The organism is Paracoccus wurundjeri (assembly GCF_030678915.1).
Lineage (GTDB): Bacteria > Pseudomonadota > Alphaproteobacteria > Rhodobacterales > Rhodobacteraceae > Paracoccus > Paracoccus onubensis_A.
In genome coordinates this window covers 172,780-228,448 of sequence record NZ_JAUUTZ010000003.1, presented here as the reverse complement: position 1 = coordinate 228,448, position 55,669 = coordinate 172,780, and the positions used below count along the sequence as shown (strand labels likewise).

General features: G+C 60.5%; 60 protein-coding genes, 2 tRNA genes and 5 pseudogenes (2 of these 67 running past the window's edge). 42 read left to right on the top strand and 25 right to left on the bottom strand.

The window, feature by feature from the left end; all coding sequences use genetic code 11:
• The 27 genes from Q0601_RS05175 to trbF all read left to right on the top strand — a co-directional run.
• On the top strand, positions 1-373 hold the 3' portion of the coding sequence (locus tag Q0601_RS05175) for a hypothetical protein (RefSeq protein WP_305287819.1). It extends 35 nt beyond the left edge of the window; the window shows 373 of its 408 coding nt (coding positions 36-408); its start codon lies beyond the left edge, outside the window; it ends in the stop codon at positions 371-373.
• A 95-nt stretch (positions 374-468) separates the two neighbouring features.
• Positions 469-699, top strand: coding sequence for a hypothetical protein (locus Q0601_RS05170; RefSeq protein WP_305287817.1), 231 nt, complete (start codon positions 469-471; stop codon positions 697-699).
• Between the two features lie 298 nt (positions 700-997).
• Positions 998-1,414, top strand: a complete 417-nt coding sequence (locus Q0601_RS05165) for a hypothetical protein (protein ID WP_305287815.1) — start codon at positions 998-1,000, stop codon at positions 1,412-1,414.
• Positions 1,415-2,121: 707 nt separating this feature from the next.
• Entirely contained in the window at positions 2,122-2,523 is a 402-nt protein-coding gene (locus Q0601_RS05160; RefSeq protein ID WP_305287811.1) for a single-stranded DNA-binding protein, read from the top strand.
• Between the two features lie 206 nt (positions 2,524-2,729).
• The gene (locus tag Q0601_RS05155; RefSeq protein WP_305287809.1) at positions 2,730-2,990 is read left to right on the top strand and encodes a helix-turn-helix domain-containing protein; all 261 of its coding nucleotides are present in this window, start codon (positions 2,730-2,732) and stop codon (positions 2,988-2,990) included.
• A 120-nt stretch (positions 2,991-3,110) separates the two neighbouring features.
• On the top strand, positions 3,111-3,374 hold the full coding sequence (locus Q0601_RS05150) for a DUF2285 domain-containing protein (RefSeq protein ID WP_305287807.1): 264 nt from the start codon (positions 3,111-3,113) through the stop codon (positions 3,372-3,374).
• Between the two features lie 117 nt (positions 3,375-3,491).
• Positions 3,492-3,716 carry a transcriptional regulator domain-containing protein gene (locus tag Q0601_RS05145; RefSeq protein ID WP_305287805.1) on the top strand — a complete coding sequence of 75 codons (225 nt, stop codon included), beginning with the start codon at positions 3,492-3,494 and terminating at the stop codon, positions 3,714-3,716.
• Between the two features lie 37 nt (positions 3,717-3,753).
• Entirely contained in the window at positions 3,754-4,263 is a 510-nt protein-coding gene (locus tag Q0601_RS05140; RefSeq protein ID WP_305287803.1) for a DUF2285 domain-containing protein, read from the top strand.
• A gap of 135 nt (positions 4,264-4,398) precedes the next feature.
• The gene (locus tag Q0601_RS05135; RefSeq protein ID WP_305287801.1) at positions 4,399-4,680 is read left to right on the top strand and encodes a helix-turn-helix transcriptional regulator; all 282 of its coding nucleotides are present in this window, start codon (positions 4,399-4,401) and stop codon (positions 4,678-4,680) included.
• A 2-nt stretch (positions 4,681-4,682) separates the two neighbouring features.
• On the top strand, positions 4,683-5,789 hold the full coding sequence (locus tag Q0601_RS05130; RefSeq protein ID WP_305287799.1) for a replication initiator protein A: 1,107 nt from the start codon (positions 4,683-4,685) through the stop codon (positions 5,787-5,789).
• A 166-nt stretch (positions 5,790-5,955) separates the two neighbouring features.
• Positions 5,956-6,477 (top strand): DUF2840 domain-containing protein, encoded by a 522-nt coding sequence (locus Q0601_RS05125; protein ID WP_305287797.1) that lies wholly within the window; start codon positions 5,956-5,958, stop codon positions 6,475-6,477.
• Entirely contained in the window at positions 6,474-7,022 is a 549-nt protein-coding gene (locus Q0601_RS05120; protein ID WP_305287795.1) for a S26 family signal peptidase, read from the top strand. The genes Q0601_RS05125 and Q0601_RS05120 overlap by 4 nt, the downstream gene beginning before the upstream one ends.
• Positions 7,023-7,091: 69 nt before the next feature.
• Positions 7,092-7,427 carry a DUF736 domain-containing protein gene (locus tag Q0601_RS05115; protein ID WP_305287793.1) on the top strand — a complete coding sequence of 112 codons (336 nt, stop codon included), beginning with the start codon at positions 7,092-7,094 and terminating at the stop codon, positions 7,425-7,427.
• A gap of 18 nt (positions 7,428-7,445) precedes the next feature.
• Positions 7,446-8,186 carry a lytic transglycosylase domain-containing protein gene (locus Q0601_RS05110; RefSeq protein ID WP_305287791.1) on the top strand — a complete coding sequence of 247 codons (741 nt, stop codon included), beginning with the start codon at positions 7,446-7,448 and terminating at the stop codon, positions 8,184-8,186.
• Positions 8,187-8,433: 247 nt separating this feature from the next.
• Entirely contained in the window at positions 8,434-10,221 is a 1,788-nt protein-coding gene (locus Q0601_RS05105; protein WP_305287789.1) for a relaxase/mobilization nuclease domain-containing protein, read from the top strand.
• 15 nt (positions 10,222-10,236) lie between these two features.
• The gene (locus tag Q0601_RS05100; protein ID WP_305287787.1) at positions 10,237-12,237 is read left to right on the top strand and encodes a conjugal transfer protein TraG; all 2,001 of its coding nucleotides are present in this window, start codon (positions 10,237-10,239) and stop codon (positions 12,235-12,237) included.
• 8 nt (positions 12,238-12,245) lie between these two features.
• Complete coding sequence (locus Q0601_RS05095; RefSeq protein WP_305287785.1) at positions 12,246-12,680, top strand: ribbon-helix-helix protein, CopG family; 435 nt, start codon at positions 12,246-12,248, stop codon at positions 12,678-12,680.
• Positions 12,681-12,818: 138 nt separating this feature from the next.
• Positions 12,819-13,031 carry an AbrB/MazE/SpoVT family DNA-binding domain-containing protein gene (locus Q0601_RS05090; protein ID WP_305287783.1) on the top strand — a complete coding sequence of 71 codons (213 nt, stop codon included), beginning with the start codon at positions 12,819-12,821 and terminating at the stop codon, positions 13,029-13,031.
• Entirely contained in the window at positions 13,031-13,405 is a 375-nt protein-coding gene (locus Q0601_RS05085; RefSeq protein ID WP_305287781.1) for a type II toxin-antitoxin system VapC family toxin, read from the top strand. The genes Q0601_RS05090 and Q0601_RS05085 overlap by 1 nt, the downstream gene beginning before the upstream one ends.
• Positions 13,406-13,816: 411 nt before the next feature.
• On the top strand, positions 13,817-14,752 hold the full coding sequence (gene trbB, locus Q0601_RS05080) for a P-type conjugative transfer ATPase TrbB (protein ID WP_441847969.1): 936 nt from the start codon (positions 13,817-13,819) through the stop codon (positions 14,750-14,752).
• Complete coding sequence (locus tag Q0601_RS05075) at positions 14,749-15,078, top strand: TrbC/VirB2 family type IV secretion system protein (RefSeq protein ID WP_305287777.1); 330 nt, start codon at positions 14,749-14,751, stop codon at positions 15,076-15,078. Before trbB ends, Q0601_RS05075 begins: the two co-directional genes overlap by 4 nt.
• The gene (locus Q0601_RS05070; RefSeq protein WP_305287775.1) at positions 15,078-15,359 is read left to right on the top strand and encodes a VirB3 family type IV secretion system protein; all 282 of its coding nucleotides are present in this window, start codon (positions 15,078-15,080) and stop codon (positions 15,357-15,359) included. Before Q0601_RS05075 ends, Q0601_RS05070 begins: the two co-directional genes overlap by 1 nt.
• A 13-nt stretch (positions 15,360-15,372) precedes the next feature.
• On the top strand, positions 15,373-17,943 hold the full coding sequence (gene trbE, locus Q0601_RS05065; protein WP_305287773.1) for a conjugal transfer protein TrbE: 2,571 nt from the start codon (positions 15,373-15,375) through the stop codon (positions 17,941-17,943).
• Positions 17,944-17,990: 47 nt separating this feature from the next.
• Entirely contained in the window at positions 17,991-18,737 is a 747-nt protein-coding gene (trbJ, locus tag Q0601_RS05060) for a P-type conjugative transfer protein TrbJ (protein WP_305287894.1), read from the top strand.
• Between the two features lie 21 nt (positions 18,738-18,758).
• Positions 18,759-19,046, top strand: a complete 288-nt coding sequence (gene trbK-alt / locus Q0601_RS05055; protein WP_305287770.1) for a putative entry exclusion protein TrbK-alt — start codon at positions 18,759-18,761, stop codon at positions 19,044-19,046.
• A gap of 4 nt (positions 19,047-19,050) precedes the next feature.
• Positions 19,051-20,409 (top strand): P-type conjugative transfer protein TrbL, encoded by a 1,359-nt coding sequence (gene trbL, locus Q0601_RS05050; RefSeq protein ID WP_305287768.1) that lies wholly within the window; start codon positions 19,051-19,053, stop codon positions 20,407-20,409.
• Positions 20,406-21,095, top strand: a complete 690-nt coding sequence (gene trbF / locus Q0601_RS05045) for a conjugal transfer protein TrbF (RefSeq protein WP_305287766.1) — start codon at positions 20,406-20,408, stop codon at positions 21,093-21,095. Before trbL ends, trbF begins: the two co-directional genes overlap by 4 nt.
• An 8-nt stretch (positions 21,096-21,103) precedes the next feature.
• On the opposite strand, the gene Q0601_RS05040 is transcribed toward trbF, so the two are convergent.
• Complete coding sequence (locus Q0601_RS05040) at positions 21,104-21,469, bottom strand: cupin domain-containing protein (RefSeq protein WP_305287764.1); 366 nt, start codon at positions 21,467-21,469, stop codon at positions 21,104-21,106.
• On the opposite strand from Q0601_RS05040, the gene trbG reads away from it, so the two are divergent.
• The 3 genes from trbG to Q0601_RS05025 are packed head-to-tail and all read left to right on the top strand — an operon-like array spanning position 21,458 to position 23,909.
• Positions 21,458-22,489 carry a P-type conjugative transfer protein TrbG gene (gene trbG, locus Q0601_RS05035; RefSeq protein WP_305287763.1) on the top strand — a complete coding sequence of 344 codons (1,032 nt, stop codon included), beginning with the start codon at positions 21,458-21,460 and terminating at the stop codon, positions 22,487-22,489. The two genes, Q0601_RS05040 and trbG, sit on opposite strands and share 12 nt — an antisense overlap.
• Positions 22,486-23,619: a TraB/TrbI/VirB10 family type IV secretion system protein gene (locus tag Q0601_RS05030; RefSeq protein WP_305287761.1), complete on the top strand. Its 1,134-nt coding sequence runs from the start codon at positions 22,486-22,488 to the stop codon at positions 23,617-23,619. Before trbG ends, Q0601_RS05030 begins: the two co-directional genes overlap by 4 nt.
• 2 nt (positions 23,620-23,621) lie before the next feature.
• Positions 23,622-23,909 (top strand): DUF2274 domain-containing protein, encoded by a 288-nt coding sequence (locus Q0601_RS05025; protein WP_441847967.1) that lies wholly within the window; start codon positions 23,622-23,624, stop codon positions 23,907-23,909.
• On the opposite strand, the gene Q0601_RS05020 is transcribed toward Q0601_RS05025, so the two are convergent.
• From Q0601_RS05020 to Q0601_RS04995, 6 genes are all read right to left on the bottom strand, one after another.
• On the bottom strand, positions 23,903-25,057 hold the full coding sequence (locus tag Q0601_RS05020; RefSeq protein WP_305287757.1) for a LysR family transcriptional regulator: 1,155 nt from the start codon (positions 25,055-25,057) through the stop codon (positions 23,903-23,905). The genes Q0601_RS05025 and Q0601_RS05020 overlap by 7 nt on opposite strands.
• Before the next feature lie 36 nt (positions 25,058-25,093).
• Positions 25,094-25,795 (bottom strand): MFS transporter, encoded by a 702-nt coding sequence (locus tag Q0601_RS05015; protein ID WP_305287755.1) that lies wholly within the window; start codon positions 25,793-25,795, stop codon positions 25,094-25,096.
• A 128-nt stretch (positions 25,796-25,923) separates the two neighbouring features.
• Positions 25,924-26,373 (bottom strand): VOC family protein, encoded by a 450-nt coding sequence (locus Q0601_RS05010; protein ID WP_305287753.1) that lies wholly within the window; start codon positions 26,371-26,373, stop codon positions 25,924-25,926.
• A 25-nt stretch (positions 26,374-26,398) separates the two neighbouring features.
• Entirely contained in the window at positions 26,399-26,743 is a 345-nt protein-coding gene (locus Q0601_RS05005; RefSeq protein ID WP_305287751.1) for a hypothetical protein, read from the bottom strand.
• A 57-nt stretch (positions 26,744-26,800) separates the two neighbouring features.
• Positions 26,801-27,121: a hypothetical protein gene (locus Q0601_RS05000; protein WP_305287748.1), complete on the bottom strand. Its 321-nt coding sequence runs from the start codon at positions 27,119-27,121 to the stop codon at positions 26,801-26,803.
• A 29-nt stretch (positions 27,122-27,150) separates the two neighbouring features.
• The gene (locus Q0601_RS04995) at positions 27,151-28,230 is read right to left on the bottom strand and encodes an aromatic ring-hydroxylating oxygenase subunit alpha (protein ID WP_305287746.1); all 1,080 of its coding nucleotides are present in this window, start codon (positions 28,228-28,230) and stop codon (positions 27,151-27,153) included.
• A 750-nt stretch (positions 28,231-28,980) separates the two neighbouring features.
• On the opposite strand from Q0601_RS04995, the gene Q0601_RS04990 reads away from it, so the two are divergent.
• Entirely contained in the window at positions 28,981-30,108 is a 1,128-nt protein-coding gene (locus Q0601_RS04990) for an S-(hydroxymethyl)glutathione dehydrogenase/class III alcohol dehydrogenase (RefSeq protein WP_305287744.1), read from the top strand.
• A 303-nt stretch (positions 30,109-30,411) separates the two neighbouring features.
• Here the strand turns inward: Q0601_RS04990 and Q0601_RS24865 are convergent.
• A pseudogene (locus tag Q0601_RS24865) lies at positions 30,412-30,588 on the bottom strand (IS3 family transposase); the annotation flags it as partial.
• Here Q0601_RS24865 and Q0601_RS04980 point away from each other — a divergent pair.
• Positions 30,562-31,074, top strand: a pseudogene (locus Q0601_RS04980) (transposase); the annotation flags it as partial. The pseudogenes Q0601_RS24865 and Q0601_RS04980 overlap by 27 nt on opposite strands.
• A 235-nt stretch (positions 31,075-31,309) precedes the next feature.
• On the opposite strand, the pseudogene Q0601_RS04975 reads toward Q0601_RS04980, so the two are convergent.
• The 11 genes and pseudogenes from Q0601_RS04975 to Q0601_RS04925 form a co-directional block, all read right to left on the bottom strand.
• A pseudogene (locus tag Q0601_RS04975) lies at positions 31,310-31,570 on the bottom strand (DDE-type integrase/transposase/recombinase); the annotation flags it as partial.
• Positions 31,571-32,433: 863 nt separating this feature from the next.
• Positions 32,434-33,060, bottom strand: coding sequence for a glutathione S-transferase family protein (locus Q0601_RS04970; protein ID WP_305287742.1), 627 nt, complete (start codon positions 33,058-33,060; stop codon positions 32,434-32,436).
• A gap of 1 nt (position 33,061) precedes the next feature.
• Positions 33,062-33,916: an aromatic ring-hydroxylating oxygenase subunit alpha gene (locus Q0601_RS04965; protein WP_305287741.1), complete on the bottom strand. Its 855-nt coding sequence runs from the start codon at positions 33,914-33,916 to the stop codon at positions 33,062-33,064.
• 58 nt (positions 33,917-33,974) lie between these two features.
• Positions 33,975-34,646: a Rieske (2Fe-2S) protein gene (locus Q0601_RS04960; protein WP_305287739.1), complete on the bottom strand. Its 672-nt coding sequence runs from the start codon at positions 34,644-34,646 to the stop codon at positions 33,975-33,977.
• A gap of 107 nt (positions 34,647-34,753) precedes the next feature.
• Entirely contained in the window at positions 34,754-34,981 is a 228-nt protein-coding gene (locus tag Q0601_RS04955) for a hypothetical protein (protein ID WP_305287737.1), read from the bottom strand.
• Between the two features lie 7 nt (positions 34,982-34,988).
• Positions 34,989-35,936, bottom strand: coding sequence for a PDR/VanB family oxidoreductase (locus tag Q0601_RS04950; RefSeq protein WP_305287734.1), 948 nt, complete (start codon positions 35,934-35,936; stop codon positions 34,989-34,991).
• Complete coding sequence (locus Q0601_RS04945; RefSeq protein ID WP_305287732.1) at positions 35,933-36,574, bottom strand: glutathione S-transferase family protein; 642 nt, start codon at positions 36,572-36,574, stop codon at positions 35,933-35,935. Before Q0601_RS04945 ends, Q0601_RS04950 begins: the two co-directional genes overlap by 4 nt.
• Positions 36,571-37,104: a Rieske 2Fe-2S domain-containing protein gene (locus tag Q0601_RS04940; RefSeq protein ID WP_305287730.1), complete on the bottom strand. Its 534-nt coding sequence runs from the start codon at positions 37,102-37,104 to the stop codon at positions 36,571-36,573. The genes Q0601_RS04945 and Q0601_RS04940 overlap by 4 nt, the downstream gene beginning before the upstream one ends.
• Positions 37,101-37,922, bottom strand: coding sequence for a hypothetical protein (locus tag Q0601_RS04935; RefSeq protein WP_305287728.1), 822 nt, complete (start codon positions 37,920-37,922; stop codon positions 37,101-37,103). Before Q0601_RS04935 ends, Q0601_RS04940 begins: the two co-directional genes overlap by 4 nt.
• A gap of 5 nt (positions 37,923-37,927) precedes the next feature.
• Complete coding sequence (locus tag Q0601_RS04930; protein WP_305287726.1) at positions 37,928-38,983, bottom strand: aromatic ring-hydroxylating oxygenase subunit alpha; 1,056 nt, start codon at positions 38,981-38,983, stop codon at positions 37,928-37,930.
• A gap of 471 nt (positions 38,984-39,454) precedes the next feature.
• Positions 39,455-40,393 (bottom strand): LysR family transcriptional regulator, encoded by a 939-nt coding sequence (locus Q0601_RS04925; protein ID WP_305287724.1) that lies wholly within the window; start codon positions 40,391-40,393, stop codon positions 39,455-39,457.
• Positions 40,394-40,650: 257 nt separating this feature from the next.
• Between Q0601_RS04925 and Q0601_RS04920 the strand changes: the two genes are divergently transcribed.
• From Q0601_RS04920 to Q0601_RS04900, 5 genes are all read left to right on the top strand, one after another.
• On the top strand, positions 40,651-42,189 hold the full coding sequence (locus Q0601_RS04920) for an ABC transporter ATP-binding protein (protein ID WP_305287722.1): 1,539 nt from the start codon (positions 40,651-40,653) through the stop codon (positions 42,187-42,189).
• A complete protein-coding gene (locus Q0601_RS04915; protein WP_305287720.1) occupies positions 42,186-43,274 on the top strand; it encodes an ABC transporter permease in 1,089 nt (362 codons plus the stop codon). Before Q0601_RS04920 ends, Q0601_RS04915 begins: the two co-directional genes overlap by 4 nt.
• Positions 43,271-44,194: an ABC transporter permease gene (locus Q0601_RS04910; RefSeq protein WP_305287718.1), complete on the top strand. Its 924-nt coding sequence runs from the start codon at positions 43,271-43,273 to the stop codon at positions 44,192-44,194. Before Q0601_RS04915 ends, Q0601_RS04910 begins: the two co-directional genes overlap by 4 nt.
• A gap of 25 nt (positions 44,195-44,219) precedes the next feature.
• Positions 44,220-45,302, top strand: a complete 1,083-nt coding sequence (locus Q0601_RS04905; protein WP_305287716.1) for a BMP family ABC transporter substrate-binding protein — start codon at positions 44,220-44,222, stop codon at positions 45,300-45,302.
• Between the two features lie 138 nt (positions 45,303-45,440).
• Positions 45,441-46,199: a DUF5020 family protein gene (locus Q0601_RS04900; RefSeq protein ID WP_305287714.1), complete on the top strand. Its 759-nt coding sequence runs from the start codon at positions 45,441-45,443 to the stop codon at positions 46,197-46,199.
• A 121-nt stretch (positions 46,200-46,320) separates the two neighbouring features.
• Here Q0601_RS04900 and Q0601_RS04895 read toward each other — a convergent pair.
• A pseudogene (locus Q0601_RS04895) lies at positions 46,321-47,155 on the bottom strand (IS630 family transposase); the annotation flags it as partial.
• A gap of 69 nt (positions 47,156-47,224) precedes the next feature.
• Between Q0601_RS04895 and Q0601_RS04890 the strand changes: the two are divergent.
• From Q0601_RS04890 to Q0601_RS04880, 3 genes and pseudogenes are all read left to right on the top strand, one after another.
• Positions 47,225-48,033: pseudogene (locus tag Q0601_RS04890) on the top strand (IS3 family transposase); the annotation flags it as partial.
• Positions 48,034-48,040: 7 nt separating this feature from the next.
• On the top strand, positions 48,041-48,259 hold the full coding sequence (locus tag Q0601_RS24860) for a phage major capsid protein (RefSeq protein ID WP_441847968.1): 219 nt from the start codon (positions 48,041-48,043) through the stop codon (positions 48,257-48,259).
• A 1-nt stretch (position 48,260) separates the two neighbouring features.
• Positions 48,261-48,470, top strand: a complete 210-nt coding sequence (locus tag Q0601_RS04880) for a phage head-tail joining protein (protein ID WP_305287712.1) — start codon at positions 48,261-48,263, stop codon at positions 48,468-48,470.
• Positions 48,471-48,652: 182 nt separating this feature from the next.
• On the opposite strand, the gene Q0601_RS04875 is transcribed toward Q0601_RS04880, so the two are convergent.
• The 3 genes from Q0601_RS04875 to Q0601_RS04865 all read right to left on the bottom strand — a co-directional run bounded on the left by Q0601_RS04875 (position 48,653) and on the right by Q0601_RS04865 (position 50,866).
• Positions 48,653-48,729, bottom strand: a tRNA-Met gene (locus tag Q0601_RS04875).
• Between the two features lie 330 nt (positions 48,730-49,059).
• A tRNA-Thr gene (locus tag Q0601_RS04870) sits at positions 49,060-49,135 on the bottom strand.
• Between the two features lie 18 nt (positions 49,136-49,153).
• Entirely contained in the window at positions 49,154-50,866 is a 1,713-nt protein-coding gene (locus Q0601_RS04865) for an ABC transporter permease (RefSeq protein WP_305287710.1), read from the bottom strand.
• A gap of 118 nt (positions 50,867-50,984) precedes the next feature.
• Between Q0601_RS04865 and Q0601_RS04860 the strand changes: the two genes are divergently transcribed.
• Together Q0601_RS04860 and Q0601_RS04855 are read left to right on the top strand one after the other, a co-directional pair.
• Positions 50,985-51,860, top strand: a complete 876-nt coding sequence (locus Q0601_RS04860; RefSeq protein ID WP_305287708.1) for a hypothetical protein — start codon at positions 50,985-50,987, stop codon at positions 51,858-51,860.
• A 271-nt stretch (positions 51,861-52,131) separates the two neighbouring features.
• A complete protein-coding gene (locus Q0601_RS04855; protein ID WP_305287706.1) occupies positions 52,132-52,503 on the top strand; it encodes a hypothetical protein in 372 nt (123 codons plus the stop codon).
• Between the two features lie 830 nt (positions 52,504-53,333).
• On the opposite strand, the gene Q0601_RS04850 is transcribed toward Q0601_RS04855, so the two are convergent.
• Together Q0601_RS04850 and Q0601_RS04845 are read right to left on the bottom strand one after the other, a co-directional pair.
• On the bottom strand, positions 53,334-54,719 hold the full coding sequence (locus Q0601_RS04850; RefSeq protein ID WP_305287892.1) for an efflux transporter outer membrane subunit: 1,386 nt from the start codon (positions 54,717-54,719) through the stop codon (positions 53,334-53,336).
• A gap of 99 nt (positions 54,720-54,818) precedes the next feature.
• On the bottom strand, positions 54,819-55,669 hold the final stretch of the coding sequence (locus Q0601_RS04845) for an efflux RND transporter permease subunit (RefSeq protein ID WP_305287704.1). Its footprint extends 2,266 nt past the window's final position; 851 of the gene's 3,117 nt are visible here — the last part of the coding sequence; the start codon falls outside the window, past its right edge; the stop codon is at positions 54,819-54,821.

The following is a 55,669-nucleotide window of genomic DNA, read 5'->3' as shown; positions in this document are numbered from 1 at the left end:
TCTGGCAACATGGGTCGTGGGTTCATCTGCAGGAGGAAGTCCGTTGTTGGAAGCAAAACTCACCGCTGACATGACCAGTGAGAATGCCGCAGAAACACTTGAGGGCCACTTAATCGGACAGCCGCTGAGTCATGTTGAATCACTACTCGGGAATCTTGGAGCGAATGCGGTCGAAATTGAAGATCTCGCGGCATCAAGAATTGAAGCGGGTTATGACCTGGGTCACGGCATTCGCTCCGGAGATTCCGTTCTGATTGTTAATTTTGGGCTGCGGCAGAATTGGCTCCGCGCGGATCGGCCGGTTGTAGCTTACCTGCGATACAAAGGTGATCGAATAACGGAGATTATTTCGGTGAAATTGTCTCCAAAATGAAGAGTCCTCATGAACGCGGCGTTCCCAAAGTACCGCCGCCGAACCATATAGAACTGTATTTGGATATGACAGAGGCCGCTATTCTGGAAACGGCCATGGCAGCACTCATTGGCTTGCACGTTATGTCGCTACCCGAGCACATTGCTCATCCTAAGGATGATATTAGCTTCATTTGGAAAGCAGACAGCACCGTTGTCATCAATATTTCGCTTTGGCAACAGATGGCCCCACCTTTCGCACATGCCGTTATTGTTCTGATACTGGCATGCAAAGATGCTAGAGTTATTGATGTAATGGACGTAAAACGCGTGAGTTTCGGGGCATAGCCGGAAACTCGGTACGACTATCAGGCGCAAGCGCAATCATGAATAATCATACGCATGGACGGCCTATCGGGATCACTCTATAGGTCCTGCTCTGCCTGCTGGAAACTGGATCGTTTGGGATAGCTGTGGCAGGTCAGAGCCTGAGGGTCTCGACTTCCCGTTGAAGCCGGGTTCACTTGACTGAGCTGCCCATCCAGTATTTCATACCATTGCAGAACCGGCGAAACAGCTTAGTCGCAGGCGGAGCGTACCCTCTGGCAGCCTGACGTGATCTTCAATCACCTGACCGGAGGCTTCCATGACGCTGATCCTGCTTGCCATCTTGCTGACCATTGTCGCCTGTGTGATCGCCTATCATCTCGCGATCTGGGCCTTGCCCGTGATGGTCGCCATCACTGCCGCACAATATGCCTGGACGGCCGGAGCCAGTGTTCTGATGTCGGGCTTTGCCGCCATCGGTGCCGCGCTCCTGTCGATTGCGCTGGTGATCGTGGTGCTCGGCTTTGCGAAGAACCCGGTCCTGCGCGTCATCGCGCTCACGGGATTTGCGGTACCCGCGATGATCGCCGGCTATGCGCTTGTCCATGACATCACGAAGAATCTCATCGACTCGGGTGTCGCCGTCAATCTGCTTGGCGAAATTGGCGGCCTGGTCATCGGCATTTCGGCCATTGCCCAATTGAATGCGCTTGGTGAGTCGGTCTTCTCGTATTGAACCACTGCTATTACTCGCGATACGCGTGGGTTGACCTGGCGGCTTGCACCGCCGGGGGCCCGGTTTTTCGCGCAGAAACAGAAAATCATTTCACTATCGGGTCGTTGCCATCCTTTTCGGTCCATGTTGCCCGGACTGGAAACTCGACCATCGGCAGAGAATTCGCAAAGCGGATTGGTCAATCTCTGCCGCGCCAGCCCATTTCGTTCCGTGGAAGAGGCCGCAGGCAGCTTCTGCCGATCTTCTCGCAATATCGCCGGACCGGGTCATCAATGGCCGATATCAGGGCAATGCGATTCCGCGCCCCGGACCCGATTGCTTGATCGCTCTCGTTCCTAAGAACCTGACCTTCCTGCGGAAAACGCGGGTCTGGTTGGAGATGGGGGAGATACTGCTGTTCGAGATGCTGCGGGGTTTCCGGGGCCTGACCTGATTACTTTTTCCGGCATGGATACCGGTTTGGCTGAGCATCTCCGTTTTGCTCCCGAATGCACCAATCCCTCCTCCTGATCGATCCCCTGAGCCCGTTCGGTTTCCTCCGGCAACCCCCGCGGCTCCGGACCGTGTTGGCGCGAAGCGCCTGCCCGCACCACTCCGGGCCTTGGGGGCAGGCCGCCGATGGATCGGCGGTTGCAGCTGTCTCCCGACGGTCTCGGCCGGGTCTCATCGGAGGGATGGTCCCTCCGAAGAAGCAACGGAGAAAACCCATGCAAAATATCGTTATCCTCGCTGGCAATATCGGTCAGGCGCCCGAAACCCGCACCACCCAGGGCGGCACCGCCATCACCCATTTCACCCTGGCCACCTCGCGCCCCCGCTATGCGGAAGGTAAGGTTCTCCGCGACGAGAACGGCTACCGGGTCCAGGACACAGAATGGCACCGCATCACCTGCTTCAACGGCCTCGGCAAGACGATCCAGCAATATTGCGAGAAGGGCATGAAGCTTCTGGTGCGCGGCCGCATCCACTACTCGAAATGGACCGACCAGCAGGGTGTTGACCGCTATGGCTGCGAGATCATCGCCGAAACGGTCGATTTCCTGAGCCGGGCCAGGCAGACCGAAAGTGATGACGGCAATTACATCGATGATGATGACGTGCCGTTCTGAGCGAAACAACAAGAAACCCGACGGCGCAAGCCGCCGGGTTTTCCCATGCTTTTCGGCACATCCGCCACTTCTCCTGCCATGCACAGAATCACTGCCCTCGGCCGGATCCTACAGATCATCGATTATGGGTCGATTTTCTTATAAACTACGACTATTATAGCTGTAGTTCTGGCATGCGGCTGAATGTCCGTAGGAGGTGATCATGCATGATCACCGCCCAACAGACACGGGCCGCGCGCGCATTACTGGGCTGGACACAGGAGATGCTCGCTGACGAGGCCAAGATATCGCTGACCGCGCTCAAGCGCATGGAGTCGGCCAATGGCCTGCGCGTGTTTGAAAGCACCGCCGACCAAGTGCGCCGCGCACTGGAGGCAGCAGGGATCGTCTTCATCAATTCTGGCCCGCATATCGGGGTGATGATCGATGAATCGCGAAGACAATCCCAGGATCGGAAACCGGCATGAACCTGCCCTGGTCGTTCCATTGCATTCATCCGTAATGTTTCCCGGTTTACCGGCCATATCCGCGCGATATTGTACGTGTGATTCTGATCCGCGGGGTCAGGTTCACGGGGATGGCGAGAAATGACGGCGCCGAAATTTCGTGACGAAGCCCCGGCAGGCGATCTGCTCACCGACTACGACCGCGAGCATGTCAAGCTCTATGTCCGCCTGCTCGATGCCGAAGCCGACGGCGCGGAATGGGAGGAAGCCGTCAAGGTACTGTTCGGAATCGATCCCGAACTCGAGCCTGACCGCGCCCGCCGGGTTCATGCCGGCCATCTGGCCCGCGCGCATTGGATGTCGGAACACGGCTACAAGATCCTGCGCCAGGACCGTCCCGGCTGAGCCGGCGCCTTGCCGGCAGCGCAAGGCGGTTTGCGGCGGTGCGGGCTTGCCCCCTGGCAGCGCCATCGCAATAATTTCTCCCCTGAATTGTATCACCTGTCCCACGAGAGAAATGCCATGAGACCCGATACGTCGCACTGGCACATGGATGCCGCCTATGATGACATCGACCATGCCGGGGTCGATCATCTTGCCTGGGAATGCCTGAGGCGGAATCGCGACTACCAGGCGGATTACACTGAGCTTCGGCGCATTGGCACTCTCGACGATCCACTGCCCGCAGCGATGGAGGCCCGTTGGGGCCTGCGATTTCCCGGCCCGACCGGAATTATCTGCCACTGATCAGCCCGTCTTCTGGAGCGAGGCGGCCGACACGGCCGTGCTGCGCCTGGTCACAGGCATTCCACCCCCGCATATCGGTGTGACCAACCTCCGGGCCTTCCTCTCCGGCGAGACAAGGATAGCGCCGGAGGAACTGCATATCCTTCTGCGCGAGATCGGGCCGGGTCTGCATCTCATCGCGGATCCCGCCTGCAATCCGGATGATCCCCTGGCCGTGCTGATTCCGCTCGATCGCGACGGGCTCGACCGCCTCGCGGCACTCGACCGGCTGCTCCGCCATCTCAACGGCTACCAGGTGCCACCCGACCGGCGCATGACGGCACAGCAGCGCCGCCGGCTGAAAGCCATGCTGCGGGCGGTCGATGGCCGGGAGAACCATGCCAGCCAACGCGAAATCGCCGGAGTTCTCTTCGGCGCCGAGCGGATCGCCGAGGAGCACTGGCAAACCTCGCCCCTGCGCGATGCCGTGCGCGATCTGCTCAAGGATGGGACGAAAATGATCGCGGGCGGCTACCGCAAACTCCTGCGCTTTCGCCGCCGTTTCTGACCGATACCACGATCGGTGGTGGGAGAAATTGACCCCCATCAAATTCGCCCTCCCTCCACGATCATTTCCTTCGCCACCATGGCCCGTGTTCGCCGCTCGATGTGAGCGGCATCCTTCACATCCACGGAGCCATCCATGTACCCCGAACACGCTCTTCTGCCGCCACGCTTTCTGCGCACCCGCGACGCCGCCGATTTCCTCGGCCTCTCCCCCCGCACCCTCGAAAAGCACCGCACCTATGGAACGGGACCACTGTTTCGCAAGCTTGGCGGGCGTGTCGTCTATGCGATCGACGAGCTCGAGGCCTGGGCCGACAAGGGCAGACTCACATCGACCTCGGACCCGCGCGGCGAGATACGTCCAGCCAAGCGTCAGGATCCGAATCCGGACCCCCATATGGCCCGGGGCGGGCGCTGAGCGTGTCCGCAGAAATGTCCCCGCACCGTGATCCCGCCTCCGGGCGCGCCGGCCTCGATCCCTTCATCGTGGCCACCGGCGACGCCAGTCCACGCGATCAGCGGGATCTCATGGAACGACCCTTCTTCTCACTGGCCAAGGCCAAACGAACCACCCCCATCCGCTATGCCTCGGGTGACGTACAGGTCGAGGTCTTTGCCGTGCCCGAACATGGCATGGCGACGATCTGGGACGCGGATGTGCTGATCTGGGCGGCGAGCCAGATCGTCGCGGCCAGGAACCACGGCCTCGACACGTCGCCCTTTCTGCGTTTCATGCCCTATCAGCTGCTGACGGCAACAGGGCGCGGCACCGGGATCCGTGCCTACGAGCTTCTGAAGAAAGCGCTCGTCCGGCTGCAATCGACCTCGATCCGCACGACGATCCGTCACGACCGGCATTGGCGGCGGCACCAATTCTCCTGGATCAGCGAATGGGAGCAACTGACACGCCATGATGGGCGTGTCGAGGGCATGGAGCTTGTTTTGCCCGATTGGTTCTACCGCGGCGTCATTGACCGAACACTCGTTCTGGCAATTGATCCCGCCTATTTCCGCCTGACAGGCGGGCTGGAGCGCTGGCTCTACCGTGTCGCACGCAAACATGCCGGGCATCAGTCGCGGGGCTGGCGTTTCGATTTCGCCCATCTGCACGAAAAATCCGGCAGCCTCGTGCGTCCCTCGGATTTTGCGCTCCAGATACGCCGTCTTGTCCTGCGCCAACCATTGCCGGGCTACCGGCTCACCCGCCAGCTCGATGGCCGGCGCGAGATACTCCATATCCGGCCCGCAGGCTCCTGTGGAAAAGCTGTGAATGGCATCTGTATTCCGCACGCAGGTCCCACCTGTACTTCGCACGCAGGACAGTCTGAGCTCCGCACGCAGGGAGCGCAGCTAAACCTTTGGCCGGAGAGCCAGAATCCGGCCCGTAACTTATCTAACATTAAAGACTCTAACTGTAGTAGGAGCGCGCAGGCTGGGGAAAACCATTCCGCCCCCCGGACAGGACACGCGCCTGCGAAAGCCAATGATCGGTGGCCCCCGAAGAAAAAATCGGGGGGCGATCAATGAATAAATGGTCCTCGCAATCCGCGAATATGGCCCTTGATCATGAGATTGGCTGCATCGCGGTCGCAGATTCAGCACTGCGCGTCAGGCACGCTCGTACCGTGACCGTTGCCGCCCGCCTCCCCGATCCGCTTCTGCCCGCATGTCCTCCGGCCCAGGGAGGAGTAGGATGAGCAGCAGGTTTATCGACCGCCAACTGGACGAGCATGCAGGGCCGGAAAACACGCCGGTTTGCACCACGCTGGTCGATCTGACCTGGCAGGAAGGCCGGATCGAGCATTGGCTCCGCTTCGGCCACCCGATCTGTGAGCGCATTCACGACCATCACCATCGCACCGTCGGTTTCGCATCCGGAGATATTTTTGCCTTCATGCGCTGGGTTGCCAATGAGTACGGCACGATCATGTCGCGGATCGACATCCTGCGCGGCATCGCGCGCGGTGAGCCGTACCAGGTATTGCCTTGCATCCGCCCTGGCGCGGATATCCTGCTGCGGCTCAATGGCTGGCCAAAGGTCGAACGCGTACTCCAGCTCATCGACGGGATCGAGGCGCTCGGCATCGATCCGGCTGACGCGGCGCCGGAATACTGGCGGCATGTCCATAATCGCCTGAATATCGGTGTGGAGCCCCGAGATTACACGGCTGATCAGCATCGCGCCTGGCTTGCACGGCGGAGGATCCTGTCATGAGCCAATGCCGTCTCACGCTCTTCGCCATGCTCGCATCTGTCGCGCTGATCGCAGTCCCGATGATCACCGGACACGCACCGCGCCTGATCTGGAACGCCTCGGCCAGCGTGCCGACCGGCCTCTATATCGCCCGCCCCGCGGAACATAATCATCGCGATGACCTGGTCACCGTCATGCCGCCCGATAGTCTCGCCGCTTTGCTTGATGATCGCGGGTACCTGCCGCGCGGTGTGCCACTGATCAAACAGGTCGCGGCGTTGCCGGGCGCCGAGATCTGCAGGACCGATCAGACCATCAGCGTAGATGGGCACAGTTATGGCACGGCCCGGCTACGCGATCGGCTCGGCCGCGAACTGCCGCGCTGGCAGGGCTGCCGCAGGCTCACCGAGGGCGAGGTGTTCCTCATGAACCGCGGCGTTCCCGACAGTCTCGACGGGCGCTATTTCGGCCCCCTGCCCCGCATCTCCATCACCGCCCGGCTCACGCCGCTTTGGATCGACGCGACAGGCGACGGGCATTTCGAATGGCGGGCGTCGATGCGGTGAACGCCCCCTCCCCGGTCGGCGTGTTGCACGCGACCTGCCACCATAACCGCAAGCGAAAGGATCATCTCCATGCCCCAGATCGGCCAATTCATCCGCACCTCATCCGGATATTCCGGACGCATCCGCACGCTCACGCTTGATCTCGAACTCGTCTTCGTTCCGACCGATGATACCGAGACCGACAACGCGCCGAGCTACCGACTGCATCTCGGCGACGGTGACGGCCCCGAGATAGGTGCGGGCTGGACGCATATCGGCGATCGCGCCGGGACCTATCTCTCGGTGCTGCTCGATGACCCCGTTTTCGCGCATCCGATCCGCGCGCGCCTGTTCCAGGCCGACAAGGATGGGCGCGACTGGGGGCTGCACTGGACGCGCCCCAAAAAACGCGGGGAGCGGGACTGAACCATGCCCGCATGCTGCATGTCCCGAACAGCCTGGCGGCGCGGCGCGAGCCGCCGCCTCGCCTGCCTACTTCTTTCCGGCCTTGTCCTTGGCCCCGCATCGACAGCCGTCGCGCAGGCACGGCCCGTGCAGGCCGAGCATCCACAGATCGACAGCCCTTACGCCATCCATATCACAGAAGCCGCACGGCACTTCGCCATTCCGGCATCCTGGATTCGCGCCGTTCTCCGCGCCGAAAGCGCGGGCAATCCGCGCGCGGTGTCCTCCGCCGGCGCGCGCGGGCTGATGCAGGTCATGCCCGACACCTGGGCGGAACTGCGCGCGCGATATGATCTCGGACGCGATCCCTTCGATCCGCGCGACAATATTCTCGCCGGCACCGCCTATCTGCGCGAGATGTTCGACCGCTATGGCAATATCGGCGCGATGCTCGCGGCCTATAATGCCGGTCCCGAACGCTATGACGATTACCTCGCGACCGGCCGCGCATTGCCAGCCGAAACCCGCACCTATGTCGCCCGGCTCGCACCGCGTCTCGGCGGCGAAACTCCTCTCGCTGGCATGGTCGCGGCCACGCCGCCGCTCACCGATTGGCGCGACGCGCCGATCTTCATCGCGCAATCGAGCCGCACGGAAACCGCACCGCGAGAGCAAAGCGGGCGCGTTCCGGATGCGCCGCCAGAACCCGAGACCACACTGACATCATCGCCATCGGGTGCGCTATTCGTCACGCGCTCCGCTCCGGGGGATATCCCATGACGGGTATCATGGAATGGCGCAGCATGGCGGGTCACCGGAAAGGCAGGGCGGAAAGACGGGCGGGATGCGGACAGACGACCGGTTTAGGGCAAGATAAAAGCACCTGCGCAAAACACCCACAAGCCATTGGAATGGCTCTGTGTTTTGTGCATATGGCGGTCGGTCGTGCATATCCATCGGTGATTTTCCCTGCAAGATCAGGGGCTCCCCGTATGGGCGGGCCAACTGCATTCATCCGGAGGCTGTCATGAGCACAGATGAGCGTGAGTTTCGCATCCGTCCCGGCAAGCCACGCGCCACGCCGGCGCCACGTCCCAAGAGCTTCATCAACCAGGTGCTGCGCGCGGCCAAACATGCCCGGACCACGGAGAGCGGCACGCGATCCTCGCGCTCGGGAAGCCGCGCCGGTTTGGGAAGTGCTTCGCGGTTCGGGCGCGGCCGCAATGTCTTCGCCCGCAACCGGCTCTTCGGGGCGCAACGTCGCGTCGTTGTCGCGGCGCGTATCGCCCGCCACAAGGGACGCGCGTTTCGCGCCGCGCCAATGTCGGCCCATCTCTCCTATCTCAAGCGCGAGGGCGTCAGCCGGGACGGTGAGCACGGCATCATGTTCGATGCCGAGACCGATCGCGCCGATGATCTCGACTTCACCACCCGCTGCCGGGAGGACCGGCATCATTTCCGCTTCATCATCTCGCCCGAGGATGCGGCCGAGATGGAGGACCTCAAGGGCTTCACCCGCGACCTGGTCCGGCAGATGGAGACCGATCTCGGCACGGGTCTCGACTGGATCGCGGTCGATCACTGGAACACCGACAATCCCCATGTCCATCTGCTGGTGCGCGGCATCGACCGGAGCGGGACGGACCTGGTCATCTCCCGCGACTATATCAGTTCCGGGTTGCGCTCCCGCGCCGAGGACCTGGTCTCGCTCGAATTGGGGCCAAAACCCGAACACGAGGTGCGCCTGGGCCTGGAACGGGAAATGACCGCCGAGCGCTGGACCCGGCTGGACCGCGAGATCCGGTTTCGCACCGATGAGATCGGCTATATCGATCTGCGGCCCGAGGCAAAGGGGCCGGCCGACCCGGACATCCGCCGGCTGATGATCGGCCGTCTCCAGCATCTGCGCAAGCTGGGGCTGGCATCAGAGGCCGGTCCGGGCGAATGGGTGATCGGGCAGGACGCCGAACGCACCCTGCGCGATCTGGGCCAGCGCGGCGATATCATCAAGACCATGCATCGCGCTTTCACGGAGCGCGGACTGGATCGCGGCATCTCCGACTTCGTGATCGATCCCGGCCGGGACGGTCCCCGGGTCATCGGGCGGCTCATCGACAAGGGGCTGCATAACGAATTGACCGGGGAGGCCTATGCCGTGGTCGACGGCACCGATGGCCGGGCCCATCATATCCGGCTGCGCGGCATCGAGGCCTTCGAGCATGCTCCCGATATCGGTGGCATCGTCGAGCTCCGCCGCTTCGGTGGGCCGGAGGATCCGCGCCCCACACTGGTACTCGCCAACCGCTCCGATCTCGATCTCGCGGCGCAGGTCTCCGCCCCCGGCGCCACCTGGCTGGATCACCGGCTGGTCGCGCACGATGCCCTGCCGCTCGCCATGGGCGGGTTCGGCAGGGAGGTGCGCGCGGCGATGGATGCGCGGGCCGAACATCTCGCCGATGAGGGGCTCGCCCGGCGCCAGGGGCAGCGCATCATCCTGCAACGCAACCTGCTGGCAACCCTCCGGAGGCGCGAGCTCGACATGACCGGCCATCGGCTCTCGGCCGAGACCGGAATGTCCCATGTGACGCCACAGGCCGGAGACTATGTGTCCGGCACCTATCGCCGCCAGCTCACTCTCTCATCGGGCCGTTTCGCCATGATCGAGGGACCCGGACCCGACGGGGGCCCCGGCTTCCAGCTCGTGCCCTGGTCCCGCGAAATCGACACCAAGCTCGGCCAGCACATCTCCGGAATCGCGAAAGATGGCGGCGGCATCGACTGGGCGCTGGGGCGCAAGCGCGATCTCGGACTCTGACGAAAGGAACCTTCCATGTCCGGCACGAAAATTCTCTGGGGACAGATCATCCTCGTTTTCCTCATCATCCTGCTGACCTGCTGGGGCGGCACGCAATGGGTGGCCTGGCGCCTCGGCTTCCAGCCACAGCTCGGCGCCCCCTGGTTCGAACTGGCCGGCTGGCCGGTCTATTATCCCCCTGCCCTCTTCTGGTGGTGGTATCTTTTCGAGGCCTATGCGCCGCGCATCTTCCGGGAGGGCGGCATCATCGCGGCCTCGGGCGGTTTCCTGGCAATCGCCGCCGCCATCACGCTGTCGGTCATGCGCGCCCGCGAGGCACGCGAGATCGACACTTACGGATCGGCGAAATGGGCCGACCGGAAAGAGATCGCGCGGGCCGGCCTGCTGGGGCCGGATGGCGTGGTGCTGGGCCGGCATGGCCGGGATTACCTGCGCCATGACGGGCCCGAGCATGTGCTCTGCTTCGCGCCGACCCGGTCAGGCAAGGGCGTCGGTCTCGTCGTGCCCTCGCTGCTGACCTGGCCGGGCTCGGCCATCGTCCATGACATCAAGGGCGAGAACTGGCAGCTGACCGCCGGGTTCCGGTCGCGACATGGCCATGCCCTGCTCTTCGATCCCACCAATGCGGCCTCGGCGGCCTATAATCCGCTCCTCGAGATCCGCCGCGGCGAATGGGAGGTCCGCGACGTCCAGAATATCGCCGATGTGCTGGTCGATCCCGAGGGCTCGCTGGAAAAGCGCAATCACTGGGAGAAGACCTCGCATGCCCTGCTGGTGGGCGCGATCCTGCATGTCCTATATGCCGAAACGGACAAGACGCTGGCCGGGGTGGCCGCGTTCCTCTCCGATCCGCGCCATCCGATCGAAGTCACGCTGAAGGCGATGATGACGACGCGTCATCTCGGCGAAGCCGGCCCCCATCCGGTCGTCGCCTCGACCGCGCGCGAGTTGCTGAACAAATCCGACAATGAACGCTCCGGTGTCCTTTCCACCGCGATGTCCTTTCTCGGGCTCTATCGCGACCCCGTCGTCGCCAAAGTCACCTCGCGCTGCGACTGGCACATCGCCGACCTGATTGCCGGTGAGCAGCCGGCCACGCTCTATCTCGTCGTGCCGCCCTCGGATATCTCGCGCACCAAGCCGCTGATCCGGCTGGTTCTCAACCAGATCGGCCGGCGCCTGACCGAGGATCTGCATGCGACGGACCGCAAGCATCGTGTGTTGATGATGCTGGACGAGTTCCCTGCCCTTGGCCGGCTGGATTTCTTCGAATCTGCGCTCGCCTTCATGGCCGGCTACGGGATCAAGTCGTTCCTGATCGCCCAATCCCTCAACCAGATCGAGAAAGCCTATGGGCAGAACAATGCGATCCTCGACAACTGCCATGTCCGGGTGAGTTTCGCGACCAATGACGAACGCACCGCCAAGCGGGTCTCCGATGCGCTCGGCACCGCCACCGAGATGAAGGCCATGCAGAACTATGCCGGCAGCCGGCTGGCGCCCTGGCTCGGCCATATCATGGTCTCGCGCTCCGAGACCGCACGCCAACTCATGACACCCGGCGAAATCATGCAGCTTCCTGCAGACGACGAGATCGTCATGGTCGCCGGCACCCCGCCGGTTCGGGCGAAGAAGGCCCGCTATTTCGAGGACCATCGCTTCACCGAGCGGATCCTGCCGCCGCCCGATCCGGCCGGGATCGCGATCTCGGCAGGGGTCGACAGCTGGTCGGCGCTCGCACCGAAACAGCCCGATGCCGATCTCGCGGCAGCGGCAAGGACGATCGGTCATAAGCCCGAGGACAAGGCCAATGCCAGCCTGCGGCGGGAACCGGACCTGCCCGAACATGTCGAGGTGGTTCACGAGAAGAAGGCACCGGCGCCGGAAAGCGAGTTCACCATGATGCTCGATGAGGAATCTGCGGACAGCACCCGCCAGCGAAGGGCCCTGCAGCGGCAGATGAACGGGCTCGCGCGAACGACCTCACTCGACCCCGATGACGGGATGGAGCTCTAGAAGCCGATATGCGCAGACGCCTTTGCCTCACCCTGCCCGCCGATCTGCTCGACCGGCTCGACGATCTCGCCCAGCGAAAGAAGCTGTCGCGATCCGCCGTGGCCGAAGCAGCCATCGCCTCCTTTCTCTCGCCCGATGCCCAGGATATGCGCGAGGCCGCCTTTACCCGGCGACTTGATCGTCTCTCGCGCCAAAGCGCAAGGCTTGAACGCGATCTGCGCATCATCGCCGATACGCTGGCGCTCTTCATCCGCTTCTGGCTGACGATCACTCCGCCGCTGGCGGCGGAAGACCAGGCGGCCGCGCAGGTCAAGGGACGCGAGCGTTTCGAGAGTTTCGTGGAAACCCTCGGCAGGCGTCTGCAGCAGGGCGGCGGTTTCCTGGCCGAGATACCGCAGGATGTTACCGGGCAGGATGATCCGTCAGCCGGAAAGTCCGGATGAATTCCCGTTCGAATGGCATTGATGCGATGGCATATCCCATCTCCGCTTGCCCAAATCTGAGATGGGATCGATCCGCCATCTTGAACTGGCCCTCCGGATATCTTACGTTTCCCGCATCGATCATGAAAGGGTATGAAGATGCCGGAGACCGCAACCCTGTCCTCGAAGTTCCAGATATCGATCCCCAAGGCGATCCGCACCGCCCATCACTGGGAAGCGGGCCTGACCTTCGCCTTCATCCCCAAGGGCACCGGTGTGCTGCTCGTCCCGGTGCCGAAGCGGGAGGCATTGAAGGGCTTGGCGAAGGGGGCTTCGGCCACGGATTACCGCGACCGGTCGGATCGCTTCTGATGGTGCTCGTCGATACCTCGGCCTGGATCGAATGGCTGACAGGTTCTCCGACCGGAGAGCAGGTGGCCGAGCATCTGCCCGAGCGCGCCGACTGGCTGGTTCCCACCATGGTACAGTTGGAACTCGCCAAATGGCTGACCCGGGAGGTCGGCGAGGACAAGGCGGACCAGGTCATTGCCTTTACCCAGGTCTGCCAGGTGGCTCCGCTCGACACGGAAATCGCCCTCGCGGCCGCCGAAGCCTGCCGCAAGCACAGACTGGCGACCGCGGATGCGACCATATTCGCCACCGCGCAGGCGCATGATGCGATGCTGCTGACCTGCGACAAGCATTTCGACGGCCTTCCGGCCGTCACTCTCATCGAGAAGATATAGCGCCGGTCCAAGACCGAGAGGCATGATCATCCGGGGCCGCTCGGGAACTTCCCTGGACGATCTGGTGGACCATACGCTCCGCCCTGTCCGGGCTTACACCACTCTTCGTCGGTGCGCATTGATCAGTCCCTGAGAATTCGCGCTCGAACGGTGCCGGACATGGCGAATACTCCATTCTGATTCGCGGCCCGGCCCGGCAACGCCCCCCGTCTCGCGGAACCGATTCCGCCGTTCTCCTGTAATTGCACGCCAGGCTACGACGCCCGTCTGAAACCTGTTGAACCCCCGCAAAATCAGGTTCTTTTACTTGTCCCCGATCCAGGGTCGCCTGTTGGAGGCGCCCACAAGCGGAACGGGGACGGCATGGTGGATACGCATCGGAAACCGGCGGCATTGGAGCGCGGAGCCCGCATGCTCCGGACCGCGCTCGGGCCGGCGATCGCGCGGTTTCTGGACGATCCCGTGACCGTCGAGGTGATGCTCAACCCCGACGGGCGGCTCTGGATCGACCGGCTCACCGAAGGGCTGACGGACACCGGCGAGATGATGTCCCCCGCCGATGGTGAACGGATCATCCGGCTGGTGGCGCATCATGTCGGCGCCGAGACCCATGCCGGGGCGCCACGGGTTTCTGCCGAACTGCCGGAGAGTGGCGAGCGCTTCGAGGGCCTGCTGCCGCCGGTGGTCGCGGCGCCCGCCTTCGCGATCCGCAAGCCTGCCGTGGCGGTCTTCACGCTCGAGGATTATGTCACGGGCGGGATCATGACCCGGTTGCAGGCCGAGGCGCTGCGGCTGGGCGTGGCCACCCATGCCAATATCCTTGTTGCCGGCGGCACCTCGACCGGCAAGACCACGCTGACCAATGCGCTTCTGGCCGAAGTCGCCAGGAGCACCGACCGCGTCGTCCTCATCGAGGATACGCGGGAACTGCAATGCGCTGCACCCAATCTCGTCGCCATGCGCACGAAGCATGGCGTGGCGACACTTTCCGATCTCGTCCGGTCCGCGCTGCGCCTGCGCCCCGACCGGATTCCGATCGGCGAGGTGCGGGGTCCGGAAGCGCTCGACCTGTTGAAAGCCTGGGGCACCGGCCATCCGGGCGGTATCGGCACCATCCATGCCGGTTCGGCGATCGGCGCGCTGCGCCGCATGGAGCAGCTGATCCAGGAGGCGGTGATCACCGTCCCGCGGGCGCTGATCGCCGAGACAATCGGTCTGATCGCCGTGCTCTCGGGGCGCGGATCGGCCCGCCGCCTCTCTGAGCTCGCCCGTGTCGACGGGCTCACTCCGGATGGCGATTACGCCATCACGCCTGTCATTCCTCATGATCAAGGAGATCCCGCATGATCCGTCATGCCCTGCGCATCCGTCACCATATCGCCACTGCGGCGATGATCACCTGGGTCAGCCTCACGGCCCGGGCCGCCCATGCTTCGGGTTCCTCGATGCCCTGGGAGGCACCGCTGCAATCGATCCTCGAATCCATCGAGGGGCCGGTGGCCAAGATCATCGCGGTGATCATTATCATCATGACCGGGCTGACGCTCGCCTTCGGCGATACCGGCGGCGGGTTCCGGCGGCTGATCCAGATCGTCTTCGGCATCTCCATCGCCTTCGCGGCCAGTTCCTTCTTCCTCAGCTTCTTCAGCTTCGGCGGTGGAGCCCTGATCTGATGGCCGCCAGCTTTGAACAGCTTGACGCGGTGCCGGGCTTCTCCGTCCCGGTGCATCGCGCGCTCACCGAGCCGATCCTGCTCGGCGGGGCGCCACGGAGCATCGCGATCCTGAACGGCACGCTGGCCGGTGCCGTGGGCCTCGGGCTCCAGCTCTGGCTCGCCGGGCTGGTGATCTGGGCTGTCGGTCATATCGCCGCTGTCTGGGCGGCGAAGCGCGATCCGCTCTTCGTCGAGGTCGCGCGACGGCATCTGCGCCTGCCAAGCCATCTTGCGGTGTGAGGGGGCCAAACGCATGATGAATCTCGCCGAATATCGCCGCCATGCCACCCGCCTCGCCGATTACCTGCCCTGGGCGGCCCTGATCAGCGAGGGCGTGGTACTGAACAAGGATGGATCGTTCCAGCGGACGGCGCGGTTCCGGGGACCGGACCTGGAGTCCTCGGTCGCCGCCGAACTGGCGGCGGTCGCCGGCCGCATCAACAATGCCTTCCGCCGCCTCGGCTCCGGCTGGGCGATCTTCGTAGAGGCGCAGCGCAGCGAGGCGGCCAGTTATCCGGGCAGCATGTTTCCCGATACGGCCTCGGCTCTGGTCGACGCCGAGCGGAAAGCGGGCTTTGAGGAAGACAGCAGCCATTTCGACTCCCGCTATTATCTCACCTTCCTGTGGCTGCCGCCCGCCGAGGATGCGGCGCGAGCCGAGAGCTGGCTCTATGAGGGCCGCGAAAGCGCGGGCGTGAATCCCTGGGAATTGCTGCGCGGATTTGCCGATCAGACCGACCGGGTGCTGGCGCTGCTCGACGGCTTCATGCCGGAATGCCGCTGGCTCGATGATGGCGAGACGCTGAGCTATCTGCATTCGACGATTTCCACCAACCGGCAGCGCGTGGGCGTGCCCGAGATCCCGATGCATCTCGATGCGCTCTTGGCCGACCAGCCGCTTCTCGGCGGGCTGGAGCCGCGGCTGGGCGATCATCATCTGCGGGTGTTGACCATCACCGGCTTTCCGGGCGCGACCACGCCCGGCATTCTCGACGATCTGAACCGGCTCGCCTTCCCCTATCGCTGGTCGACCCGCGCCATCCTGATGGACAAACCGGATGCGACACGGCTGCTGACGAAGATCAGGCGCCAATGGTTCGCCAAGCGCAAATCTATCGCCGCGATCCTGAAAGAGGTGATGACCAATGAGCCATCGGCGCTGGTCGACACAGATGCGGCGAACAAGGCGGCGGATGCCGATCTGGCGCTGCAGGAGCTCGGCGCCGATACGGCCGGCATGGCATATGTCACCGCCACGGTGACTGTCTGGGACACCGAGCCCCGCGTCGCCGACGAGAAGCTGCGGCTGGTGGAAAAAATCATCCAGGGGCGGGATTTCACCGCCATGACGGAAAGTGTCAATGCGGTAGATGCCTGGCTCGGGAGCCTACCGGGACATGCCTATGCCAATATCCGCCAGCCACCGATCAGCACCTTGAATCTCGCCCATATGATCCCGCTCTCGGCCGTCTGGGCGGGCGAGGCGTGGGACGCGCATTTCCAAGATGCGCCGCTGCTCTACGGCCGGACCGAGGGCGCGACCCCGTTCCGGTTCTCCCTGCATGTCGGCGATGTCGGACACACGCTGGTCGTCGGTCCGACCGGTGCCGGCAAATCCGTGCTGCTGGCGCTCATGGCGATGCAGTTCCGCCGCTATGAAGGAAGTCAGGTCTTCGCCTTCGATTTCGGCGGTAGCATTCGCGCCTCGGCACTGGCCATGGGCGGCGACTGGCACGATCTCGGCGGCGGGCTGACGGAAAGTGAAGAGGTTTCCGTTTCGCTGCAGCCGCTCGCCCGCATCGATGAGACTTATGAACGTGCCTGGGCCGCCGGTTGGATCGTGGCCATTCTCACACGCGAGGGCATCCGGATCACCCCGGAGGTGAAGGAGCATCTCTGGACAGCACTGACCTCGCTCGCCTCGGCGCCGATCGAAGAACGGACCCTCACCGGACTCGCGGTGCTGTTGCAGGCGAATGATCTGAAACAGGCGCTGCGCCCCTATTGCATCGGCGGGGCTTACGGCCGATTGCTCGATGCCGAGACCGAGCATCTGGGCCATGCGGATGTTCAGGCCTTCGAGATCAAGGGGCTGGTCGGCACCGGCGCGGCCCCCGCCGTGCTGTCCTATCTCTTCCACCGCATCGGTGACCGGCTCGATGGCAGACCTACGCTGCTGATCATCGATGAGGGCTGGCTGGCGCTGGATGACCAGGGTTTTGCGGAGCAACTGCGCGAATGGCTGAAGACGCTGCGCAAGAGGAACGCCTCTGTCATCTTCGCCACGCAAAGCCTCTCGGATATCGACCAGTCCCCCATCGCGCCGGCGATTATTGAGTCCTGCCCGACGCGGCTGCTGTTGCCGAATGAACGCGCCATCGAGCCGCAGATCCTGCGTGTCTATCGCCGTTTCGGTCTCAATGACCGGCAGATCGAGATCCTCGCCCGGGCCACGCCGAAACGCGATTATTACTGCCAGTCCCGGCGCGGCAACCGGCTCTTTGAGCTGGGGCTCGCAGAGATCGGTCTCGCGCTCTGCGCGGCGTCATCCAAATCCGACCAGGCGCTGATCACGCAAATTCTCGCGGAACATGGCCGCGACGGGTTCCTGGCCGCCTGGCTCAGGGCGCGCGGCGTCGCCTGGGCCGCCGATCTGATCCCCGAGCTCACCAATCTCGCGGCCGGGACGGAAGAGCCGGCAAGGGAAAGCACATCACGGTCCGATGATGCCCGTGCGCCCGGCGAGGATGAGGCCATTTCGGCGGTATCCAATACCGAATTCGCCACAGACGAGGACATGACCGAAGAGGAGATCAATCCGTGACACACAAATTCAACCTCGCCCCGCGCCGCCGGCGCCATCGGTTTCGGGTGGCTGGCGTCGTAATCGTTTCCTTGGCACTAGTAACATCAGTTTTGAGCACACCCGCCCATGCCCTGTTCGGCATCGGCGGCGGACCCCTGATTGTCTATGACCCGCAGAACCATGCCGAGAATATTCTCTCGGCGGCGCGGGCACTCGAGCAGATCAACAACCAGGTCACCTCGCTGCAGAACGAGGCGCAGATGCTGATCAACCAGGCCCGCAATCTCGAAAGCCTGCCCTATAGCGCGCTGCAGCAACTGCAACAGAATGTCGATGAGACCAGGCAGCTGCTCGGTGAGGCCCAGAACATCGCCTTCGATGTCGAGAACATCGACCAGGCGTTTCAGCAGGATTACGGGGAACTTTCGCTTTCGGCGACGGATCAGCAGCTTCTCACGGATGCCCGTGCTCGCTGGGAAACCACTGTCGGTGGCTTGCAGGACGCCATGCGCGTGCAGGCCGGTGCCGTCGGCCATATCGACAGCAACCGCGCCGAGATGGCCGCGCTGGTCGATGAAAGCCAGGATGCCGTTGGCGCGCTCCAGGCCACCCAGGCCGGGAACCAGTTGCTGGCGCTGCAGTCGCAGCAGCTCTCCGACCTGGTCGCGGTGATGTCCGCCAATGGCCGCGCGACAGCGCTGCTCGAGGCCGAGCGCGCCACGGCCGCCGAGCAGGGCCGCATTCAGCGCGAGCGGTTCCTGGCGCCCGGTTCCGGCTACCGGCCGGGCCATGCCCGCATGTTCAGCGAGTGATGACCGGCGGAGGCGAATGCCATGCATGATCCGTTCTGGCCGCGTGTTCTCGCGATCCTGCTGCTCGCCGTGGCCATGACGGTGACCGTGATCCAGTTGCAGGAGTCTGGCGATCTGCCGGAGTCACCCGGGCCGGAGATTCGCCTGCTGCCCGAGGATCCGCTGCACACGGAACAGCGCCGCTGTCAGCAAATGGGGAAGGCGGCCGCGAAGGACGAAAAATGCTTGAACATCTGGGCCGCGCCCCGCGACCGGTTCCGGGGCAAGACGCCGGACCCGGTCGCCCCACAGGAACACGAGGGACAGTGATCGCATGGAAAGCACCGGCGTCATCGATCAATTCCTGGAGGTGTTCACCTCCTATATCGATTCCGGCTTCGGTCTGCTGGGCGGCGAGGTGGCGTTCATCGCCAGCACGCTGATCGTCATCGATGTGACGCTGGCCGCACTCTTCTGGGCCTGGGGCGCCGAGGACGATATCATCGCAAGGCTGGTGAAGAAAACGCTCTTCGTCGGCGTCTTCGCTTATATCATCTCGAACTGGAACAATCTTGCCCGGATCACTTTCGAGAGTTTTGCCGGTCTCGGCCTGATGGCCTCGGGCACCGGCTTCACCAATGCCGATCTGATGCGGCCCGGCCGGGTCGCCCAGACCGGGCTCGATGCCGGACGGCCGCTGCTGGAATCCATCTCCGATCTGATGGGCTGGGTGGCGTTTTTCGAGAACTTCATCCAGATCGCCTGCCTGCTCTTCGCCTGGGCGCTGGTGATCCTCGCCTTCTTCATCCTCTCCGTGCAGCTCTTCGTCACCCTGATCGAGTTCAAGCTCACGACACTGGTGGGATTCGTGCTAATCCCCTTCGGGCTCTTCGGCAAGACCGCCTTCATGGCCGAGCGGGTGCTGGGCAATGTCGTCTCCTCCGGTATCAAGGTGATGGTACTCGCGGTGATCATCGGCATCGGCTCGACGCTCTTCGGTCAGTTCACCCGGGGCTTCGGCGGTGTCACCCCGACGATCGATGAGGCGATGGCGATCGTGCTGGCCGCACTGTCGCTGCTGGGCTTGGGGATTTTCGGGCCCGGCATCGCCACCGGGCTGGTCTCCGGCGGCCCGCAACTGGGTGCCGGTGCTGCCGCCGGTACCGGGCTGGCGGTTGGCGGCGCAGCTGCAGCTGCTTGCGGAGCCGCAACGCTTGCGGCCGGCGGGGGTGCGGCCGCGCTGTCCGGAGGTGCAGCTGCCGCACGTGGCGGCGCGGCGCTTGCCGGTGGCGCCGCCACCGCCTACCGGCTCGGAACCGGCGGACAATCCGGCATCGGCGGGGCTGTATCCGGTCTCGGCGGTGTCGGGCGCGCTGCAGGCAGAGCCGCCATCTCGCCCCTGAAGCGGGTCACCGCCCGCGCCGGGGACAGCATGAAGACCAACTATGCGCAGGGTGCCAAATCCAGCATCGCGGCCACCGGCGGCAGTTCCACCATGGGCACGGTGGGTGGGAACGAGTCTTCTGCGCCAAGTAATTCTGTCGCTGCCGGCACTGCACCCGGCTGGGCGCAGCGCCTGCGCCGCCATCCGGGGCTCGGCCAGGGCGCAAGGGTGACCGCCCATGCCGTCCGCGCGGGCGACAGCCACGGCCCCGGCGCCTCCGTCAATCTCTCCGAAAGTACTCGCCCATGAACATCTTCAGACGCCCAACCACGCATTACGGCAGGACCCCGGAGCCCGAGACACCCTATCAAAAGGCCGCGCAAGCCTGGGACGAGCGCATTGGCTCGGCCCGGGTGCAGGCAAGGAACTGGCGTTACATGGCCTTCGGTTGCCTGGTCCTCTCGGCGGGGTTTGCCGCGGCCCTGGTCTGGCAATCGGCGCGCGGCACCGTGGTCCCCTGGGTGGTGCAGGTCGATGCGCTGGGCGAGGCACAGGCGGTGGCGCCCGCCGATGCCGATTATCAGCCGACCGATCCGCAGATCGCCTTCCATCTCGGCCGTTTCATCGAGCAGACCCGCGGGTTGCCCGCCGATCCGGTGATCCTGCGCCAGAACTGGCTGCGCGCCTACGCGTTCACCAGTGATCGTGGCGCGGCGGCATTGAATGATTATGCCCGTGCCGATGATCCGTTTGCCAAGGTCGGCGAGGAACAGGTCTCGGTGGAGGTGTCATCCGTCATCCGGGCCTCGCCGAATTCTTTCCGCGTCGCCTGGACCGAGCGCCACTACGAGAATGGCCAGCAATCAGGCACCGAACGCTGGACCGCGATCCTGACCATCGTCATCCAGACCCCGCGCACCGCCGAGCGCCTGCGCGCCAATCCCCTCGGCATCTATGTCAATGCCATCAGCTGGTCGCGGGAGATGAGCCAATGAGAACCGTTTCAGATCGTCACGCCTTGCGGCGCCGTGAAGCTCTCATCGGTGACATTGCCGGTGTTCAGGACCTCGGCGGGCTCGAAGATCAGGATCTCCGCCTCCTCATCGGCCGCAGTACGGTGCTCGACGCCGCGCGGAACGACGACAAACTCTCCCGGTCCCATGTCACAGACCCGGTCGCGGAACTCCACCCGGAAGCGTCCCTTCCAGACCAGGAACATTTCTTCGCAATCCTCATGATGATGCCAGGGAAAGACACCCTGAACCTTGACGATCTTCATCTCCTGCCCGTTGAGGCTGGCGATTACTTTCGGGCGCCAATGCTCCGAGAACAGCGAAAATTTTTCGGCAATATCTCCATGCTGCACCATCTGTTGCCTTCTCCCCAAAAACATTTGCGTCAGCGTCTCATATACGGATTGAGCATCGTCTTTGCCACTCTGGCGCTGACCGGCTGCGCCACGAACAAGCCGCCGCAATTCCGCTATGACGATCATGTCCCGCCCCTGCCGGACCCGCCCGCGGTGGAGGCGGATACAGTGCCCGAACCGTTGCACAGGCCGCCCTCCTGGACACCCGCGAAAGGCGGCGTGGCGGCGGGCACGCCAGCTTCGCAGGTCGCGAATGCCAATGCCGCGGCCCGCGTCGAGCCGCGCCGGGAGGGCTATTACAACGCCATCCAGGTCTATCCCTGGTCGGAGGGCGCCCTCTACCAGGTCTATGCCGCACCCGGGCAGATCACCGATATCGCGCTGGAGCCCGGCGAGACCCTCGCCGGCACGGGCCCGATCGCGGCGGGCGATACCACCCGCTGGATCATCGGCGATACGACAAGCGGGTCCGGGGCAGACGCCCGCATCCATGTGCTGGTCAAGCCGACCCGGCCCGATATCTCGACCAACCTGGTCATCAGCACCGACCGGCGCAGCTACATGATCGAGCTGCGCGCCAGCGAGGAGACCTGGATGCCGGCCGTGTCCTGGGATTATCCGCAGTCGCGGATCACGCGGCGCGCCACCGCGGCGCGGCCAGCCATTCCGGAAACCTCGGCACGCAATTACCGCTACGGGCTGCAGATTCCGGGCGACAGCCCGCCCTGGCGGCCCGTCTCCGTCTTCGATGATGGCCGCCATGTCTATGTCGTCTTCCCACCCGGCATCGTGCAGGGCGAGATGCCACCCATCTTCGTGCTGGGGCCGGATGGCACACCGCAAATCGTCAACAGCCGGGTCTCCCGCAATATGCTGATCGTCGACCGGCTGTTTGCGGCCGCCGAACTGCGGCTCGGCAGTGGCGATCGCCAGCAACTGGTGCGGATCGTCAGGATCGCACCGACACAGACCAAGGCTTCGGCAAGGGGTGATATGGGCAAGGGAGGCGCGTCATCATGAGCGGGACCGATACCGCTGCGCGAATGCGGATGCCCCCGAACCCGCCGCGCGTCACCCGCCTGTCTCGCAAATTGCTCATCGCTGTCGGTGCCGTGGTCTTGCTCGGGATTTGTGCGGCATTGATCTATGCGCTGCAGACCCGCGAAGCAGCACCGGGCGGTGAGGAGCTCTACTCGACCCAAAATCGGCCCACGGCGGATGGTCTCGCGGAACTGCCATCTGATTATACCGGCCCGGAACTCGGGCCGGCCCTGCCCGGCGATCTCGGTGGGCCGATCCTGAAAGCGCAGCAGCAGGGAAAGCCGGTCGACCTGTCCACCGTCACCACGCGGACGGTCGATCCGGAGGAAGAACGCCGCCGCGCCGAGGCAGAGGCTGCGAGGCTCAGCGGGGTGTTCTTCGAGACCGGGCCAGATACCGGGACTGCGGCAGCCGGTGTCGCCCGGTCGGGTCTGGCCGGTCTCGCCGGGCAACCCGGTTCGGCGGTCGGACAGGATGGACGGCGCGCTTTTCTCGACGGTCCGGTGGATCGGCCGGTGGTGGCGCCGGATCGCGTCACGGCACCGGCTTCGCCCTATATCTTGCAGGCGGGTTCCGTCATCCCGGCGGCGCTCATCACCGGCATCCGCTCCGATCTGCCCGGCCAGATCACCGCCCAGGTCACCGAACCCGTCTATGACAGTCCGACCGGCTCGATCCTTCTGATCCCCCAGGGCACCCGGCTCATCGGCGCATATGATGACAGTGTCGGTTTCGGGCAGCGCCGGGTGCTGCTGGTGTGGACCCGGCTGATTTTCCCGGATGGCCGCTCGCTCGTGCTGGAGCGCCTGTCGGGTGCGGACGCGAGCGGCTATGCCGGGCTCGAGGATGGTGTCGATCACCATTGGTGGGATCTGATGAAAGCCGCGGGCCTGTCCACGCTGCTCGCGGCCGGCACTGAGCTCGCGAGTGACAACGAGGACCGCCTCACCCGCGCCATCCGCGAGGGCGCAGTCGATACCATCGATGACACCGGCCAGCAGATCGTCCAGCGGCAGCTGCAGGTAGAGCCGACACTGACCATCCGGCCGGGGTTTCCGGTGCGGGTGATAGTTGGCCGCGATTTGATCATCGAACCTGATGGAGCATGATGATGTCCAAACTGAAACTCGGACCACTGCCCAAACTCGGCACCGTGAAAATCACCCTTTCCCTGCCCGAGCCGCTCAAAGAAGAGCTTGATCTCTATGCCACAGAGCACAGCCGTCTCTACGAGCCGGTTGATACCGCGGCGCTGATCCCGCATATGCTGGAGGCTTTCCCGCGCTCCGATCGCGGTTGGAGGAGTCGGAAATCGAAAGCGCAACTGCGATCACCGCCCGCGGCAAAATCAGTCGGGGCTGATCTCGGCACACGCCCCGGATCGCAATCCAATTACTGATCACTGAGATCATCGCGGCGTTTCGACGACAGCACCTTCGCGAAACTGATGAAGCGTCGCAATGCCGGGTTATCGTTATCCGGCGACCAAATAGCGCTGAACGGAATAATATCCTCTTCTGCCGTCAGCGGAACCAGTGCAAGCCCCGGGAAGGCCATGCTCGTCCAGCCCTCCGAAACCACTGTGATCCCCTCGCCAATCGCCACCATATGCATGAGTGTTTCCTGAATCACCGGGCGATAGGCAATACTTGGATATGTGCTGTAATCGGCGATGCGTCGGATGATATAGTCATGGACCTCCGGGCCGGGATCATGTGTCGATATGATAAACTGCTCATCTCGAAGATGGGACCAGTCCAGGGCATCCTTGCCGGCAAAGGGATGATCAGCAGCGAGCGCGACATGTACCCGCTCGCGCCAAAGCTCAAACACATCGCAACCGCCTATCTGATCGTTGCCGGTCAGGAAAACCATGTCAAGTTCACGGGATCGAAGCGCGCGCAAATGCTCGCGCCGCCCACCATCAACGACGGCGAGATGGACACCGTCGAAGGCTTGCCGGAACGAAGTGATCAGGTCCCGCAGGAACCCGCCTGCCAGCGTGGTAATAATCCCGATCCGGACAGTTCCTTCCTCGACCCGCCCGGCAGCACCCGCATGCTGCAGAGCAGATTCAATCATTTGCAGGGCCGGAACGATCTCTCCAAGAAACCGGCGACCGGCATCCGTGAGACGGACACCGCTCGTCGTTCGCTCGAACAGCGACACACCAATCTCGTCCTCAAAGGATCGGACATTGCGGCTGATCGTTGAGACACGCATGCCGAGCACCCGGGCCGCCCGCGAGAAACTCAGTTCGTCATGGGCCGCAAGCACATACCGCAATGGCCGCAGATCGAAGGACAAACCATCCTCAGTCATCATATATCCTCGCAAATCTTCTCCAGCGGTACGCCTGCGATCATGTTGGTAAGCATGAGGCGAACTTGCGGGCTCGAAAGCGTTGCTGCGGCCTGGGATGCTGATGCCATGGATCATTGGGCATGATAAATACAACGATGCGCCCGGAACGGAGACGGTTGACACGGTGGCGGCAACAGGCTGACCCAAATATCTGCCGATATGCGGGACGGGCCAGCCGTTCATGGAGGCACCGCGCACCATCCCGGTAAGCCGGTTCCATCAGTCAGCCGGATCCGGGATTTCGCCGCGATTCCCGGTTTGAACAGGCCGCCGGTCAGATTCACGCAACATGATAATGGATGCGATCCCAACGTAAACAAGAGCAGCCGCACAGAGAAACAGGCCCGACAATCCCGCCGTCTCCAGCAAACCCGCTCCTGCCGCGGCGCCGAAGCCGATCGCCCCGTTGAAAAACGCAACGTAAATGGCTGACGCCTGCAACGCATCGGCGCCGGCTTCCTTCAAAACCCAGGTCTGCAATCCCACAAGGATGGCCGCGATCGCACCGCCCCAGAGTATCAATGCCAGGGCAACGCCGACAAAGCCGAGTTCGGCGCCGAACAGTGCGAGAACACATAGCGAATAGTAGGCGAGAATATGCGAAACCGGCACGATCATCTTCAGCCAGTTGTCGATCAGCGCCCCGGTGACCACGTTCGCGGCAATGCCCGCGACGCCGAAGGCAACGAACATTGGTGCAACCGCCCGGCTTGGTACCGACGCAGTCTCGCCGAGAAACGATTCAACATAGGTGAAGGCCATGAAATGTGCCGTCACCGCAAATAGCATTGCCGCAAAAATACGTTGAAACCGCCGGCTCGACAGGATCCGACCCAAGCTGCGCACGCCCACACCGCCGGTAGACAACTGGTCGCGCAGGGCCCATTTCCGAATTATCCTCAAGAATCCCATGTCAATCACTCCATCTGCCCCCAGCCTGTTCAAGCCGGGCAAGGTTGCACATGAGTCAATTCTCAATGGCAATTTCGGCAGATTCGGCGTAATTTCTTACTTAAAACCAACAATTTGACGCCTTACTCCGGAAATCCCTAGTCGAAATTGACAACCGGAATTTCGGCAACCTCGGGGATAGTCATCGCGGTGATGCGCGCAATGTTGAATTCTGGATCGTTGAAGATCAACTGCCATTGCCCGTAATAGGTAGCAAACGGCCCCTTGACGATCGACCCACCAAGCTCGGGCAGCTTGCGCGCGATCTCGTCAACCGTTGCCCAGTCCTCGACCACGAACGTTACCATCGTGCCGACGGTGGATGTCGGGGTCCTGCTTCTCTCGCGATCCTTCAGACCCAGAAGCTCATAGGCCCGGATACCGTTGAAGGCCAGTTGGAAGCCGTTGCCCTGCAGAACCCGGTAGATGGGCGAAGAGGCTTCGGGAACATCATCCCAGCCCAAGATCGCAGCATAAAATTGCTTCTGTTTCTCTACATCTTCGCAGAAGATGTTGTGCATTGGTTGGAACGTGTCTGCACTAGCCATCGGTGTGTCCTTACTTCTCTTGAGGTTAGGCATTGAGGTCGCCGTCGGCGCATCGCGACGACATCTTTATGTCCAGAGGGTTCGCCAATCCCGCATCCATCAGCGTGCCGACAAGCTCGGCGTGGTAGGCGGCATAGGCTTTCACCGAAACATAGCGGTCCTCGGGCCTGATGATGTTGAACACCAGTGATCTCTGGCGGACACTGGGCAGCACCCATGACTTGTAAGCCCATTCCGGGTGCGCATGCGTGAAGTAGTCCGAGTTCTTCGGCCGAAGCCATCTTGCGCCGTCATGAGGTTGGTCGATCTTGCCGACCGACGCGTTAAATGCCCGAAGAATCTTCTCCGGTTCGGCGGTGTTCATATACAAAGCCAACTTCCTTCCTTTCCGTTCCAAATCGTTTCTCCTTGACGGGTTCGTGACTGCTCAGTTCAGTCGAACCTCATCAAAGCGCACGTCCATCCACCGCAGAAAGGTTTCCACCAGCCTCGTGTAATACAGTTTGGTCAGATCGGGTGGAATGCCCTTGCCGCCATCGGCCTGAAGTTCAAAGGTCAACGTGCCTGCATCGACGCTTGGCACAAGCCTTGCGCCGACATCCGACATGTCCTCGGAATGCTGGTAGAAGGCTTCGCACTCCTGCAGCACCCAGCCTTCCGCCTTACCCCAGGTTTCTTCCTGGACGATTCTCTGGTTGAACTCCCGAAGCAGCGCATCGGGAGAACTCGTCGTGAATTGGACTGACACTGGAATATCTCCTGAAATCTGGCCGAGCGTCAGCTCGCAGCCGCTTGTAGTTCAGGATGCATCCGGTCGCTTTCCAGAACTGGAGACAGGAGAGCCTTCTCGAAAGCTTCCTTACCCTGCGCGTGGGCGGTTTCCAGTTCCTTGATCCATTTCCTGTACTGTATCGAAATCTTGTCGGTCACGACCGACAGCTCGTCTTCATAGATCTCTTCTGGCCACTGCGATTCGATGACCGGCTGGTCCTCGGCAAAGACGAGGTCGTTGAAGGCGATGTGGGGATGATCCGAATCGTTCAGGCTCTTCTCGCGGGCGAAAATTAGGAAGTTCTTCGTCTGCTTCGCGTTCACCGGGCAGGACACGTTGAACAGGACGTGAAGGCTGTTCCCTACATACTTCTGAACCGCCAGGTTGATCGTGAACGGCATGCTGCAGTGATAGGTGAAATTGCCGATGGGCGCCTGATCGGGAACATCCATGCCAGGAGGCGTGTCATAGATAAAGCGCAGTTGGCCATTCACGCGATCGATCGGCACGATGGGCGGCTCGGCGTTGTTAGGATCGAATAGCGTGCCCGGGTGAACGAATGCAAAGTGGGAAAAGTCCGTGAAATTTTCCCAGCGGCGCGGCGCGCTGGCATTCCACCAGTAGGGCTCTTGCACTACGATTTTCATCTTCGGGTCGTCGGCAACGCTGAAATACGGGATTTCAGTCACGTTCCACGAGCTATCCAGGCGAACCCAGATCAGGCCGTACTTCATCTCGCATTCATAGTTCGCCACCTTGGCGCGCGAAGAAATCTTCTGCGTCGGGCATGCCGGCATGAAGGTGCACTTGCCCTCTGCGTTGTACATCCAGCCGTGGTACGGGCACTGAAGCTGGTCCTCCTGGACTTTGCCGCCCGACAGTTTCGCCGAGCGGTGGACACATTGGTCCTTCATCGCGACCATTTTTCCGTCGAGACGAGCAATAACGACCTTCTCGTCCAGCAAGGTGACTGCCATAGGGCCATTGCCCATTGAGTCGGCCTTCTCGAACTCGTCGAGGGTAGCGACCGGATGCCAAAAGTGGCGGAGGAATTCCATGTTCTCGATCAACAAACGTGCGCCCATATCGTCACTCCTTCTGTAGCTTTTGCTGCATAGAATAGACCATTAGTGTCAGCCCAACGTGTCGCTGTTACAAAGACTTTACATATGAACGGGGTGTCTAAAATTCGCGACATGCTTGATCTGACGCGATCGTATCTAATATCCTGTTTCATGTGGCCATTAGTTGGCCCGGTCTGAAGAACCCAGAACGTTTTGATTTTCCGCGACGAAGTTGCGGTTTTGTTCGCTTCGAATTGCAGGATTTTGCATACTTTTGCCTAGCCATGCAATTTGAGGTCGCCGATGAAGCCTCTGACGCACCATAATCACGTAATGTAAGCCTATCCCGCACATGTCAACCGTACGGGATGCATGTGAAACCCGGCCCAGAATCGGTCTCGCCGACAAGATCGTGGCAAGATGATGTGGCGATTGCTAGTTGCACTTCGGCCATGTTCTGCTTGGGTAATTTTTGAAACAGCATCAAAATAGCGCCAGCAACCCTTACGCTGGCAATCACAACTCATCGCGCAAGAGCTATGCTCTGTTCACATTTTCGGACGCTAGATCCAGATAAATTGGCTTTTTTGGATGGTGCATACCATTACCGTCATCTTGTCAGCAAGACACGTTTGGCGTCTGCTACCTCCGCCGCCGCCTGACCAGGCGAAGCCTTGATCCTCCCTTTTGTCGAGGCTTCGCCAGTTTCCTCAATACGCGAAGATTGCCTCTCCCGCATCGCCGGACAGGCTTGAAACAAAGGAATCGATCATGAAAACCCGTGCCGCCGTAGCCTTCGAGGCAGGCAAACCGCTGGAAGTGATAGAGGTCAATCTCGAAGGGCCGAAGGAAGGCGAGGTCTTGATCGAGATCAAGGCGACCGGCATCTGCCACACCGACGAATTCACCCGCTCGGGCGCCGACCCGGAAGGTCTCTTTCCCTCGATCCTGGGTCATGAGGGCGCTGGTGTCGTGGTCGAGGTTGGCCCGGGTGTTAAATCCGTGAAACCCGGTGATCATGTCATCCCGCTTTACACACCTGAATGCCGCGAATGTGCGTCCTGCCTGTCGGGCAAGACCAATCTCTGCACCCGGATCCGCGCGACTCAGGGGCAGGGGCTGATGCCCGATGGAACGTCGCGTTTCAGCCTCGATGACGGTACGGTGATCCATCACTATATGGGCTGCTCCACCTTCTCGAACTACACTGTTCTGCCGGAGATTGCCGTCGCCAAGGTTCGCGAAGACGCGCCTTTCGACAAGATCTGCTATATCGGTTGCGGCGTGACCACCGGCATCGGCGCGGTCATCAATACCGCCAAGGTCGAGATCGGCGCGAAAGCGGTGGTTTTTGGCCTGGGCGGCATCGGCCTGAACGTGATTCAGGGGCTGCGCCTTGCCGGGGCCGATATGATCATCGGCGTCGATCTGAACGACGACAAGAAGGAAATGGCCGAGAAATTCGGCATGACCCATTTCGTCAATCCGAAGAATGTCGAAAATGTCGTTCAGGAAATCGTCGAGATGACGAAAACCCCGTTCGATCAGATCGGCGGCGCGGATTACAGCTTTGACGCCACCGGCAGCACCAAGGTCATGCGCGACGCGCTGGAATGCACGCATCGCGGCTGGGGCCAGTCGGTGATCATCGGCGTCGCTGCCGCCGGAGCCGAGATCAGCACCCGTCCGTTCCAGCTTGTCACCGGCCGGGTCTGGAAAGGCACCGCATTCGGCGGCGCCCGCGGCCGGACCGATGTGCCGAAAATCGTCGACTGGTACATGGAGGGCAAGATCGAGATCGACCCGATGATCACCCACACCATGCCTTTGGATGACATCAACAAGGGTTTCGACCTGATGCATAACGGCGAGTCGATTCGGTCAGTCGTGCTTTACTAGAAGGACAGGGGGCGGCGATGCTGGGAAAATGAATTCAGATCGCGCGTCAAAGCCTCGACATGGAGATTGCCGAGTTTGCCTCCCACCTGGCAACGCAGCCACCCTTGCCAGGTGGGAGACCGACGAGGCATCTCCGACACTTCATGAACTGACGGCCATCGGTTCGCTGGCAGGTATCTCGATCTGCTTCTTTCTGCTGCCGCTTGTCAGGGACATCAAGGCGCGAAACTGTCCGTCGTCAGAACAACTGGCACATCTCGGGGCGTAAATTAGCGGAGTATAGGCCTCGTCATTGGGTTAATGTTACGCGGCGAGCTTGCGGTGTTGCAAGCGCCGCTGTTGGATGGTCCTTCGCTTGATCCTTTCGCGTTGTTTGATGATGGTCTCGGCCCTGCCGAAGTAGGCATCAGCAGGCGTCACGTTGTTCAGGCTCTCATGGTATCGCCGGTGATTGTAGTGTTCGACGAAGGGCGCAGCCTGGTTAAACAGCGCAACGAGATCGAGGTGCGGGCAGTCGAGCTTCTGTCCGATCTGCCCGATTACCAGTTGCTGACCACAATCCCTGGGATCGGCCCGATCAACGCCCTGACCATCCTCGCTGAAGCTGGTGACCTAAGGCGGTTCCGACATCATCGCCAGTTCCTGAAGTTCTGCGGAATGGACCTCGCCACCGTCCAATCCGGCATGTTCCGCGGCCAGAGCAAGATCTCAAAGTATGGCAACGCCCGGCTCCGCCGAACCTTCTGGATGGCTGGACAGGTTGCAGTGCTCAAACGCACCAACAGCTTCCGCGACAAGTTCGAACGCTACATCGCGCGAGACCGGCACAATGCTCATCTGCGCCGCAAGGCCTACACCGCTATCGCGGCCAAGATGGCGCGCACCGTACACGCCGTGGTCAAACACGGCGAACCCTATCGCCCCTTCTTCGAGGGGGCGAGCCCAGGCGGAAGGACCCTTGTCTGACAAGATCCGTGGAGGCAGTTCGCTGACCTCGTAGTAATGTTCAGGTCTTCCGCTTGGGATTTTGGATCTCGTCTTAAGGACGGTGAGGGCAGCCATCGCGCGTACCCTGTGTTTGCTATGGGAGAGACCGCTTCTTGACGGCGGAGACCGCTTGGGTAACCATATCAGGGCATCCGGGACACCGGATACCCCATGACCTGCTGACCTAAGCAGCCAGAACTTCCCGATATAAGACGTTGTCGCTGAGCAACTTTGGCTTGTGCAGCACTGCCGCGCTGTCGCAGCCCGAGGCTTCCAGGGCCAGTTCCAGCGTATCGGTTACATCCTCGGCGCGCATGGTGGTGCACAGTTTCCAGGCGATGATGTAGCGCGAGTAATCGTCGAGCACGGTCGACAGATACACCCAGCCCCAACCGATGATCTTGAAGTAGGTGAAATCGGTTTGCCACATCTCGTTGGGGCGGCTGGTTTTGCGTTTGAACTCGTCATTGGCTCTCGTTCCCATCGACGCTTGTCGGATGAACTCGAACTAAACGAGTTGAGATATTCGCAGCACGTCTGCCTACCGAAATAACCGGCATAAGTTGCGACGTTTCCCTCGGAGACGATCTGACCTACCCCTTTTTCATCGCTGCGAGCAGTGCTTCACCCGAAGAAACACAACAAAACCTTTTCGACTGGGCATTTCAGAAAGCATAAGGACGATCTGTGGTGACAGCGATGAACTTCATTCGGAGATACGGCGAATTTTTCTTCGATTGTGTTTTCCCAAAGCCGAAGCGTCGGAAACCCCGCTCCATTACGCAGCAGCGAAAGCTATCCTTTCGACGGGCAGGTGAGTGCCATTTATCGAGAGGTAAGACAGAGCACCGCAAGCGGGCGATTCTCGGCGTTGGATGCGCAACGAATAGAAACAGTCCTGCGCAGCAGCGAAGCGTAACAGGCCGCCATTCGACCCTGTTCAGGAGGAGTGTTTGCCTCTCGGCCTGAACAGAGGCGGGGCGTTGGTGCGCAGAATGAACGAGAGCGAGTGAAGGGCCTCTCGGATTTGCTGATCCAGGCCCACGCATTTCGGCGCAATAGCAACCGTTTGCAGCAGTTCTCGCCGACTGATCTTTATTCCTCGCCAGAACGCGAGGGCCGAGCGCTACGCCGCACCGCCAAGAGAGCGATGTCTTCTCCGTCATTGCCTGGAGCGCGCTCGCGCACTTCGTCTATATGCCTAGTGGCGCCGAGGAAATGAAGATGCCGACTCGATAGGAGCAGATCGGCAAGCCCGCCGCTGACGCGAGAAGAAAAAAGGACTGGGAACGGTATCCTGACAGCGGACGACGTTCCCGGTCGTGGCAATCTGACAGGTCAGTCGAAGATGTTGATCCCCGGCATCAGCTTGAAGCGCGGTAGTTTGACGAACCTGCGTATCCAGCGTTGGATCGCCGGGTAATAGAACAACTCGATGCCGCCGTCCCCTGCCAGCGCCACATAGGGGAAGCACGCGATATCCGCCACCGTCGGGTTCGATCCCGCGATCCAGTTGAACCCTTGTAACTCCTGGTTGGCCAGATGGTCATCCAGGACTCGGAACAACTTGTGAGCGCCGGCCCTTGCTTGCGCCACGTCGAGGTCATAGCCCAGCACGTCATGCAGTCTCGCCGCCGACGCCGTGGACGTGATGCTGTCCGCGAAGGCCAGCCATTGCGCGACCCGACCTAGTTCGGACGGATCGTTGATCGGCCACCACGTTCCCGTCGGATCGTAGCGCGAGGCGAGATACACGAGAATGGCCTGCGCGTCCCGGATGTAGGCTCCGTCGTCCTCCAGCACCGGGATCTGGCCCAGCGGGTTTATCTGGAGGAACGCATCGGACTTGTGTTCGCGCCCCGGAAAGAAGTCCACGGCTTGCTTTTCATGGGAAAGCTCAAGGAAATCCAGCAACAGCCGTATCTTGTAGCAATTGCCGGACAGGACATAGTCGAACAGCTTCATCTCATGCTGCCTCGTTGAAGAGGGCGACCCCCCACTGAAGTTCATTGGCCTTCAGCCAGCGGCGATAGGCGATGGAGGATGCGTCTGCTCGGGTCGGCAACTCCCAACGGGGATCGAGGGGCAGTTTCCGGGGAACCTGGTTCTCGAGGATCATCCGATCCTGCAGGAAGATGTTCTGCTGGAAGTGAAGAAGACCGGTATCGGTGTTTTCATCGTCAAAGACCAGAATGAACGAGTGGACGATGCATTCGTCCTCTTCCACGGGCTGGATGAACAGTCCCACCAGATCCCAGACATCCTCCTGGATCGGGCAGGTCTTGTACAGAATCGTCGAATACGGATGCGGGACGCGATACTTGTATTCGGTCATTTGGCCGCCTGATGCCGCCGCTGATGCCATGGGCTGGAAGAACTTGCATTTGGTCGCCCAGATTTCGTCTTGTTCCGCATCCATGTTGACGTCATAGCTTTCGACGCTCGAATGCTCTTCCACGCCGAGGATATCGGTATGGACGAAGGGAAAATGCGCCATGTCAAGGAAGTTTTCCACGCAGCGCAGCCCCGAGCAACGCACGCCCACGCCACCCGCAGTGACAAGACGCCGACCCGGTTCGTCAAATTCCGGCATGTCGTAAAGCGGGCGAGGCCTATCGCTTAGCGACGTCCATAGATGGCCATAACGGACTTGCGTCAGAAGGCTGTGCCCTTCGGCATCTTTCACTGAAAGATCGCCAGCTTCGTGGCTTACAGTCAAGTCACGGGAAAGCAGCCGAACGGGCTTCTGTGCTACGCCGTCGAAATCGGGAAGGCGGCCAATTGCATACCATTGCGACTGGGTGAAATTATCGGTTGTCATAATGTATTCTCCTCGCTTGTCGAAGTGAGACGATCAACTTGCTAGACTTGAGTGCCTATCAAGCGGCGCTTGATGCCTTGAATATCTGGCGTAGACGGCCGGTCAGCTTGCTGACCGCGATCGCGGCGTCCACCGATGCACTGGCGGGAATCGAGGTGTGGATCATGGCCCCGTGTTCCTTCATATTCAGGAACGCGAGGAGGATTTCTCCTGTCACTCCGGGAACGCGCACGACAGCGGCGCGATCGGTAATCTTCAACGCCAACTCGGCATCCATCCCTTTTATAAGCTCGTTCAGGCTGGTCGGAGCCAAGTCGATATGGACCGATCGGTTGGGAACCCAGTCACCTTCTATCGATGGCGCTTCCGTTGTCTCGTCTGGATTGGCGACCCAGATGAACCCGCCGGAATCCGCCGCGCGATAGGCCTTGGCGCGGATCGTCTTGGGTGGAGTCAGTTCGGGATGCGCCGGGATGCCCGCGCAGGCGCCGGCCCCGTCATAGGTCCAGCCATGGTACAGGCAAGTCAGCGTGTTGCCCCTGACAATACCGTAGGACAAGCGCATTCCCCTGTGGGGGCACCTGTTTTCCCATGCGCGGATCTTCCCGTCCTCGCCGCGCCACAGGGCAATGTCGTTGTCGAAGATCATGACGCGTCCAGCCGTCTTCGGAAGGACATAGTTCTGAAGTCCCGCTGGGAACCAGCCAGCTTCCAGTTCTGAAGTTTTCATTCCATTCCTCATTTCTGCATTTTCAGCCCTAGACGCTGGCTGGTTGTGCCATTGTCCAGCGCGTCCGTTTCAGCGTCCCTCATGACGCCGAGCCTCGATTTCCGACCCTAGATGGTCTCTACAGTGATCGTATCGACGTTCACGTCGTCCGGTCCAAGCCAGCAGGCAATTTCGAACATGTCGATAAGGCGTTCGTCCCCGGTCAGAGTCAGCGTGATGCGGCTGGGGGTCGCGTTCGCGATCGTGCTCGATAGCGAAAGGCGCCGGGCAAAATGACTGGCCATGGCAAGACAGGACTCGGTATTGAGAGATCCTTCAAGAGATATGCGCCGCATTACCATATCACAGGTCCAGCACCAGTCTCTTACCCTTGCAACGCGATACGCATGGCATGATCAGCGTCCCGGATTCCTTTTCGGCCGGATTGAGATATAAATCGCGGTGATCAGGTTCGCCTTCCAGAACGGTGGTCAGGCAGGTGCCGCATACCCCTTGCTCGCAGGATGTCAATGGCTCAAGCCCGACCTCCTCCATCGCACCGATGATGGTTTGGTCCTCCGCAACCGTCAGGGTGACACCCGATTTCTGGAGCACCACCTCGAAGCTCTCCCCGTCAAGTTCGAGAGAATCGGCATCGACGCTGAACCGTTCTTGGTGGACCCGGTCACTTTTCCAGCCACAGTTCTTTGCCAGTTGCTCGATCAGGTCCATGAAGGGTCCGGGTCCGCAGAAATACAAACGTGCATCGGTAGTCGGATTGGATAGGATCCCAGTTAGAACGGCGTTAAGTGTCGGCGGAACAAGACCAAGATGGACGGGAGCCTCATCCAAGGCAGCAAGTTCGCTTTTGAACGGCGCATGCTCGGCGCTTCGGGCGAAGAGGTGCAGGACGTATTTGCGGTTCACGGACTGCAGATGACGCGCCATGGCCAGAACGGGTGTGATGCCGATACCCCCGGCAATAAGGATCACCGGACCCTCGTCCGAACGGAGCTCAAAGTTATTCCGTGGCGGGCTCACCTCAATCTCATCGCCCTCGTTCAGTGCGTGCATAGCAGCAGATCCGCCCCGGCTATTCTGCTCGCGCTTCACGCCGATGAGATAGGCGTCGCAGTCCCTGGGGGCATTCCAAAGCGAGTACTGGCGGATAAGGCCGTCGCCAACGCAGACGTCAATATGGTCGCCTGGCGTGAACTTGACAGACGATCCATCGCAGGGGACCAGTTCGAACGAACGGATTTCGGGCGTTTGCTCTACGATCCGCCTGATCTTTACCCGTTGAGTGTTCATGGCGTTTCCTTCGGCATTGGAAGAGGCATCATGCCAGGCATCGGCTTGAACCCCTCAAGTCTCATGAAGCGCTCCACCCAGCGCGACACGGAGGAAAACGGAGCCAGGTCGATGCCACCTTCTTCGGCGAGTGCAATATAAGGAAAGCACGCGACATCTCCGATGGTGGGGTGCGGCAACGGCAGCAGCCATTCCAGGTCGTCTTTCTCTGCGAACCAGAGATGCTCGTCGATGACGCGCAGCAGCCTGACGCCGTCAGACCGAGCCTTGCCCACATCCAACCGATAGAACATAGCATCATGCAGCCGCGCGGCTGAGATAGAGCCGGTCAGTTGATCCGCGAAGGCAAGCCATTGATAGACCTCGCCCTGACGGTCGCGCGGAAACCACTTGTCAGAATTGTCGTATGCGGCTGCAAGATAGACTAGGATGGCCTGTGCATCGCGAATCGCTTCGCCGTCATCCACAATGGCCGGAAGCTGTCCCAGCGGATTTATATCAAGAAACCGCGGTGATTTGTGCTCGTATCCTGGATAAAAATCGACAAGAATCGATTGGTAGTCTAGGCCAAGCTGCTCCAGCAGGAAGCGAACCTTGAAGCAGTTCCCCGAAAGGGGATAGTCATGCAACTGTATCATGACTCCTCCAGTCTGCGCCTGATGGCCGACAGTTCCGCGCGCCTTTGCACCGGATTGCCGGTCGGGTAAACCATCGTTCCATCGACGCCCCAAGGTGTGAGATGGTTGACGTTGGCGTCGACATGAAGCCTGACCTGATCGAATGGCGCCGCGAAGTGGACCGGATAGCACGGTTCGCCCGCACTGCCCGATGGCGAGCATTCTTGTTCGCTAGCCCAGACAAAGCCGTCCGCCACAGCCGTGGAATAAACGGTTGCAGAGATGTCGTCAGGCGGGCGACCCTGGAGTGCGGGAACCTGCATCACCTTGCCCGATTCATCGAATCGCCAGCCATGGTACACGCCTTCGAGATATTCACCCATGTTCCGTCCTGCGCTGAGCCTTACGGAACGGTGTGGGCAGCGATCCAGCCAGACGTTGATCGCGCCGCTGATGCCTCGCCAGATGATCAGAGGCTTGTCGCCCATCATCGACCTGACGATCGAAAAGTCGCGGACATCTTTTTCGAGTGCAACAACATACGAGGTCATATCATCGCCCCATAGGTCACATGGTTGGACCGCAGCCATTCGCGGTAGTTTAGAGAAGAGCTGTCCACCTTGATGGAGGTTTCCGCACCATTGAGCGGCAATTTCTTGTGGACATGCCGCTCGAGAACATACTTGTCCTGGACCGAGATGCTCTGCTGGTCCGCTTTCAACTGGCGCTCGTCCATCCAATCCTCCCTTATCCACGCAAGCAGCTTGTGCGCAACGAAGTTTTCCTCATCCAAGGGCTGTGTGAAGATGCCGAGATAGTCGTATCGATCAGGTGTCGATGGACGATGGATGAAGAGAACCACCGAATACGGGTCCGAGATCCGATAGGTGTATTCGGCGACCGAGTTCGTAAGCGGCAGCCAAGCCTTCTGCGACTTCAGCCACAGCGCTCCCGCTGTATCCACACTGGCCTCTCCCGGAACCAGGTCCAGGTGATCATCGTCACCCAGGATGTTGGGATGCAGAAACGGGAAATGCGCGTTGTCGATCACGTTGTCCACGATCCGCAGGCCCGAACATTTGATCGGCGTTGACCAGATGTTCATCACCAGGCGATCGACCTCGTAGTATTCCAGCAACTGCTGTGGGGGTCCATCGGGCGTGCCAAGGCTTGTCCAGACATATCCTAGCCGCTCGGTCACCGGCAAAGGTCGGGAGTCGCTCGACGCGGAAATCCAAGTCTTATGGATTTCAAGATCGATGTCGTGGCCCAGAAGCCAGGTTTTTGTTGCCTTCCGTCGCCGGATGTCCGTTGGCGACCCAAGGGGATACCAACGATTCCAGACCGCTGCGTCCTCACGTGCGTTCATGCCGGTCACTTGCTTTCTGTGATATCGGTGAACAGTGCCGCCTTGAACGCTTCTTCGCCCTTGGCAGCGGCGGTGGAGAGTTCGCGCAACCATTTCCGGTACTGGTTCGAGATCTTGTCCGTCGGCAGCGAAACCTCGTCCAGGTAGATCGGACCGGGCTGGGATTCGATGACGGGCTTATCCTCGGCCAGGACGAGTTTTTGGAAGTCGAGCGGCTGACTGTCGGGCATGTCGTCATCGGTATGCGCGATGATCATGAAGTTGCGGCACGAATTCTGCGATATTGGGCTGGAGGTCGTCCAGAGGAGGAACGGCTTGTCGTTCTTGTACAGCCTGATCGACAGGTTGACGCTGAACGGCATGGCGTTCCGATAGTTCCAGCTTCCCAACGGGCTGTCGTCCGGCAATGTGTCCAACATGTCGCGGCCCGGCTCCATAAAGAAGCGAAGCTCGCCGCCCACGCGATCCACGGGCACGATTGCCGGTTCCGAATATGCCGGGTCATAAAGGGTGCCCGGATGCACATAGGCAAAGTGTGAGAAGTCGGTGAAGTTTTCCCATCGGCGTTCGGCCGAACTGTCCCAGTTGTAGGGTTCTGCGATGATTTGGCGCTTGTACTCGGGGTTTTCCCAAGCCTCGCAATAGGGAATATTTGTGCAATCCCACGAGCTGTCCAGGCGGACCCATATGATTCCATACCGCTCTTCGCAGGCATAGGCGGGCGTGAACGCTTTTTTCGGAATTGCATCGTTGGGACAAGCTGGCATCAGTTCGCAGCGGCCGCTGGCGCCGTATTCCCAGCCGTGATACGGGCACTGGATACGGTTGTTATCAAGCACCTTTCCGACAGACAGCTGGGCGCAGCGATGCGCGCAACGGTCCCGCATGGCAACGTATTTTCCATCCAGTTTGGCGATGACCAGTGGTTCATCCAGAAGCGTCCTGCCGATCGGACCGTTGCCTGCCGGATCGGCAGCCTCAAGTTCGTTCACGGTTGCGACAGGATGCCAGAAATGGCGCAGATAGCTTTGATCTGCGGTAAGTGGAGTCAAGGCGTTCATTATTCCCCCCGATTAGCTACCATTGTGATAGTTGCTTCATAAAAAAGCCTAGCAGAAGGAAATGCGTTTCAAAAAGTGCAGTAGTTTGTACCTTGTGTTTCGAATTTTGAACGAACCGAAGCAGCAACGGTGAGCAACCCTGTCGAAAAGACGGCGATTCGTATCCAAACCATTCTTTTGGCACCTGTCGTTGAATACAGCCTCGTTGCCGGGAATACGCTCGTGCATCCGTGTACCCTCAGTACCGGTTTTTTCAACGCGATCACAGACACTTGCCTGCCACGGCTTATATACCCCGGACTGGCGTCGGGCTTTTTGATCGACCGGATACCTACATTCGATCGACACAAAGGACGAAATGTTTAGCGATAGTCCACGACCTTTTCTGGCTCGGGCGCAAGCGCACGATCTTGATTAAGAACGGCTCATGGCTGGCGCATTCTCGCGCGCTTTGCATGTTGACATAGCCCGTCAGTCGGTTCTGCGGACCAAGGCATACCCTGGATGATGAATGACGCTGGAAAACTGCTTGCACAAGGTATCAACTACCAGCTTTACGCGCGGGTTCTTGTGCCGGGCAGCGCCGTATATCACCCACACGGAAATCTGATCCACATCCTCAGGCGGCTTCAGCAACGGGACAAGGCTGCCTTGCGCCACCTCGTAGTAGACGAAGAAGTCGGGCAAGTAGGCGACGGCTTCGCCTGATACCGCATAGAACTTCGCCATCCAGTAGTCGTGCACGCTGAACCGTATATCGTATCTTGCGGCTTGCTTGCCGTCATCGTCCTGAAGCAGCCAAGGCTCGGCAATGCCCTTTCGCGTGTATTCGATGCCTGGCATACGCGACAGATCGTCGATCCTTTCCGGAGTACTCCACTTCTCTAGCAGGATAGGGCTTGCATAAGCGCGATAGCTGACGTTCCCAAGCTTCCGGCACACGTGGTCGGACGACGGCGCCGTGCCAACGAAGATTAAACAATCGAAGTCTGATGGCTCCGGCAGGGGCGTGTCGCCGGGATAGGTCCGGGTCTCGAATGACAAGCCGGGATGCTCGCGCGCCAACAGCAAGGTGGCGGCGCCAATGATGCTGGTTCCGAACTCGGTGCTACCCAAGATGCGAACCTTGCCGTTCAGGGAACTGTGCGCACGCTGAGCGGCGCTGGTCGCAGCTTCGATGCTGTCGAACACGCGCGCGCTGTTGTCCAGCAAAGCATTGCCTGCATCGGTCAGGTGAAATCCCCTTTGGGACCTGAGGAACAGTTCGACCTCGAGCAGATCTTCCAAGCGACGGATACTGTGGCTCAACGTCGCTTTTGGAACGCCGGACACCATCGTTGCGCGTGTCAGACTGCCCGCCCGGGCAATAAGCACGAAATTTCGAATGTCTTTCAACTCTACCTTTTGCATACTTATCTACCTTATGCATTTTAAGCCTTGGGTAGTGTTCTATTTCTGGAACAGAACGTCTCTGTAATTTATCTACTCGCCCCTTGGTCGCCTTGTTACCAAAAAAGGGAACCAGCGTTCGGCGGATCGGTAAGCTTAACATTCTAGCCGATCCTTGCGTGAAGAAAGAATAATAACACGACTTTTGTCGCTAGCTTGGCGTGCGTTGGTCCAGGCTGCTGCCAGCATGCGTCGTCCTCAACAACAGGGAGAAGCATTTGAAGACCAAGGTAGGTAATCCCCCCCCATTACTTCGATTGCAAAACATTACCAAGAGATACGGCACATATGTGGCAAACGACAGCGTGGATCTTGCGCTGGAACAGGGCCAGATCTGCGCTATTCTGGGTGAAAACGGCGCGGGCAAGTCCACCCTCATGAAGACCATCTACGGTATTCAGCAACCGGATGAGGGCGAGATTGTCTGGAACGGCGAAAAGGTCGCCGTCACAAGCCCGAGCGTCGCCCGTGATCTTGGCATCGGCATGGTGTTTCAGCATTTCTCGCTGTTTGAAACGATCAGCGTCGTTGAAAATATCTCGCTGACCGTCCCCGGATCGTTACCCGAACTATCCGAGATTATTAGGCAGAAGGCGGACCAATACGGGCTTAACATCAATCCTGAGTCGCCGGTGCATGGCCTTTCGGTAGGTGAGCGGCAGAGGGTTGAGATCATCCGCTGCCTCATGCAGGATCCGAAGCTACTCATCCTGGATGAGCCGACATCCGTGCTCCCGCCCCACAGTGTGAAGCAGCTTTTCGAGACGCTGAAAAAACTGTCCGGACGTGGCGTGGCGATGCTCTACATCTCGCATAAGCTAGAGGAAATCAGGGACTTGTGCCATTCTGCCGTCGTTCTGCGTCAGGGTCGGGTCACGGGAACGGCGAATCCGCAGCAGGCCACATCGGCGGAACTGGCTCGCCTGATGATCGGACACGACATCCCAACTGCCCGCCATGCCGAGGCGAAACCGAGCTGCGAGCCAGCGTTGGCCGTCAGCGATCTGGTTTATGACAACCCCGACCCATTGGGAGAAAGCCTCGATAGCGTGTCGATGGTGGTCCGCCCGGGCGAGATCGTCGGCATTGCAGGTGTGTCGGGCAACGGCCAGTCCACGTTGGCGCGGCTTCTGTCAGGTGAAATCAGGCTGCAGGGCGATGAGGCCGGTAGTATTCGCATTTTCGATCGCTCCGTGGGGGATGCCCCGCCGGGAATGCGCCGGCAACTGGGGGTAACGTTCGTTCCGGAAGAACGACTGGGGCGTGCGACGGTTCCTACCATGAGCTTGGCGGATAACGTGCTGCTTACCGCCCATCGGGCGGGGCTGGTCCGAAAGGGATTGATTAGACGACGGCAGCAGGCCGATTTTGCTGATAGTTGCATTTCCGACATGGATGTCCGTTCGCGGGGGCGGCAATCGATCGCGTCCAGCCTCTCGGGCGGCAACTTGCAGAAGTTCGTACTGGGCCGCGAACTCCTGCTGAAACCCCGTATCCTGATCGTTTCCCAGCCCACTTGGGGCATTGATGTCGGAGCGGCGGCGATGGTCAGGCAGAAACTGGTAGATCTGCGGGATACGGGTACGGCGATTCTCATGATTTCCGAAGAACTCGAGGAGATATTCGAGATCTCCGACCGGATCCACGTCATGTATCATGGACGGCTGTCCCCCTCGGTCCAAGCCAGGTCGGTTACTGCCGAGGATGTCGGGCGGATGATGATGGGCGAATTCGACCAAACCATGAGGGCGGCATGATGTTGAACCGATACGCGCTTGTCCAACGAAACGAGGTTTCTCTCAAGAGCATTATGCTCGTGCCGCTGGTGACCTTCATTCTGGCATTGCTGGGAAGCATGGTCCTGTTCGGTTTTCTGGGGGCCCCACCTCTCGGCGGCCTTTACAGACTGCTGATCGATCCGCTGTCATCGGCGTATAACATTTCCGAGGTGGTGATAAAGGCTGCGCCGCTGATCCTGATCGCCCAGGGTCTGGCCATCGGGTTCCGGGCGAAGGTCTGGAACATCGGCGCGGAAGGACAGTTGATCATCGGCGCCGTGGCGGCAAGTGTCATCCCCATCACCTATCCGGAAAGTCAGAACGTTCTGATGCTTCCGGCTATGATACTTACCGGGATGATCGCGGGGGCGGCTTGGGCCGGAATCGCCGCGATGCTGAAGACGCGTTTTAATGCCAGCGAGATCATCGTGACGCTAATGCTGAACCAGATCGCGATGCAGATCCTTTATTTCCTCATCAACGGGCCTCTCAAGGATCCGATGGGGTTTTCATACCCACAGTCAGTAAGTTTTCCACCGGTGGCAATGTATCCGCTCCTGTCGGGTGACGGGATGCTCCGGGCTAACGCGTCCATCTTCGTGGTCATTCTGTTGTCGATTGCGGCACTGATTTATGTCACGCGCACCTTCTCGGGATACACGCTGCTTGTGGGGGGGCTTGCCCCAAGTGCGGCCAGCTATGCAGGCTTCAGCGCCCAGAAGGCGGTCTGGATCACGCTGCTGATCGGCGGTGCCGCGGCGGGCCTAGCTGGAGTGGGCGAGATTGCGGGTCCGATCGGCCGGCTCCAACCAACATTGTCGCCCGGCTACGGTTTCGCCGCAATCATCGTTGCCTTTCTTGGTGGCCTACATCCGGTCGGTATACTGCTGGCGGGGACATTCATGGCGATCGTCTATGTCGGCGCGGACGGTGCGATCATTGATGCGGGTCTCCCCCCGGCTGCGCCGGTGATCTTCCAGGGTATGGTTCTCGTGTTCTATCTCGCCTCGTTCGCCTTGGTCCATTACCGCATCGTAAGAATCCAGCCGGAGGCAAGGGCATGACTGATACGATCATTTTTGTCCTGGCTGGCGCCTTCGCAACCGCCACGCCCCTTCTGCTTGCCGCGATTGGCGAGGTAGTGGTAGAGAAAACAGGGGTCATGAACCTTTCCGTGGAAGGCATGATGGCATTCGCGGCAGCCATGGCATTTGCCGTCACCTATCAGACGGGAAACATCGTGCTGGGCTTCGGTCTTGTAGTCGGCGCGTCCGTGGCGCTGTCGCTGATCTTCTCGATCCTCGTGCTGGGCTTTTCGGCAAACCAGATCATTTCCGGGCTGGCCGTCGGAATACTGGGCCTTGGGCTTTCCGGCCTGGCCGGGCGAAATTTCGAGAACCTAACCATGATGGCTCCGGCAAACCTGTTGTTGCCCGTCCTGTCGGACCTGCCCGTTGTCGGACCGATCCTGTTCCGGCAGAATGTCGTCACCTATTTTGCCTTTGCGGCTGCGTTTCTGACCTGGTGGTTCTTTGCCAGGACGCGCCACGGCCGCATCACGAAGGTCGTGGGCGAAGAACCGGCCGTCGCGCATAATCTGGGCTTTGCCGTGATCCGCATTCGCCTGTTCGCGATCATCTTCGGCGCCGTCATGTCAGGTCTGGGTGGCGCCTATGCCTCGACGATCCTGACGCCCGGCTGGTCAGACGGCCTGATCGCCGGTCGGGGATGGATCGCCTTCGCATTGGTGGTGTTCGGCACTTGGCGGCCGCTCAGGATCGCATTCGGAGCCTATCTTTTCGGGGCGCTCCTGCTGGGGGATTTGGCCGTGCAGGCTACAGGTTTCAGCGTCCCGCCCCAAATCATGACATCCCTGCCCTATATCATGACCATCGTCGTTCTTGCAGCTGTTTCTAGGAACGCACTCCTGATCCGGCTAAACGCACCGGTTTCGCTGGGCCAGAACTTTCGACCATCAAAATAAAAACAAACGATCAACAGGAGCAATCATGTATCAAATCATTCGCGCACCCTTGCTTGGTGCAGTCCTTTCCATGTCATGGTCCGGGGCACTGTTTGCCCAGGAACCGCTCGATGTGGCAATTATGGCACCCAATGCGATTGGCGATGTCGGCTGGGACCACGAGGTCGTCCGCGGCAAAGAGGTTCTCGAGGAACGGTTCGGGGACAAGATAAACGTGACGGTCGTGGATTCGGTCGGCGAGGGGCCCAACGCCGCGCGAGCCATGAACCGGCTTGTGGCGAATGGGACGGACCTCCTGATTTTGGGTTCGTTCGGACACATGAGCGATGGCCTGGCCTTGGCTAAAAGATCGCCTGACCTGAAAGTCCTGCACATCGGCGGGTACAAGAATCTTCCCAACTTCGCGACATTTACGACGCGGCACTATCAGACCTCCTATCTGTGCGGCATGGCGGCGGGCTATGCGACCAAGAACCAGCGGCTTGGTGTCGTGGCCGCCTTCCCGCTGCCGGAAGTCCTCGGCATCCTCAACGCCTATGTCTTGGGAGCGCAGAGCGTCAACCCGGATCTCAAGCCGGTGAAGGTTGTGTGGCTAAATGCCTGGTATGATCCGGCGCGCGCCCGGTCCTCGGTGGGAAGCCTGATTTCGCAAGGCGTCGACGTGGTCTATTCGCTGTTTCCGGGTTCCCCGTCTGCTGTAGCTGCGGCTGAGGAAAAGGGAGTCTATGCTGTCACGACGCTCAGCGACAATACCACCCACGCGCCGACCAAGCACCTGTGCGCAGGGCAGGCCAATTTCGGGGTCGTCTATGCCGATGTTGTCCAGTCTGTCATTGATGGAACCTTCGAAGGGAAGGATACCTTTGCCGGAGTCGCCGAAGGGGCCATGGAAGTGGCGGGATTGTCGAAGGATCTGACGGACGAGCAGCGGGCGGCGATCCTGTCAAAGCAGGACGCGATGCGCGAGGGTAGTTTCGATCCCTTCACCGGTCCGGTCATGAACAATGACGGGTCGGAGGCGATCGCTTCCGGAAAGACGCTGGACACGTCCGAGATAAAGAGCATGGATTTCCTAGTCCAAGGCATCGACTCGCAGTTGCAGAACTAGTCGTTCGCTGCCATTGCCTCAGAATCGGCCGCGAAACGGGCTGATCCTCCCATCGGCCATCTACCTCCCGAGTGTATGCCGATGACCTTCCAGAACATCACAAAAGCAGAAAAACCTGCTCCAACAGGAGGAAGACTTATGACAAAACACCGCATCATCCAAGCTTCAATGCTGGCACTGGGCTTGGGCAACGTCGGGCATGGAGTTCATGCCGAGGTGCTTTTTTCCAGTGGCGAGATACAGTTACACTATGGCGATGGGTTTCATCTAGGCGCCAACAGCCTTGACTCAACCACCCGTACCACCCTGACGTTCGAACACTACACCCTGTTCGACTGGGGCGATCTTTTCTATTTCGTCGATCTCAACAAGGACCATAAAGGAGCCGGGTCGGACAATAACCACTACGCCGAGGCCTGGCTGCATCTGAGCGGCAAGGCCATGGGGCTGACATTCCCCGAAGGCGCGTTCGTCAAGGACATCGGACCGGACCTTGGCATCAACCATGGCGAGGATTTCCTAGTCATCGCTCCGGGTGTCCGCGCCGACCTGAACGTGAGCGGCTTTTCCGTCCTCACGGCCGGTGCCTATGTCTATAAAAATGTCGATGATCCATTTGATCGCGACCTCGACACGACATACCAGATAACCTTTGTCTGGGATTATCCCTTCGAGATAGGCAATGAAAACCTGTCGATCCGGGGATTTGCAGACTTTATCGGGGAACAAGGCGATGGCTTCGAAAGCCAGATCGTCTTCTCTCCCCAACTGCGCTGGGATGTCGGCAAGGAAGGCGGCGCCATCCTGGGTCTGGAATATACGTACTACAAGAACAAGTACGGCGTGAAAGACGTGGACGACAACTCGATCAGCGCATTTGCAGCCTTGAGGTTCTAGTCCCCATGATGGCGATGTGAGTTGATTGGGTCAGTGGCCTCTCCGTGAGCGTCCGGTTTCCCCGCTCTGCCGCCGATAGGTAGTGAGAGATAATGTCCACCAAGGCTAGAGCGCTTTGCATTTAATCGGACGCGTATCCTGCGGCTTTGAAATAGCTCCAACATTCACCCGGATCGTAGAGGTCACAGATTTCACCGACGGCTTGCCATAAGGCATTTATGGTTCTGGCCCCGATGCGTCGCAGATGCGCTTTGAGTTTGGAGAATGCCATCTCGATCGGGTTCAGATCGGGACTGTATGGCGGCAGGAACAGAAACCATGCGCCGCACTCGCGCAGGATCGCCTTGGCCTTTTCGCTCTTGTGGGCTGCGAGGTTATCGAGAATGACGACGTCGCCGGGTTCCAAGCTTGGAGCGAGCTGGGTTTCGATATAGAGCTCGAACATCTCGCGGTTCATCGGCCCGTTGATCACCCAGGGTGCGGTGAGGCCGTCATGGCGCAGGGCAGCGATAAAGGTCTGGGTTTTCCAATGACCGAACGGCGCAGTGGCCTGCAGCCTCTCGCCGCGTTTCGCTCGCCCGCGCAGCCGGGTCATCTTCGTGGTGGTGCCGGTTTCGTCGATGAACACCAGCCGGTGCGGCTCCTCCCGCATCCGGGGCTGGCGCAGGGCGATCCACTCGCGTCGCTTACGCTTTACGTCATCGCGCCCACACTCGCTGGCCATCAGCGATTTTTTTATATGAGAACCCGGCGGCCTTCAGCAGGCGCGAGATCGAGGATTGATGCGTGCGGTGCCGGTGGGCGGCCTCCAGCGTCTCGGCCAATTCACGCAAGGTGATGTCGGGACGCGCTTCCACCAGTCCGATGAGATAATCCCGGAAGGCCGCCAGTGGCCCTGCACCCGGCGGTCGTCCCTGCGGCGAAGGCTCCGACGACCCCGTTTCCCGGACCCTTTGATCCAGTGACCTGCCACGGGATTTTTCCTCCAGATGCGATTAGAGTCCGATCCAAGTTGAGGACGGACAATGAAGCGAACAAGATTTACGGACGAGCAGATCATCAGCATCCTGGCTGAGCATGAGGCCGGTGCGAAGTGCGCCGATCTGTGCCGCAAGCACGGCATGTCGGAAGGCACCTTCTACAACTGGAAGGCCAAGTTCGGCGGCATGACGGTTTCGGAGGCGAAACGGCTGAAGGTGCTTGAGGATGAGAACGCGAAGCTGAAGAAGCTGCTGGCCGAACAGATGCTCGATCTGGCGGCCATGAAGGATCTGGTTTCAAAAAAGTGGTAGGGCCCGCCGTGAAGCGCGAAGCCGTCGCATATCTGCAGGCCGAACACGACCTGTCGGAACGACGGGCCTGCCTCATCGTCGGTGCGGATCGGAAGATGATCCGCTATCGGTCACAACGCCCGCCCGACACGGAATTGCGTGGGCGGCTGCGAGAACTTGCCAATGAGCGTCGTCGGTTCGGCTATCGGCGACTCTTCATCCTGTTGCGACGCGAGGGCGAACCTTCCGGGATCAATCGGATCTACCGTTTGTATCGCGAGGAAGGGTTGACGGTGCGCAAACGGAAGGCTCGGCGCAAGGCGATCGGGACACGAGCGCCGATCCTGGTCGAGGCGCGGCCCAATGCACGCTGGTCGCTGGATTTCGTCCACGATCAGTTTGCCAACGGTCAGCGTTTCCGAGTGCTGAACGTGGTCGACGATGTTACCCGGGAATGCCTGGCCGCCATCCCGGATACCTCGATCTCGGGGCGGCGGGTGGCACGGGAGTTGACCGCTCTGATCGAACGGCGTGGTCGGCCCGGTATGATCGTATCCGACAACGTCCTATATCGGGAAGTTCTGGCTGCTTAGGTCAGCAGGTCATGGGGTCACCGCCGACCCCGGCGAGATCGAAGGTCTGGAGTTCGCTTATCTCTCGGGCGCGGAGGGCCCGCAGGTCGAAAGCCGGTCGGGCTGGGACGTGGACGGCGTGGAGATCAGAGTGATCTTGGATTTCGGCGCGGGCTTCATCGACCACCGCGGCTGGTTCATGAACGCCGGGGCGTAACGTGGCCGACCTCGCCCAGCTCACTGCCTGGCGCGACGCCCTGATGGCCGCGCGCTACCAGGGCGTCCGAACCGTCGAATACGACGGCAAGCGCGTCACCTACGCGAGCGACGGCGAGATGGCCGCCGCGCTCGCTGACCTCAACCGGCAGATCGCAGGGGCGACCGACCGCATCTCGGTCGTCCGCATCGCGTCGTCCAAAGGACTGTAAACCGGAACATCTGCGGAACAGCGGTACCATCCCGTGTCGCATCCGTGTTGCACGGAGGAATCGGGGGTATTAGTAAGCCTTTGGAATCTTTGGGGAGTGCTCGGGAGGACCTTGCAACACGACGCGACACGCAAAAGCCGCCCGGAGGGCGGCCTATGTGTTTGATATCTTTTAGTAATTTTTGGTTGCGGGGGTAGGATTTGAACCTACGACCTTCAGGTTATGAGCCTGACGAGCTACCGAGCCGCTCTACCCTGCCCAACTAGTTTATTCGCCCACTCTTCCATCGTTTTTGAGTTCAATAGTAAGTGTGTGATCTGAGAAGAGTATTTCTTGCCACTTCCATTCGACAAATCTGTAAGCCAGCCCATCAATCACTTTCGAGCAAAAGAGAACATCTCAGACGTTACTCTGGTCAACTCAGGTCACATTCATACGGACGGAGGCATATTCACGAATTTGTGAGAGCTGCCGATTTTTCGCTACGCTTCCCTTTGGATTGATTCCGATTTGATTCCGCTAGCTATTTTTGCAGTCGAAGGAATAGTGCTACGAGAAGGTATAGTCGGCTGTTTTTATTTTATTTTTTTGGTGCCGGTTGCAGGAATCGAACCCGCGACCTTCTGATTACAAATCAGCTGCTCTACCTGCTGAGCTAAACCGGCATGGCGGGCAGATTCCGCCTAGGCGACCCGAATAGCGTGAGAGTCGGCAATACGCAAGCCGGGGTTGGCGCGTGCCAGTAAAAACACCGCCAGCAAGCCCACGCACATGACCAGCAAGGCCGCCGGCGCTGCGTTACCCAGATCTTCGAGACTGGCCTTCTCGTGAACCCGTGTCGCGAGGGTTTCGTAGTTGAACGGGCGCAGCAGCAATGTCGCTGGCAATTCCTTGCAGCAATCCACGAAAACCAGAAGCATCGCGGATCCGACCGAGCCGCGCATCAGCGGCACGAATATATCCTTCAGCACTGCCCGGTTGTTGCGTCCCAGCGAACGGGCCGCCATAGGCAGCGAAGGGGAGATACGGGTAAATGCCGCGTCCACCGCGCCCTGCCCTATGGCGAAGAAGCGCACCATATAGGCGAAGACGATCGCGGCTCCGCTGCCTGTCAGGATCAGGCCGGGATCGCTGCCGGTCAGACTTTCCACGAGATCGGCCACCCGGTGATCCAATGCGGCAAGGGGAATAAGAATGCCGACCGCCAGCACCGCCCCGGGCGCGGCATAACCGATCATCGTGACGGGCAGAAGCAAGCGCGGCAGTCTGCGCCCGGACAGCCGGACACCATAGACCATGACAAGGGCAAACCCTACCGTCAGGAGGGTCGCAATTCCGCCAAGACTGATCGTATGCCACACGGCCAACCCCAGCCCGGGCGTGATCCACCCTTCGGGATAGGCAAGAGCGTATTTCAGAATCACGCCGACCGGCAGCACGAAACCCAGTCCAACCGGAATCGTACAAAGAATTGTCGCAGTGATCGCCGCAACCCCTTTCAGGTTTTGCCGGGTGACCGGGCGAGGCTGGCGCGGGCTTTGATGATATCGGGCCTTGCGCCGGGCGGCACGCTCCCACAAGGCAAGGATCACCACCACCAGAAGGATGACGCAGGCGATCTGCGCCGCACCACCGGCATTCCGCCGTTCGAGCCAGGTCGTGAAAATGCCGGTATTCAGGGTCTGTACACCAAAATAACTGACCACGCCGTAATCCGCGACCGTCTCCATCATGGCGATGGCGGAGCCCGCAACGATGGCGGGACGCGCCAGTGGCAGGCCGACGCGGCGGAACAGCCCCCAAGGCCCTGCGCCAAGGGCTCGTGCGACCTCATAGGCACTGCCGGATTGCTCGTGCAGGGCAGCCCGGGTCAAAAGATAGACATAGGGATAAAGCGCCGCCGACAGCACGAGGATTGCCGCCTCGATCGACCGGACCCGGGGAAACCAGTAATCCCGCGCATTCGACCAGCCGAACCATCCGCGCAATGCGGTCTGAACCGGACCCGAATAGTCAAGGAAATCCGCCAATGCATAAGCGCCGATATAGGCAGGCACGGCAAGGGGAATGAGCAGAAGCCATTGCAGCCATTTCCTGCCCGGAAAGTCATAAATGCTGATCAGCCAGGCTGTTCCTGCCCCCATGACCGCTGACAGAGAACCGGTCCCCAAAGCCAGAATGACCGTATTCGACAGATATCGCGGCAGCACGGAATTCATGAGATGCGGCCAGATATTTTCCGTCGGCTTCAGTGCCATCCAGACCACGGCCGCCACCGGCATCAGCACCAGACAGGCGATCAGCAACGCCACCATCGACCACCATTGCCCGTCATTCCGGCGAAGGGTGTCATGATCGGCGTGGCGGCGCCGCTTGGGCGTATCAGAAGCGCTCATGACGCGCCGATAGAGCAAAGCGGTTTCACTGTCCACGATTGCCGGTTACTGTGCCTGTCGATCCGCATTTCACCGCCAGTGAAATAGCGGGGCAAGCCTGTTCGGGAGAGTAAGACGAATGAAGTTGGCATTTCATATTGGTGTACATGGTACGGATGGCGACAGACTGCTTAAAACACTGAAGGAAAACAATGATGAACTGTTACGGCAGGGTACGGAAATCGTCCCTCCCGAACGACATAGCGAATTTCTCGATCAGACATTGATGCAACTTCAGGGCGGAACCGCGACAAATGAGATAGAAGCGCTGCTTCTGGACAGTCTGCTGGTGACCGAGGACCCGCAGCGGGCGATCTTCTCCAGCACCAGTTTCCTTGGAGCGGTTGGACGAATCGTCGGGCAACCGGGATTCTACTGGCAACTCGGAACCCGCGCGGCATCGCTTGTGAATCTGTTCCCTAATCATGACGTCGAAATTTTCGCGGCCATCCGGAATCCCGCGACGCTGCTTGCGGATATGCTGCCCCAATTCTGGGGAGGCGATTATGCGAAATTCATGCAGGGTCATCCGCCCGAGGCGCTTCGTTGGCGGGAACCGGCAAGGCAGTTGGTGCAGGCGGTTCAGGGACGACGCGTCGTGCTTTGGTGCCACGAGGATGCGCCGCTTATCTGGCCGGAGATCACCCGCCTGATCGGCGATGTGGATCCTGACATACCGATGAAAGCAACGATGCTTTACATGCAGGAATTGCTGGACGCGCAGGCATTCCAGAACCTGCGCGAGACATTGGGGGCCCAGGATCGGTTATCCGTCGCCGCGCGCCGGGAAATATGTGCCCGTTTCCTGCAGGATCATGCAAAGGCCGACGCGCTTGAACAAGAAATCGATATGCCCGGCTGGACACAGGATCTGGTCGATCGGATGACTGAAAATTACTATCAGGATGTCGCGGAAATTACCGTGATGCCCGGAGTGGAATTCATCATGCCGTGACCTGGCGTCGTGTATCCGGTCACGGTGCCGGACAGGCGGCCATTCACCGGCGGTTCCCGGACACTTTCATTCCGAAGAACGTGACCGGACCCGCAACCGCTTGCAATCCCCATCCGTGCAACTAAGCGCCTATAATGATTAGAAAGGGTTGAGTTCCGCGGCGGAATCCCGCAGCATCCATGAACCGCCTGCTCGCAGTTATCCGGATTTTCGTTTTCGGGCATGGCTCGCATAGTCACCGCGTCAGTCGCCTCATGGAAAGCAGTCCCAGATGTCGAAGAAATTAAAAACTGCAATTGTCGGAGCCGCTATCGCTCTGCTCGTCGGTTTCGCTGTCAGCTACGGTCTCATAAGCCCACAGACGGGCGATCAGATCAAAGCCAAGACAGACGAGATTCTTTCCGAAGAAGAGACGGCCCAGCCGGCGCCCGATGCCTCTGCGGAGCAGACCTCGGAATCCACGTCCGAGCCTTCTGCGGAACCCGCTCCGGCCCCTTCGGACGAGCCTGCACCGGCGCCCTCGGCTGAGCCATCAACCGAAGCCGTCGCCACGCCCCCGGCGGATCACGCATCCGAGGCTTCGGACAGTTCACCGGAAGAGCCGGTAGCAGAGCCCGAACAGGAGCAAACCCCGTCCGAGTGATCTTCTTCGGATACCGTGGTATTCGGGCGCCGGATCACAGGACCCGGTGCGAGCGGCGGCTTACCAGCAAGGCATGAGCCTGTCTCATGCGCTAACATGCCGATCGACATATATGGGCTGACGGCTTGATTTCATTGGTAGAGCCAAGGGGATCCGAAGCAGTTCCTGTTCAGCCAGAAGCCCACTTCTACAAAATTTCTATATTATATTTTTTGTTGTGAGTTCGTTCTTACCCTACAGGTATTGCAGCAAAAATCGAGAATCGTCGAGCCAGAACACCGGTCGACTTGGCACTTCCGGTGAGTTGCTCCGGAAGAATTCTGCTCCGTTTGTCCATAAGCAAGAGATCCGCAAAAGCCTCAAGACTGACAGCTGGACGGAGGCCGAAGCCAGAGCGCGAGATTATGCGGGCGAGTTGCGGGCCCACTAGAAGCCACCCTGGCCGGAAAGGGAGCGCGCCCATGGTTCCTCCTGCGCCGGAAGAAGATACCCTCATGCGCCAAGAAGATATCTTGGTGGCTACCAAGAAATTCAACAGAATCTTTTTTGGGCAATTCAAGAGCTTCTTGGAGAAGGCGGGCTCAACGTCGGACAGCAAGAATTCATCGGAGTCCAGTTCCATCAGCGTTTGATGGAAATACTTGACACGATGCTCGCACCATTCATCAATGATGATAGGCGCCCGGAATAGATCGACTGTGTAGCGGTGCGCAACCTGTCACGAACACAGCCCGACCCGTATCTGTCAGCAGGATGCGTGTCATCCCATCACATATACCTCAGCCCTCAAAAACCGAACAAGGTGCTGTACAATCACGGCACCCTTTCAGTTATTTGCCTGCCGGAAGCCCCACCCCACCCGAGGATGCCGCGCTGAGCGCCACGAAATTCAACGCCTGTTCGCGAACGGCATTGGCAAGGCTCTGACGCGCTTCAAGAAGTGTGCGTTCGGCATCCAGCACCGGAAAGAAATCCGCATCGCCCAATTCATAGGAAGTCTGGGCCAGATCGACCGCTTCGCGCGCATTCTCGACCAGCCGCGACTGCGCATCGACTGCGCGGGCATCGCGGTTATAGCCGGCAAGGGCGTTCTCGACCTCTTCCACGGCGTTCAGAACCGCCGATTGCCATGCCAGCCGCGCCTGTTCAGCCCGGGCCTGCGATGCCGAAAGCTGAGCCTGATTGGCCGCATTGAACAACGGCACCGAGATTTGCGGACCGAAACCCCAGGTCTTCATACTGCCCGCGCGACCTAAATCGACAGGGGTCACATTGCCCGTCAGCGTGAGTCTGGGATAAAAGGCCGCCCGCGCCTCGCCTACTGCCGCGACGGCAGCTGCCAGCTTACGCTCGGCCACGCGGACATCAGGGCGCGCCCGGACCACATCGGCAGGAACACCGACGCTGGCGCGATAGCTGGCGCGTGGCTGCCCTCCGCCCTTCCGCAGACGCGCAGCCACATCGGTGCTGCGGCCCGCGGTCAACGTCGCCAGCCTGTTGATTGACTGATCGTAGCCCTTTTCCAGCGCGGGAAGCGCGGCCTCGGCCTGCGTCACGAGCTGTTCGGCCTGAAGTACCTCGATGCGAGAGACGCTGCCAAGCAGATCCTGCTCGCGGGTCAGGGCCAGCGTCCGCTTGCGGCTTTCAAGACTTTGCCGGGTCAGGGCCGCAGCTTCCTGATAATAGCGCGCATCCACATAGGCCTGCGCGATTGCACTGGCCACGGTCAGCCGTGCAACCTCGGCCGAAAGATAGGCTGCGTCCAGTTGGGCCGAGGCCCCTTGCCGCGCCGCCCGGTTCGCCCCGAAAATATCGATAAGCCAGGAAACCCCCAGCGTGCCCGAACTTTGATCGATCACGGTTCCCGAGCCCTCGCTGTCGCCGCGCGAGGCTGCACCCGTGATATCGGCGCTTGGCAAATCGTTCGAGCCGACCAGCCGCGCGTTCGCCTGAGCTTCGCGGATGACGGAAACGGCGGTCTGCACATCGAGATTGCGCGCCAGTCCGGCGGCGACCAGCCCGTCAAGCCGGCTGTCGCGGAATGCCGACCACCACACATTGGTTCCCGCTCGGCGGGCGGGACTGTCGGATGCGAACCGTTCGGGCAGATCGGCTTCGGGCGCGCGATAGGCGGCGGGGCTGCATGCGGCCAGCGCAAATGACGAGGCAAGGCCGCTCAGAACGATACGGCGGGACAGGATTGAGGATTGGGACATCTGGATCAACTGAACTTTCTTAGCCCCGATAATCAGGGCGTGAATGGATAAGGCGCGGGCAAGGGTCGGAGCATCCCCGCCCGCGCGCGGCAGACCTTGTCAGGCCGCCGTCGTTTCGGAATTCGCGGCGCGTCTTCTGGTCCGGCTGAATAATCCAAGGACGAACACGAAGAAAACGGGCACGAAGAACACCCCCAGAATGGTCGCCGCGACCATGCCGCCGATGACCCCGGTGCCGATCGCGTTCTGGCTGGCCGCCGAAGCGCCGGTGGCGATGGCCAAGGGAACCACGCCTAGCGTGAAGGCCATGGACGTCATCAGGATCGGGCGGAAACGCAGCTTCGCGGCTTCGACCGCCGCCTCGATCAGGGTCATGCCCTGCTCGCGCAGATCCTTGGCGAATTCCACGATCAGAATGGCGTTCTTGGCCGAAAGCCCGATGATCGCGATAAGGCCAACCTTGAAATAGACGTCGTTCGGCATGTCGCGCAGCATCACCGCCGCGATGCAGCCGATCACCCCAAGCGGCACGACCAGCATGACCGACAACGGAATCGCCCAGCTTTCGTAAAGACCCGAAAGCAGCAGGAAGACGAACAGGATCGACATCGCGAACAGAATGGTCGAGGTATTGCCGGAACTGATCTCTTCCAGCGTCTGGCCCGTCCATTCATAGGCGAAACCTTCCGGCAACTGGGCGGCCAACCGTTCCATCTCGGCGACGGCAGCACCCGAGGAAAAGCCCTCTGCCGCGTTACCGGCGATGCGAACCGCCGGATATCCGTTATAGCCGACCACCTGACTTGGCCCCTGATCCCAGTCCAGCGTCGCAAAGGACGAAAACGGCACCATACCGCCATTCGAATTCCGCACAGTCAGGTCAAGGATACTTTCGGCCTGCATCCGGCTTTCTTCCTGCGCCTGCACGATAACGCGCTGCATCTTTCCCT

Bases quoted from the DNA above. Each gene is read 5' to 3' on its own strand.
- Q0601_RS05170 (WP_305287817.1), top strand. From the start codon at position 469: ATGGCAGCACTCATTGGCTTGCACGTTATGTCGCTACCCGAGCACATT.
- Q0601_RS05165 (WP_305287815.1), top strand. From the start codon at position 998: ATGACGCTGATCCTGCTTGCCATCTTGCTGACCATTGTCGCCTGTGTG.
- Q0601_RS05160 (WP_305287811.1), top strand. From the start codon at position 2,122: ATGCAAAATATCGTTATCCTCGCTGGCAATATCGGTCAGGCGCCCGAA.
- Q0601_RS05155 (WP_305287809.1), top strand. From the start codon at position 2,730: ATGATCACCGCCCAACAGACACGGGCCGCGCGCGCATTACTGGGCTGG.
- Q0601_RS05150 (WP_305287807.1), top strand. From the start codon at position 3,111: ATGACGGCGCCGAAATTTCGTGACGAAGCCCCGGCAGGCGATCTGCTC.
- Q0601_RS05145 (WP_305287805.1), top strand. From the start codon at position 3,492: ATGAGACCCGATACGTCGCACTGGCACATGGATGCCGCCTATGATGAC.
- Q0601_RS05135 (WP_305287801.1), top strand. From the start codon at position 4,399: ATGTACCCCGAACACGCTCTTCTGCCGCCACGCTTTCTGCGCACCCGC.
- Q0601_RS05125 (WP_305287797.1), top strand. From the start codon at position 5,956: ATGAGCAGCAGGTTTATCGACCGCCAACTGGACGAGCATGCAGGGCCG.
- Q0601_RS05120 (WP_305287795.1), top strand. From the start codon at position 6,474: ATGAGCCAATGCCGTCTCACGCTCTTCGCCATGCTCGCATCTGTCGCG.
- Q0601_RS05115 (WP_305287793.1), top strand. From the start codon at position 7,092: ATGCCCCAGATCGGCCAATTCATCCGCACCTCATCCGGATATTCCGGA.
- Q0601_RS05110 (WP_305287791.1), top strand. From the start codon at position 7,446: ATGTCCCGAACAGCCTGGCGGCGCGGCGCGAGCCGCCGCCTCGCCTGC.
- Q0601_RS05105 (WP_305287789.1), top strand. From the start codon at position 8,434: ATGAGCACAGATGAGCGTGAGTTTCGCATCCGTCCCGGCAAGCCACGC.
- Q0601_RS05100 (WP_305287787.1), top strand. From the start codon at position 10,237: ATGTCCGGCACGAAAATTCTCTGGGGACAGATCATCCTCGTTTTCCTC.
- Q0601_RS05095 (WP_305287785.1), top strand. From the start codon at position 12,246: ATGCGCAGACGCCTTTGCCTCACCCTGCCCGCCGATCTGCTCGACCGG.
- Q0601_RS05090 (WP_305287783.1), top strand. From the start codon at position 12,819: ATGCCGGAGACCGCAACCCTGTCCTCGAAGTTCCAGATATCGATCCCC.
- Q0601_RS05085 (WP_305287781.1), top strand. From the start codon at position 13,031: ATGGTGCTCGTCGATACCTCGGCCTGGATCGAATGGCTGACAGGTTCT.
- trbB (WP_441847969.1), top strand. From the start codon at position 13,817: ATGCTCCGGACCGCGCTCGGGCCGGCGATCGCGCGGTTTCTGGACGAT.
- Q0601_RS05075 (WP_305287777.1), top strand. From the start codon at position 14,749: ATGATCCGTCATGCCCTGCGCATCCGTCACCATATCGCCACTGCGGCG.
- Q0601_RS05070 (WP_305287775.1), top strand. From the start codon at position 15,078: ATGGCCGCCAGCTTTGAACAGCTTGACGCGGTGCCGGGCTTCTCCGTC.
- trbE (WP_305287773.1), top strand. From the start codon at position 15,373: ATGATGAATCTCGCCGAATATCGCCGCCATGCCACCCGCCTCGCCGAT.
- trbK-alt (WP_305287770.1), top strand. From the start codon at position 18,759: ATGCATGATCCGTTCTGGCCGCGTGTTCTCGCGATCCTGCTGCTCGCC.
- trbL (WP_305287768.1), top strand. From the start codon at position 19,051: ATGGAAAGCACCGGCGTCATCGATCAATTCCTGGAGGTGTTCACCTCC.
- trbF (WP_305287766.1), top strand. From the start codon at position 20,406: ATGAACATCTTCAGACGCCCAACCACGCATTACGGCAGGACCCCGGAG.
- trbG (WP_305287763.1), top strand. From the start codon at position 21,458: ATGCTGCACCATCTGTTGCCTTCTCCCCAAAAACATTTGCGTCAGCGT.
- Q0601_RS05040 (WP_305287764.1), bottom strand. From the start codon at position 21,469: ATGGTGCAGCATGGAGATATTGCCGAAAAATTTTCGCTGTTCTCGGAG.
- Q0601_RS05030 (WP_305287761.1), top strand. From the start codon at position 22,486: ATGAGCGGGACCGATACCGCTGCGCGAATGCGGATGCCCCCGAACCCG.
- Q0601_RS05025 (WP_441847967.1), top strand. From the start codon at position 23,622: ATGTCCAAACTGAAACTCGGACCACTGCCCAAACTCGGCACCGTGAAA.
- Q0601_RS05020 (WP_305287757.1), bottom strand. From the start codon at position 25,057: ATGAACGGCTGGCCCGTCCCGCATATCGGCAGATATTTGGGTCAGCCT.
- Q0601_RS05010 (WP_305287753.1), bottom strand. From the start codon at position 26,373: ATGGCTAGTGCAGACACGTTCCAACCAATGCACAACATCTTCTGCGAA.
- Q0601_RS04995 (WP_305287746.1), bottom strand. From the start codon at position 28,230: ATGGGCGCACGTTTGTTGATCGAGAACATGGAATTCCTCCGCCACTTT.
- Q0601_RS04990 (WP_305287744.1), top strand. From the start codon at position 28,981: ATGAAAACCCGTGCCGCCGTAGCCTTCGAGGCAGGCAAACCGCTGGAA.
- Q0601_RS04970 (WP_305287742.1), bottom strand. From the start codon at position 33,060: ATGAAGCTGTTCGACTATGTCCTGTCCGGCAATTGCTACAAGATACGG.
- Q0601_RS04965 (WP_305287741.1), bottom strand. From the start codon at position 33,916: ATGACAACCGATAATTTCACCCAGTCGCAATGGTATGCAATTGGCCGC.
- Q0601_RS04960 (WP_305287739.1), bottom strand. From the start codon at position 34,646: ATGAAAACTTCAGAACTGGAAGCTGGCTGGTTCCCAGCGGGACTTCAG.
- Q0601_RS04955 (WP_305287737.1), bottom strand. From the start codon at position 34,981: ATGCGGCGCATATCTCTTGAAGGATCTCTCAATACCGAGTCCTGTCTT.
- Q0601_RS04950 (WP_305287734.1), bottom strand. From the start codon at position 35,936: ATGAACACTCAACGGGTAAAGATCAGGCGGATCGTAGAGCAAACGCCC.
- Q0601_RS04945 (WP_305287732.1), bottom strand. From the start codon at position 36,574: ATGATACAGTTGCATGACTATCCCCTTTCGGGGAACTGCTTCAAGGTT.
- Q0601_RS04940 (WP_305287730.1), bottom strand. From the start codon at position 37,104: ATGACCTCGTATGTTGTTGCACTCGAAAAAGATGTCCGCGACTTTTCG.
- Q0601_RS04935 (WP_305287728.1), bottom strand. From the start codon at position 37,922: ATGAACGCACGTGAGGACGCAGCGGTCTGGAATCGTTGGTATCCCCTT.
- Q0601_RS04930 (WP_305287726.1), bottom strand. From the start codon at position 38,983: ATGAACGCCTTGACTCCACTTACCGCAGATCAAAGCTATCTGCGCCAT.
- Q0601_RS04925 (WP_305287724.1), bottom strand. From the start codon at position 40,393: ATGCAAAAGGTAGAGTTGAAAGACATTCGAAATTTCGTGCTTATTGCC.
- Q0601_RS04915 (WP_305287720.1), top strand. From the start codon at position 42,186: ATGATGTTGAACCGATACGCGCTTGTCCAACGAAACGAGGTTTCTCTC.
- Q0601_RS04910 (WP_305287718.1), top strand. From the start codon at position 43,271: ATGACTGATACGATCATTTTTGTCCTGGCTGGCGCCTTCGCAACCGCC.
- Q0601_RS04905 (WP_305287716.1), top strand. From the start codon at position 44,220: ATGTATCAAATCATTCGCGCACCCTTGCTTGGTGCAGTCCTTTCCATG.
- Q0601_RS04900 (WP_305287714.1), top strand. From the start codon at position 45,441: ATGACAAAACACCGCATCATCCAAGCTTCAATGCTGGCACTGGGCTTG.
- Q0601_RS04865 (WP_305287710.1), bottom strand. From the start codon at position 50,866: ATGAGCGCTTCTGATACGCCCAAGCGGCGCCGCCACGCCGATCATGAC.
- Q0601_RS04860 (WP_305287708.1), top strand. From the start codon at position 50,985: ATGAAGTTGGCATTTCATATTGGTGTACATGGTACGGATGGCGACAGA.
- Q0601_RS04855 (WP_305287706.1), top strand. From the start codon at position 52,132: ATGTCGAAGAAATTAAAAACTGCAATTGTCGGAGCCGCTATCGCTCTG.
- Q0601_RS04850 (WP_305287892.1), bottom strand. From the start codon at position 54,719: ATGTCCCAATCCTCAATCCTGTCCCGCCGTATCGTTCTGAGCGGCCTT.